The organism is Sporosarcina sp. FSL W7-1283 (assembly GCF_038003105.1).
GTDB classification, from domain to species: Bacteria; Bacillota; Bacilli; order Bacillales_A; family Planococcaceae; genus Sporosarcina; species Sporosarcina newyorkensis.
Map to the genome: position 1 here is coordinate 1 of NZ_JBBOOL010000001.1, position 57,671 is coordinate 57,671.

Below are 57,671 nucleotides of genomic sequence, written 5' to 3' on the forward strand. Positions count from 1 at the left end.
TTGGAAAATTTATCGAATTTGTGGGATCAGGTATTGAAGAATATTGAAACCCGTGTTTCAAAGCCTAGTTTTGAAACGTGGTTAAAATCAACAAAACTGCTGACTTTCGAAGCTGAAAATGTAACGATTGCGGTCCCCAATTCATTCGCGAAAGATTGGTTAGAAACACATTATGTCCATTTAATTACTGGAATTTTGTCTGAATTAACCGGAGAAGATCGGATTATAGAATTCATTGTTCCGCAAGATATGGTGGAAAATGATATTAAAATACCGAAAGCACCGCCAAAGGTCGCAGAAAAAGTACCAATGACCAATTCCGCTGGCATGCTCAATCCAAAGTATACATTTGATACGTTCGTTATCGGATCCGGCAATCGCTTTGCTCACGCAGCATCACTTGCCGTTGCAGAGGCACCTGCGAAAGCCTACAATCCACTCTTCATCTATGGAGGCGTTGGCCTTGGTAAAACCCACTTGATGCATGCGATCGGACATTATGTGCTAGAACAGAATCCATCCTTGAAGGTTGTCTATTTGTCATCTGAGAAATTCACCAATGAATTCATTAATTCAATTCGTGACAATAAAGCAGGTGATTTCAGGGATCGGTATCGTAACGTAGACATACTATTGATTGATGATATTCAATTCTTAGCAGGAAAAGAACAAACACAAGAAGAGTTCTTTCATACATTTAATACACTGCATGAAGAATCCAAACAAATCATCATTTCAAGTGACCGTCCACCAAAAGAGATTCCTACGCTTGAAGATCGATTGCGTTCACGCTTTGAATGGGGATTGATTACGGACATCGCTCCGCCTGACCTAGAAACCCGAATTGCGATTTTACGTAAAAAGGCGAAAGCAGATGGTCTCATTGATATCTCAAATGATGTGATGTTATACATCGCCAATCAAATTGATTCGAATATTCGAGAACTTGAAGGGGCACTGATCCGGGTTGTAGCATATTCTTCTTTAGTGAATGCAGACATTACGACCGATCTCGCAGCAGAGGCTCTAAAGGATATCATTCCGAATTCAAGGCCACGGATTATTTCCATATTGGATATTCAGAAGTCTGTTGGAGAACACTACAATATACGGCTGGAGGATTTTGTAGCTAAGAAAAGAACGAGGGCAATTGCATTTCCACGTCAAATCGCGATGTTTTTATCGAGGGAATTGACGGATTCTTCTTTGCCTAAAATTGGTTCGGAATTTGGAGGACGGGATCATTCTACGGTTATTCACGCACATGAGAAGATCTCCAAGATGCTAGAATCTGATAAATCCCTTCAGCAAGATATCCAAGATATTAAAAAGGCACTTGGACGTGCGTAATTAACTGTGGATAATTGTGGACAGACTGTGCTAGGTCGTCCACGTTTTATACACATGTGGAAAACTATAATAGGCATACGTTCGGGAGGCTTTTCCACATATCCACAGCCCCTATTACTATTACTACTATCTTTAATTACTTAATTAATATTATATAAGCGAGGTATCGAGATGCAGTTTGAAATTATGCGTGATCGATTGTTGGATGGATTAAGCGATGTCATCAAAGCAATCAGTCATAAAGTGACGACACCGATTTTAACGGGTATTAAGTTAGAGGCCACGGAAAAAGGATTGACGATGACCGGAAGTGATTCAGACATCACAATCTCTACATTTATTCCGCTAGAGGAAGATGGAACTCAAATTATCCGAATGATTCAACCGGGTACATTAGTATTACAGGCTAAAGTGTTTAACGAGATTATTCGTAAATTGCCTACTAATGAAGTTATGATTGAATTACGTGACGGAATGAAAACACATATCCGCTCTGGACAATCTGAATTTCATATTATTGCCCAAAGTGCAGATGAATATCCTATCTTGCCAGATGTAAAGGATGCAGAACGCTTTGAACTGCCTGCAGACTTGATGAAATCCATTATTCGAGAGACAGTATTTGCTGTATCTCAACAAGAAACCCGTCCTGTATTAACCGGGGTTCAATGGACAATGAAAGAAGACGAACTTTACTGTATTGCAACGGACAGTCATCGTTTGGCGAGAAGAATTATTACACCCGAAGTACAAGCAAGTGTACCTTTTAATGCAGTCATTCCAGGCAAAAGCCTTCAAGAATTAAGTAAAATCTTGCCGGATCATTCGAATCCAGTGGAAATTTTTATTGCCAATCAGCAAGTTCTATTTAAACTGCATAACGTTTTATTTTATTCCAGACTGCTAGAAGGCAATTATCCTGATACATCACGCTTGATTCCGAATGAATACAAAACGTCAATCACCGTAAATGGCCGTAATTTATTGCAAGCGATTGACCGAGCCTCACTGCTGGCTCGTGAAGACCGCAACAATATTGTTCACTTTTCAACAGATGGCAGTTCACATATTCAAATCTCTTCTAATTCGCCAGACGTCGGGAATGTAGAAGAGCTGGTAGAAGCTGTTCAGATTGAAGGCGAGCCATTGAAAATTTCATTCAGTGCGAAATATATGATGGATGCATTGAAAGCAATTGATGGTCAAGATTTGATGATTCATTTTACAGGCAGCATGCGGCCGTTCATTTTAAAATCAATTGATAGTGAAGCGATTTTACAATTAATTTTACCGGTCCGTACTTTTTAATTAAGAACATTGAAGAAATAAATATAAAGTGGATAGTCAACATGTTGGCTATCCTTTTTACTTATTGTGAAAAGTTCGGTAAACTAGAGGGACAGACTATTGATGAGGGATTGAATGCAAATGGAAAAAGTTAATTTTAACTCGCCATTTATTACGCTAGGTCAGTTGTTAAAAATGACAAATACGATTAGTTCAGGCGGAATGGCTAAATGGTTTTTAGAAGAACACATCGTTTATGTAAATGGCGAACCGGAACAGCGACGCGGTAAAAAATTATATGATGGCGATGTTGTAAATATTCCGGGTGCAGGAAAATATAAACTGTCAGCGGATGAATCTGGACAGTCGGATGTATATTGATCGACTCGCATTAACGGATTATCGAAATTATGCCTCTCTAGAATTAGAATTCTCCCCCACCATGAACGTGTTGATTGGTGAAAATGCTCAAGGAAAGACTAATGTCATGGAAGCGATCTACGTATTGGCCATGGCAAAATCTCACCGAACTGCAAATGATCGCGAACTCATACGCTGGGAACAAGAGTGTGGTAAAATAGAAGGTGATGTCGAACGTAAATTTGGACGTTTGCCATTAGAATTGACCATTTCCAAAAAAGGAAAGAAAGCAAGAGTCAATCATCTCGAACAAAATCGATTGAGCATGTATGTGGGGCAGATGAATGTGGTAATGTTCGCGCCTGAAGATTTAAATATTGTAAAAGGCAGCCCACAACTGCGCAGGCGGTTTTTAGATATGGAGATCGGGCAGATTTCAAGGGTCTATCTGCATGATCTCGTCAGTTTCCAAAAAATATTGAAACAGCGCAATGCAATGTTGAAGGAGCACCGGGGCAAACTGGATCTTCAAGATGTGATGTTCGATATTTATACGGAACAATATATTCAAGTAGCGGTCAAAATAATTCGGAAACGTTTTTATTTCATGGAGCTGCTGCAAAAATGGGCAAATCCGATTCATCAAGGGATCTCTCGGGGGCTTGAATCCCTTGAAGTTTCATATGGAACTTTAAAAGACCTGCATTCTGGGCAGACTGTTGAAGAAATGGAATCGATCTTTGCCGATCAGTTAAAGACGGTACGAAGACGCGAATTAGAACGAGGGCTTACGCTGGTAGGTCCGCATCGTGATGATTTGCAGTTTTTTGTCAATGGGTACGATATTCAAACATTTGGATCACAGGGTCAGCAACGGACAACAGCACTTTCTTTGAAACTTGCTGAAATTGAACTTGTAAAACAAGAAGTAGGAGAAACACCTATCTTGTTGCTCGATGATGTGTTATCCGAATTAGATGATTATCGTCAGTCACACTTGCTAAGTACGATGCAAGGGCAAGTTCAAACTTTTGTCACGACAACGAATATTACGGGAATAGATCATGACACTATTCAACAAGCGGCTATTTTCGAAGTCCACGATGGTTCCGTACAACGTAAAGGATAAGGATTAAAAGTTTGATATGTTTGGAAAGGAAAGGTGAACACCTTGGCAATGGAAGAGAGAGAAGTACAGACAGCTTATGATGCGAATCAGATACAAGTGTTGGAAGGCCTTGAAGCTGTCCGTAAACGTCCTGGTATGTACATTGGGACGACAAGTGCAAAAGGACTCCATCATCTCGTTTGGGAAATTGTGGATAATAGTATTGACGAAGCACTCGCCGGCTATTGTGATCACATTGAAGTAACAATTGAGAAAGACAACTGGATTCGAGTAGACGACAACGGTCGTGGTATACCTGTTGGAATTCAAGAATCCACGGGAAGACCGGCCGTGGAAGTCATTATGACTGTTCTACATGCCGGCGGTAAGTTCGGCGGTGGCGGCTATAAAGTTTCAGGCGGATTACATGGTGTTGGATCATCTGTTGTCAATGCCTTATCAGAGAAAACAGAAGTCTTTGTTCGGCTTGATCAAAAGCTATATGCGATTGAGTTTTCCAGAGGACCGGTTTCAAAAGAGCTTGAAGTAATCGGAGAGTCTGATGAAACAGGGACTACGATTCGTTTCAAAGCGGATCCGGAAATTTTCACGGAAACGACTGTATATGAGTACAGTACTCTCGCTACACGTCTACGTGAACTTGCCTATCTGAACCGAGGTTTGCGCATAACGATTACAGACGAACGCGAGGAAGAGCCAAAATCAGAAGTATTTCATTACGAAGGCGGTATTAAATCATACGTTCAGCATTTGAATGAAAATAAAGAGCCAATCTTTGAAGAACCAATTTACATTGAAGGCGAACGTGATGGAATTTCAATCGAAATTGCTATGCAATATAACAGTGGCTACGCAGAAAACCTGCTGTCATTTGCCAATAATATACACACGTATGAAGGTGGTACACATGAATCTGGGTTCAAGACAGCTCTAACTCGTGTGATCAACGACTATGCAAGGAAAAATGGCTTGTTGAAAGAGGCGGATGGCAATCTGTCTGGCGATGATGTGCGTGAAGGATTGACTGCAATCATCTCGATTAAACATCCAGATCCTCAATTCGAAGGACAAACGAAAACAAAGCTTGGAAACTCAGAAGTGAGCACCATAACAAATTCCCTGTTTTCCGAGGCGCTTCAGCGGTTTTTAATTGAAAATCCAGTGGTTGCCCGTAAAGTAGTGGATAAAAGCACGATGGCGGCAAGAGCGCGTATGGCTGCCAAGAATGCTCGTGAATTGACACGACGTAAGTCAGCACTTGAAGTATCCAGCCTGCCAGGTAAGTTATCTGACTGTTCTTCGAGAGATCCTTCGATTAGTGAGCTCTATATTGTTGAAGGTGATTCCGCCGGCGGTTCAGCGAAAAATGGACGTGATCGTCACTTCCAAGCGATTCTGCCATTGCGAGGAAAAATCTTGAACGTTGAAAAAGCACGTTTGGACCGCATACTCGGTAATGCGGAGATTCGTATGATCATTACAGCACTTGGTACAGGAATTGGCTCCGAATTTGATTTACAGAAAGCGCGTTATCATAAGCTCGTGATCATGACAGATGCTGACGTCGATGGTGCGCATATCCGTACGTTATTATTAACGTTCTTCTTCCGTTTCATGCGTCCATTAATTGAGGCCGGCTATGTGTACATTGCACAGCCACCGCTTTATCGTGTACGTGCAGGGAAAAATGAGCAATATTGTTATGACGAAGAAGCACTGCAAGAAATTTTGAGAAGTATGCCTGCTTCACCAAAACCGGACATTACGCGGTATAAAGGTCTTGGTGAAATGAATCCAGAGCAACTTTGGGAAACCACTATGGATCCCGATAAACGTACGTTTCTGCAAGTTCGTTTGGAAGATGCAATGGAAGCAGACGCCACTTTTGAAGAACTGATGGGCGATGAAGTGGAGCCGCGCCGAAAATTTATTGAAGACAACGCGGTCTACGTACAAAATATCGATACCTGATCGGTCGCCAATCGGTAATTGGTCGGTGCCAACAGAATTTTTTAGATGTAAGTGGTGAAAGGAGCTTGACAACATGGCAGATTTGCCACAAGGCGGAGTGCAAGAAATAAATATAAATACAGAAATGAAAACATCGTTTCTGAACTATGCGATGAGTGTTATTGTATCTCGTGCGCTTCCTGATGTTCGAGATGGTTTGAAACCTGTTCATCGACGGATTTTATATGCCATGCATGATTTAGGTATTACAGCAGAAAAACCGCATAAGAAGTCCGCACGTATTGTTGGGGACGTTATCGGTAAGTACCATCCACACGGTGACAGTGCCGTATATGACACGATGGTCCGGATGGCACAAGATTTCAGCTATCGCTATATGCTTGTCGATGGCCACGGAAACTTTGGTTCTGTCGACGGTGATGGCGCGGCTGCAATGCGTTATACCGAATCGCGGATGTCCCGTATTGCAATGGAGTTATTGCGTGATATCAATAAAGACACGATCGACTTTCAAGCAAACTATGATGAGCAGGAAAAAGAGCCTGCAGTCTTGCCTGGACGTTATCCCAACTTATTAGTTAACGGTACATCAGGTATTGCCGTGGGGATGGCAACAAACATTCCTCCACATCATCTCGGTGAAACGATTGACGCAGTGCTCGCGCTGGCAGGTAACAGTGCGATCACGACAGATGAATTGATGGAGATCGTTCCGGGTCCAGATTTTCCGACCGGCGGAATGATCCTCGGGCGCAGCGGAATCCGCCGTGCCTATGAAACAGGCCGCGGTTCGCTCATTATCCGTGGAAAGGCAGAGATCGAGCAGCAATCAAACGGTCGTGAAACCATTATTGTTACTGAAATTCCGTTCCAAGTGAATAAGGCAAAATTGATTGAGAAGATTGCGGAGCTCGTGCGTGATAAGAAAATTGACGGTATTACCCACTTGGCAGATGAATCCGACCGTACAGGGATGCGCATTGTGATCGAAGTCCGACGCGATGCCAATGCCAACGTACTTTTGAATAATCTTTACAAGCAAACTGCATTGCAAACCAGTTTTGGTATCAACATGCTGGCGCTTGTAGACAAACAACCAAAAGTTTTATCGTTAAAGGAAATTTTATTCCACTACTTGGAACACCAGAAAGTTGTCATTCGACGACGCACACAATTTGAGCTGAATAAAGCTGAAGACCGCGCACATATTTTGGAAGGACTGCGCATTGCACTAGATCATATAGATCGCATTATTGCGTTGATTAGAGGTTCCAAAACAACGGCTGAAGCGAAGTCCAGCCTTATGGAAACATTCGACTTATCAGAACGTCAGTCTCAAGCCATTTTGGATATGCGTTTGCAACGTCTAACTGGGTTAGAGCGTGATAAGATTGAATCCGAATATCAAGAGCTGTTGACTCTCATAGCAGAGTTGCGTGCAATTCTGGCGGACGAAGAAAAAGTAATCGAAATCATACGTGAAGAATTAACGGAGATTAAAGAACGCTTTGCAGATGAACGACGAACAGAAATTATGCTGGGCGGTTCTGAAATGCTGGAAGATGAAGACTTAATCCCAGTCGAAAATTCCATTGTTTCATTAACGCATCAAGGGTATATTAAGCGTTTACCTGCAAACACTTATCGCAGTCAAAAACGTGGCGGTCGTGGTATTCAGGGTATGGGGACAAATGAAGATGACTTTGTCGAACATTTATTGAATACATCCACACATGACACAATCCTATTATTTACTAGTAGAGGCCGTGTGTTCCGCAAGAAAGGTTATGAAATTCCAGAATATAGCCGGACTGCAAAAGGGTTACCGATCATCAACCTTATCGATTTTGAAAAAGGAGAAAAGGTGACGGCAATGATCCCGATCAGTGAGTTCAGGGAAGATCACTATTTGTTCTTTGCGACAAAGCACGGGGTGATCAAGCGAACTTCAATTATGGGTTACGCAAATATTCGAGCAAATGGATTGATCGCATTAGGCTTGCGTGAAGAAGATGAGCTGATCTCAGTGAAATCGACTGATGGTACTTCAGACATTGCAATCTGTACAAAACAAGGCATGCTCATTCGTTTTGCAGAAGAAGACATTCGTCCGCTCGGCAGGACAGCAGCAGGAGTGAGGGGCATTCGACTGCGAATAGATGATGAAGTCATCGGTATGGACATGGTGGACGAAGGTGATGACATTCTCGTGGTCACTGAAAAAGGTTATGGTAAACGTACACCAGAAAGTGAATATCGTTCGCAATCACGTGGAGGATATGGTCTGAAAACAATGCATATGACAGATCGTAACGGCGAGATTGTTGCGATGAAAGCTGTTAATGGTGAAGAAGATCTCATGCTTATAACGATCCACGGTATTCTAATTCGTATGTCCATCAGCGATATCTCTATATTTGGCCGGTCTACGCAAGGGGTCCGCTTAATTCGATTGGCAGACGACGAGCGGGTCGCTACGGTCGCGAAAGTAGAGAAGAGCGAAGAAGAACATGAGGAAGACATTGAAGAAGAATCTGTAGATGCACAAGAGGACCTTTCAGTGGAGACAGAAGATACAGAGTAAAGAAAAGTTATTGAAGAGACGTAAACCGTCACTTCAATAACTTTTTTTGTGTCTATGAATTTATACTCATGCATCTATCCCTATAAATGAGAATAATATATGATAATAGATATAGTGAAAAAGAAATTAGGTGAAAATAGTGGAAGTTTACAAAGAAGTCAGTGAGTTAAGGCCTGGTAGTTTCCTTAAAGAAGATCTGTATGTAAATACAAAAAACCCGATTGTGGCCAAAAATACGAAACTAACACTTACACATATTGAGGTGCTTCGTTTATTTGGTATAGCAAAGGTTTTAATTGAATCCAAAGCCCAGAGCCAATCCGAGCCAGAATCACCTGAAAAGAAAATCGAAGTAAAACTTACTCCCGAGGTGGAGAAATTAGTGAATCAAAGTGCCCCTCCTAAGTCTAGAACATTACAGGCTTTGTATGATGAAGCGGTGGAAGCTTACCAAAAAGAGTTTTCCGGGTACAGGTCCGGAAAGAAACTGGACGTTGCGGTAGTCCGTTCGATTGCATTACCTGTGATTCAAGCGTTTCTAGAAAATAAAGAGTATGTGAGAAGGTTGAATGATTTTTCAGCAATCCAAAACTACAAAGCACATCACTCCATTAGCGTGGGAATTTTAGCTGCATTAATTAGTGAACAAATGGGCTATTCCAAGGGACAAGTCCTGCAAGTGGGCATTGCGGGTGTGTTGGCGGATAGCGGAATGGCAAAAATTAATTCTAAAATCATTGATAAAGTGGCATTCTTAACAAGCGAAGAGATGAATGAAGTGAAAAAGCACGTAGTCCATAGTTTTCAAATGGTGCAAGAGTCTTCATTAGTAAGACAAGAAATGAAGGTAGCAATTCTCCAACATCATGAACGTTTTGATGGAAGCGGCTATCCGAGAGGTTTAAAGGGACAAAAGATTATAGAGTTCGCACAAATAATTTCAGTGGCGGACGTCTATCATGCAATGACATCTGAAAGACCATACCGTCAAAAAGAAAATTCTTTCAAAGTCATAGAGTTATTGAAGGAAGATGAGTTTGGAAAGTTTGACGTGAAGATCATTCAAGTTCTACATGATTTAATTAATAAACTGTCAATCGGAGTAAGAGTGAAATTAACAACGGACGAAATAGCTGAAGTTATTTACTTGCACCGGGATTTTCCTTTGCGGCCGATTGTTAAAGTCCTCGGCAGCGGTACACATATTGACTTATCCGCAAATAGAAAGATTACTATTGAAAAGATGTTCTAATAAATATAAAAGTTGATCCTTCTTCTATATAATAAAAAAGAGGATCAACAATTCTTTATATCTGTGTTTCTAAGATCAGAAGCCTTGATTTAGTTGAAACTATAGCCGGAATTACTATACTGGATCTAGTAAATTACTTTTTAAAGGCTTTAAATCAAGTCTTTTAAAAGAATTTGATAAAAAAGCTTGCAATACAGAATAGACGGTGGTATATTTATAAGCGTCGCATCGGGGAGTTGCAAAACACCCGAACAACACTTTAAAACTTTTTAAGAAAAAGTGTTGACAACAAAACAGCGATTTGGTATTATAAGAAAGTTGCCTCTTACGAAAGAGCAACCATATGAACCTTGAAAACTGAACAGCAAAACGTTAACGAATTATACGTTTGTGCATCGGCTCTGCCGGTGACATAAACAAAATGAGTATCTTAAATGATGCCAGCAAGAATTCGAGCTAACTCGAATTTCTCTTTTATGGAGAGTTTGATCCTGGCTCAGGACGAACGCTGGCGGCGTGCCTAATACATGCAAGTCGAGCGAATCTTTGGGAGCTTGCTCCTAAAGATTAGCGGCGGACGGGTGAGTAACACGTGGGCAACCTACCTTACAGATGGGGATAACTCCGGGAAACCGGGGCTAATACCGAATAACCCATTTCTTCGCATGAAGAGATGTTGAAAGACGGTTTCGGCTGTCACTGTGAGATGGGCCCGCGGCGCATTAGTTAGTTGGTGGGGTAACGGCCTACCAAGACCACGATGCGTAGCCGACCTGAGAGGGTGATCGGCCACACTGGGACTGAGACACGGCCCAGACTCCTACGGGAGGCAGCAGTAGGGAATCTTCCACAATGGACGAAAGTCTGATGGAGCAACGCCGCGTGAGTGAAGAAGGTTTTCGGATCGTAAAGCTCTGTTGTAAGGGAAGAACACGTACAGGAGTAACTGCCTGTACCTTGACGGTACCTTACCAGAAAGCCACGGCTAACTACGTGCCAGCAGCCGCGGTAATACGTAGGTGGCAAGCGTTGTCCGGAATTATTGGGCGTAAAGCGCGCGCAGGCGGTCCTTTAAGTCTGATGTGAAAGCCCACGGCTCAACCGTGGAGGGTCATTGGAAACTGGAGGACTTGAGTACAGAAGAGGAAAGCGGAATTCCACGTGTAGCGGTGAAATGCGTAGAGATGTGGAGGAACACCAGTGGCGAAGGCGGCTTTCTGGTCTGTAACTGACGCTGAGGCGCGAAAGCGTGGGGAGCAAACAGGATTAGATACCCTGGTAGTCCACGCCGTAAACGATGAGTGCTAAGTGTTAGGGGGTTTCCGCCCCTTAGTGCTGCAGCTAACGCATTAAGCACTCCGCCTGGGGAGTACGGCCGCAAGGCTGAAACTCAAAGGAATTGACGGGGACCCGCACAAGCGGTGGAGCATGTGGTTTAATTCGAAGCAACGCGAAGAACCTTACCAGGTCTTGACATCCCGCTGCCCGGCATGGAGACATGCTTTTCCCTTCGGGGACAGCGGTGACAGGTGGTGCATGGTTGTCGTCAGCTCGTGTCGTGAGATGTTGGGTTAAGTCCCGCAACGAGCGCAACCCTTAATCTTAGTTGCCATCATTCAGTTGGGCACTCTAAGGTGACTGCCGGTGACAAACCGGAGGAAGGTGGGGATGACGTCAAATCATCATGCCCCTTATGACCTGGGCTACACACGTGCTACAATGGACGGTACAGAGGGCTGCAAACCCGCGAGGGGGAGCCAATCCCACAAAACCGTTCCCAGTTCGGATTGCAGGCTGCAACTCGCCTGCATGAAGCCGGAATCGCTAGTAATCGTGGATCAGCATGCCACGGTGAATACGTTCCCGGGTCTTGTACACACCGCCCGTCACACCACGAGAGTTTGTAACACCCGAAGTCGGTGGGGTAACCCTTACGGGAGCCAGCCGCCGAAGGTGGGACAGATGATTGGGGTGAAGTCGTAACAAGGTAGCCGTATCGGAAGGTGCGGCTGGATCACCTCCTTTCTAAGGATAGTATGCCATCTTGGCATTCGGAAGATGGATCTTCGATCCGTCACGTTAACGTTTTGCGTTCAGTTTTGAAGGCTCATTTTTTGAGTGTTCAAAGCTTTTTTTCTTTAGACTTGTTCATTGAAAACTGGATAAAACGACATTGAAAGTAATCAAGTAATCAACCGAATCGAACATTTTGTTTGATTCATGTAAACTTTTTAACCTTCGTTCTTTCTATCGCTAGAGAGACGTTGGACCTTTTATAGGTTAAGTTAGAAAGGGCGCACGGCGGATGCCTTGGCACTAGGAGCCGATGAAGGACGGCACTAACACCGATATGCTTCGGGGAGCTGTAAGTAAGCTTTGATCCGAAGATTTCCGAATGGGGAAACCCACTGTCCGTAATGGGACAGTACGTTCACGTGAATACATAGCGTGATCGTGGCACACCCGGAGAACTGAAACATCTAAGTACCCGGAGGAAGAGAAAGAAAATCGATTCCCTTAGTAGCGGCGAGCGAAACGGGAAGAGCCCAAACCAGGAAGCTTGCTTCCTGGGGTTGTAGGACACTCTATACGGAGTTACAAAGGAATGCATTAGACGAAGCGATCTGGAAAGATCCGCCGCAGTGGGTAACAGCCCCGTAGTCGAAAGTGCATTCCCTCCAGAGTGGATCCTGAGTACGGCGGAACACGTGAAATTCCGTCGGAATCCGGGAGGACCATCTCCCAAGGCTAAATACTCCCTAGTGACCGATAGTGAACCAGTACCGTGAGGGAAAGGTGAAAAGCACCCCGGAAGGGGAGTGAAATAGAACCTGAAACCGTGTGCCTACAAATTGTCAGAGCCCGTTAATGGGTGATGGCGTGCCTTTTGTAGAATGAACCGGCGAGTTACGATTCCATGCAAGGTTAAGCTGAGAAAGCGGAGCCGCAGCGAAAGCGAGTCTGAATAGGGCGCATGAGTATGGGGTCGTAGACCCGAAACCAGGTGATCTACCCATGTCCAGGGTGAAGGTCAGGTAACACTGACTGGAGGCCCGAACCCACGTATGTTGAAAAATGCGGGGATGAGGTGTGGGTAGCGGTGAAATTCCAATCGAACCTGGAGATAGCTGGTTCTCTCCGAAATAGCTTTAGGGCTAGCCTCAAACGAAAGAATCTCGGAGGTAGAGCACTGTTTGGACGAGGGGCCCATCCCGGGTTACCGAATTCAGACAAACTCCGAATGCCGATGATTTATGTTTGGGAGTCAGACGGTGGGTGATAAGATCCATCGTCGAGAGGGAAACAGCCCAGACCACCAGTTAAGGTCCCCAAGTATCCGTTAAGTGGAAAAGGATGTGGCGCTGCCCAGACAACCAGGATGTTGGCTTAGAAGCAGCCATCATTTAAAGAGTGCGTAATAGCTCACTGGTCGAGTGGCGCTGCGCCGAAAATGTACCGGGGCTAAACGGATCACCGAAACTGTGGATTGACGCAAGTCAATGGTAGGAGAGCGTTCCAAGGGCGTTGAAGCTAGACCGGAAGGACTGGTGGAGCGCTTGGAAGTGAGAATGCCGGTATGAGTAGCGAAAGAAGGGTGAGAATCCCTTCCACCGAATGCCTAAGGTTTCCTGAGGAAGGCTCGTCCGCTCAGGGTTAGTCAGGACCTAAGTCGAGGCCGATAGGCGTAGACGATGGACAACAGGTTGATATTCCTGTACCACCTCCCCGCCGTTTGAGTAATGGGGGGACGCAGTAGGATAGGGTGAGCACGCAGTTGGTTGCGTGTCTAAGCAGTGAGGTGGAGAACGAGGCAAATCCCGTTCTCATATAACACTAGGCTGTGATGGCAAGGAGAATTGTCTCCGGAGTCCCTGATTTCACACTGCCAAGAAAAGCCTCTAGCGAGGCGGGAGGTGCCTGTACCGCAAACCGACACAGGTAGGCGAGGAGAGAATCCTAAGGTGATCGAGAGAACTCTCGTTAAGGAACTCGGCAAAATGACCCCGTAACTTCGGGAGAAGGGGTGCTCTGGTAGGGTGAATAGCCCGAGAGAGCCGCAGTGAATAGGCCCAGGCGACTGTTTAGCAAAAACACAGGTCTCTGCAAAACCGTAAGGTGACGTATAGGGGCTGACGCCTGCCCGGTGCTGGAAGGTTAAGAGGAGGGGTTAGCGCAAGCGAAGCTCTGAATTGAAGCCCCAGTAAACGGCGGCCGTAACTATAACGGTCCTAAGGTAGCGAAATTCCTTGTCGGGTAAGTTCCGACCCGCACGAAAGGCGTAACGATCTGGGCACTGTCTCAACGAGAGACTCGGTGAAATTATAATATGCGTGAAGATGCGCATTACCCGCGACAGGACGGAAAGACCCCGTGGAGCTTTACTGTAGCCTGATATTGAATTCCGGTGCAGCCTGTACAGGATAGGTAGGAGCCTTGGATTCCGGAGCGCCAGCTTCGGAGGAGGCGTTGGTGGGATACTACCCTGGCTGTATTGGACTTCTAACCCATGCCCGTGATCCGGGCAGGAGACAGTGTCAGGTGGGCAGTTTGACTGGGGCGGTCGCCTCCTAAAGAGTAACGGAGGCGCCCAAAGGTTCCCTCAGAATGGTTGGACATCATTCGTAGAGTGCAAAGGCATAAGGGAGCTTGACTGCGAGACCTACAAGTCGAGCAGGGTCGAAAGACGGGCTTAGTGATCCGGTGGTTCCGCATGGAAGGGCCATCGCTCAACGGATAAAAGCTACCCCGGGGATAACAGGCTTATCTCCCCCAAGAGTCCACATCGACGGGGAGGTTTGGCACCTCGATGTCGGCTCGTCGCATCCTGGGGCTGTAGTCGGTCCCAAGGGTTGGGCTGTTCGCCCATTAAAGCGGCACGCGAGCTGGGTTCAGAACGTCGTGAGACAGTTCGGTCCCTATCCGTCGCGGGCGCAGGAAATTTGAGAAGAGCTGTCCTTAGTACGAGAGGACCGGGATGGACATACCGCTGGTGTACCAGTTGTCTTGCCAAAGGCATCGCTGGGTAGCTATGTATGGACGGGATAAATGCTGAAAGCATCTAAGCATGAAGCCCCCTTCAAGATGAGATTTCCCATTACGCAAGTAAGTAAGATCCCTCAAAGATGATGAGGTGGATAGGTCTGGGGTGGAAGCACGGCGACGTGTGCAGCTGACAGATACTAATCGATCGAGGACTTAACCTATTTTAAGAAGCACTACTTGATGTACACAATGTCTTTTATTCAGTTTTGAGTGAACAAGTTTTACTCATCTGTCTAGTAACGATGGCGAAGAGGTCACACCCGTTCCCATACCGAACACGGAAGTTAAGCTCTTCAGCGCCGATGGTAGTCGGGGGCTTCCCCCTGTGAGAGTAGGACGTTGCTAGGCATGCGAAGCCATTCACTATGGTCCTCATAGTGAGTGGCTTTTTTGTGTTCCTGAAAATATAAAAAGAGGGAGACCGCTCGTTGTGTATGAAACGGTTTGGTGTGGTGCAGTGAGAGAAATGTTCGCACTTGAGGCGGATTGGTGCGGTGAGTGGAGAGAAAGGTTCGTGTAGTTCCTGGATTGGTGTGTTTCAATGAAGATTTGGCTCATTTTCCGAGTGGAATGGTTCATTTGGAGTGGGATTCTGTGAAAGGTTGAAAAATGGATTGTTAGGTTTTCTTTTGATATTCATGTAAAGTGGATGAAAAGAAACGAGGTGATCTTATCATGATGACAGTTTATGATTTTATTGTGAAGACTGCTAGTGGAGGGAAGAAATCTTTACAGGCGTATAAAGGCAAACCAATGATTATTGTCAATACTGCCAGTAAGTGTGGCTTTACAAAACAGTTTAAAGAACTTCAGGATTTATATGAAGAATATAAAGACAGAGGGCTTGTGATACTTGGTTTTCCATCCGATAACTTCAATAATCAAGAATTCGATGATATTGAGGAGACTGTTGAATTCTGTCAGGTGAATTATGGAGTAACGTTTCCGATGTTTGCAAAGGTAAATGTAAAAGGTCACGGAGCGGATCCTTTATTTTGTTACTTAATTGAACAAAAGAAGGGCATACTGACAGAGGGAATCAAATGGAACTTTACAAAGTTTTTGATTGATCAGAATGGACAGGTAGTAGAACGTTTTGCTCCTCAAACGAACCCTCTCAAAATGAAAAAGTCATTGGAAAAACTATTCAATGAATAATGGGAATACTTAGTTTACAAATTTGTGCCTTGACACGTTAGATTGGCGCTGATAACCTTTTAATAATCTTTACTGACAATAGTTATTTTAGGAGGCAGAAAGTTAATGTGGGAATCAAAATTTTCTCGTGAAGGTTTAACGTTTGATGATGTATTACTAGTTCCGGCTGCATCTGATGTGTTACCGAAAGACGTGTCCTTGGCCGTGAGTTTGACGGATACAATCAAGTTAAATATTCCTATTATCAGTGCTGGAATGGATACTGTTACTGAATCCAAGATGGCAATCTCTATGGCGCGCCAAGGTGGAGTTGGCATTATTCATAAAAACATGAGTATTGAAGAGCAGGCAGAACAAGTCGTTACGGTAAAACGTTCGGAAAATGGAGTTATTAAAAATCCTTTCTTCTTAACGCCAGAACATCAAGTGTTTGATGCAGAACACTTAATGGGGAAATACCGAATCTCAGGTGTTCCGATCGTCAATAATATGGAAGAGAAAAAATTGGTTGGTATTTTGACGAACCGCGACCTTAGATTTATTCAGGATTATTCAATGCTTATTGATGAAGTTATGACGAAAGAAAACTTAGTAACTGCTCCTGTAGGCACTACGTTAGAAGAAGCAGAGAAGACACTACAGCAATATAAGATTGAAAAACTTCCTATTGTAGATGAAAAAGGGATCCTAAATGGTTTGATCACCATTAAAGATATCGAAAAAGTAATTGAGTTCCCGAGTGCTGCAAAAGACCAAGCTGGCCGTCTGTTGGTCGGTGCAGCTGTAGGAGTGACTGTAGATACGTCTACACGCGTGGAGAAGTTAGTACAAGCAGAAGTCGACCTTATTGTTATTGACACGGCTCACGGTCATTCTAAGGGTGTTATTGACACTGTTAGAGAGATTCGCGCGAACTATCCGCATCTTGCGATTGTCGCAGGGAACGTGGCGACTGCGGAAGCAACAGAGGCTCTTTACGAAGCTGGTGCTGACGTGGTCAAGGTTGGAATCGGTCCTGGTTCAATTTGTACAACACGTGTAGTAGCAGGAGTCGGAGTTCCCCAAATCACAGCTATTTACGAATGTGCGTCAGTTGCTAGAAAATATGGCAAGACGATTATCGCGGATGGTGGAATTAAATACTCTGGAGATATTGTCAAAGCGCTTGCTGCCGGTGGACATGCTGTTATGCTAGGAAGCTTGTTGGCGGGTACTACAGAGAGCCCTGGTGAATCTGAAATCTTCCAAGGACGCCGTTTCAAGGTATACCGTGGCATGGGATCAGTAGCGGCAATGGAACAAGGTTCAAAAGATCGTTACTTCCAGGAAGATGAGAAGAAACTTGTACCTGAGGGTATTGAAGGTCGTATGCCCTATAAAGGACCACTAACGGATACGATCCATCAACTAGTTGGCGGTATTCGCTCTGGAATGGGCTATTGCGGGTCAAAAGATTTGGAAGCTCATCGGGAAAAGGCACAGTTTATACGTATGACAGGCGCCGGCTTACAAGAGAGTCACCCGCATCAGGTTCAGATTACGAAAGAAGCCCCTAACTACTCTGTGCGTTAACTATTATTAGAGAATCGGCAGGGAGGTAAATATACCTTCCGCCGTTCTAATGTTTTACACCTTTTTTCGTCACTTTCTATGAGCGAAAAGGTGTTTTTTTGGGATAAGGATACATGATACGGCGATAATATGGTACACTGATTTTTGATATTGTCAATACGGGGGTATAGTGAGTGAAAAAGGTAACAAGAAGATGGCTGTCAGTTTTGATGGTACCGATGATGTTGTTAATGACAATCGGAATCCATACGCCTGCGGCAAATGCAGAATCTTCATTGGGGATTCATGTAGACGGAGCAATTTTGATTGATGCGGACAGTGGAAAAGTTTTATACGAAGAAAATGCTGATAAAGCATTAGGTATTGCAAGTATGACGAAAATGATGACGGAATACCTGATGTTTGAAGCATTGGAAGAAGGAACGATTTCTTGGGATCAAGAGTATCGGGTGAACGGATATACATATGCTGTGTCGCAAGATCGCCGTTTGAGCAATGTGCCACTTCGCCGTGATGGCACGTATACCATCCGTGAACTTTATGAAGCTGTAGCAATTTATTCAGCCAATGCTGCTACAATTGCGATAGCAGAGACAATTGCAGGAACAGAGGCAGAGTTCATAAAATTAATGAATGCCAAAGCTGAAGAGCTTGGATTAACAGACTATAAATTTGTCAATTCGACAGGTTTGAATAACAATGACTTACAGGGAATGCATCCAAGTGGGACAGGCGAGAAGGACGAAAACGTGATGCCTGCACGTTCTGTTGCCAAATTGGCCTATCACCTATTGCAAGACTATCCCGAGGTACTGGAAACTACAAAAATCAGTAAGAAGGTATTTCGCGAAGGTACAGAAGATGCCATCAATATGGATAACTGGAACTTCATGCTTCCCGGTTTAGTGTATGAGTACCCGGGAGTCGATGGCTTGAAGACGGGAACTACTGAGTTTGCGGGACATTGTTTTACAGGTACTGCCACTCGTGCTGATAAACGGGTTATTGCAGTTGTAATGAATGCTGTAGATACAAAGGGTGTTGGTTCGTATCAAGCACGTTTTGATGCTACTCGTGCATTGTTTGACTATGGCTTCAGTCAATTTACTGAAACAGAGCTTTTACCTGCAGGACATCAGTTCAAGAAACAAAAAACATTAGGTGTCATCAAAGGGAAAGAGAAGAAAGTTGGAATTGCCACAAAAGAACCTGTTAGCATGTTGATTCGCAACAGTGAGAAAAAAGAGTATGAACCTGAGCTTGTGCTCGACAAAAAGCTTGTGAAAGATGGAAAAGTTCAAGCACCATTGAAAAAAGGTACAGTGATCGGCCATGTGAAGTTAGTAAAAAAAGATGGTTCGGACCTTGGCTTTATCGATGGGGAAACAGCGGGCACTGAAGTTGTGACAACGGAAGAAGTGAAGAAAGCAGGATGGTTCTCTCTAACGATGGGAGCAATCGGAGATTTCTTTGCCAGCGCTTGGAAGAGTTCAACTGGTTTTGTAAAAGGATTATTTGATTGATGTAAAGCAACGGACCTATAAACTAGGTGTCGTTGCTTTTTTTATGTTCCAGACTTGCAATAGAGTGTCAATTCCTGTCGTGATCTCCTCTTCCGACAATCCACCAAAACCGATGAGGAAGGAGGGGGTGGACAAGCTAGGGACAGTTCGGTAGGTATCTAGGCCGCGAACTTTGATTCCCACGGATAATGCTTTCTCCAGCAATTCCTCTTCAGTACTCTCTATATGTACATGCAGCAAAATATGCATGCCAGCTTCATCGCCTGAGAACGAAATAAAAGGCTCGTAAAGTTTCAATACTTCAGTCAGAACTTGCATCTTTCGACGATAAATTTTGCGCATCCGATTGAGATGGCGGGAGAATTTTCCGTCGGCCATGAAGCGCGCAAGAATATGCTGATCGATCCTTGGAACCGAAGATGAATAGGGAATGAATGCTTGCCGATACATTTCCAGTAGCAGCGGAGGAAGCACCATGTAAGCAATACGCATCGAAGGCATAAGCGATTTTGTGAAGGTGCTCAGGTAAATAACGTTTTCGCCCTTATCCATTCCCTGCAATGAAGGGATGGGACGGCCGCGATAACGGAATTCACTGTCATAATCGTCCTCAATAATAAAAAAGTCAGGATTGGAAGCTGCCCAGTTCAAGAGAGCCGTTCTGCGTGCTGCAGTGAGCACTGTACCCGTTGGAAACTGATGAGAAGGGGTAACGTAGGCAATTGTTGCATTCGATCGTTGAAGGGCTTTTACGTCCATTCCCTCTTGATCCACTGCAATCGGGATTGTTTGCCTATGGCTTTCTGAAAACACATGCCTTGTCATCAAGTAACCGGGATCTTCAATAGCATAGCGAGCCTCCTCGCCCAGTATCCGAATAATCAATGGCAGTAATTGTTCTGTTCCGGAGCCAACGATAATTTGTCCAGGCGTACAGTCTACTCCACGTGAGTGATATAAATAACGTGCGATTTCCCGGCGTAATTCTAGGTCGCCGTGCGGGTCGCCCAACAGTAATAGATGGGAATGAGATGAATCTATTATATCGCGTGCATACTTCCTCCAATCTGAGAAGGGGAAGTGATCTGTATCAATCGCCCCTGCAGAAAAATCGTAGAGAATTGGCTCTTCCTTTATTTTTTGCACGGCAGCGGGGATTTCTAATTTCATTGGCTGCACATAGGCCAGTTCTTCAATCGCTTGAACGAAGTACCCTTTTCTTGGTTCTGCAGCAATGAAACCTTCTGCAGCTAGCTGGTCATAGGCCAATTCGATAGTTGTTTGGCTGACGTTCAGAAAGTCCTCCAACTGACGTTTAGAAGGCAGCTTCATCCCTACAGGAAATTTTCCATCAATGATATCTTGTCGAATTTGATTGTATATTTGCTGATATAACGGAATGTCTGATGTTTTCTGAAGCTCAATGAAAATCATATCCATGATAAAAACTTCCTTCTGACCACTTCACTTATTGTCTATCTGGCTATTTCAATGTGGTCAAATTCGATTATACTGAAAATATCGAAAAGGGGGAAGAGATATGAATTTTAAATATGGTGGAGTTATCATGGATGTAATTAATGCAGAGCAAGCACGAGTGGCGGAAGCAGCAGGTGCAATAGCGGTCATGGCGTTGGAGCGGGTACCGTCGGATATTCGGGCAGCAGGTGGTGTCGCACGGATGGCGGATCCTCGCATTGTTGAAGAAGTGCAACAAGCTGTTTCTATTCCGGTTATGGCAAAAGCACGAATCGGTCATATTTCCGAAGCACGTGTACTCGAATCACTTGGCGTCGACTTTATTGATGAAAGTGAAGTATTGACACCTGCCGACGATGAGTTTCATCTTCTCAAGAGTGATTTTAATGTGCCATTTGTCTGCGGTGCACGTAACTTAGGGGAGGCGGCTCGTCGCTTGGGTGAAGGAGCGAAGATGCTCCGAACAAAAGGGGAGCCGGGCACAGGAAATATCGTGGAAGCGGTTCGTCACTTACGTATGATCAATGCACAAGTAAATAAAGTAGTGCATATGAGCAAGGATGAACTGATGACGGAAGCGAACGACTTAGGGGCGCCATATGAAATTTTATTAGCGATTAAAGAAGCAGGACGTTTACCAGTCATCAATTATTCAGCAGGCGGTGTGGCGACTCCTGCGGATGCAGCATTGATGATGGAGCTAGGTGCGGATGGCGTATTCGTTGGCTCCGGCATTTTTAAGTCGGATAATCCGGAAGCATTTGCGCGTGCGATTGTACAGGCAACGGCAGACTTTCAAAATTACGGGCTGATTGCAAATTTATCAAAAGGTATTGGAACCCCAATGAAAGGTTTGGAAATGTCGACGCTGGCGGATAGTGAATTAATGGCAGCGCGCAGTTTATAACGTAAGAACATGTTATGGGTGGGATGACCGTCCATGACATGTTTCCAATGGTTTGATCGACATCTATTATCATGAACCTTGTCATTGAAGATTATTTGTAGTATGGTATATCTAATTTCACATATTTCACGATGATAGGAAGCAGTAGCAACTAGGTTTTTTCAAAGAGAGCCAGCGGGTGGTGTGAGCTGGTAAAAACCGTTGTGAATCCGTCCTGGAGTAGCAGAACTGAAGTCAGTAGGTTCTTGCCGGTCAGTTGAGCCGATATCTCAAACAAGTGGACTGGGTAACCAGTCAATTTGGGTGGCAACGCGGGTAGTTCTCGTCCCTTTTATAGGGGATGGAGGGCTTTTTTTATTGTTTTTTTCTATGTGGATTATCTAAAGGGAGGCGAGTTGTATGCTAGACAGTAAAGTATTGCGTGCAAATTTTGAAGAGGTAAAGGAAAAGTTGAGTAAACGAGGAGAAGATTTAACCGATTTTGATAAGTTTGGCGGGTTAGACGAGAAGCGTCGCGAAATCTTATCGAAGGTTGAAATTTTAAAAGCAGAGCGAAATGAAGTCTCACAACAAGTTGCGCAAATGAAACGTAATAAAGAAAATGCCGATGAAGTCATCGTAAGAATGCGGGAAGTTGGCGAAGAAATAAAAGCTTACGATCAAGAGCTTGCAAAAGTAGAAGAAGAATTAAACTATGTGCTAATGCGTATCCCGAATATCCCGCATGAAAGCGTACCGGTCGGGGACAGTGAGGATGATAATGTTGAAGTCCGTACATGGGGAGATCAACCGAACTTTAGCTTTGAACCCAAACCGCATTGGGAGCTTGGAACAGACCTGCAGTTACTAGATTTTGAACGAGCAGCAAAAGTAACGGGCAGCCGTTTTGTATTTTACCGTGGACTCGGTGCACGTCTGGAGCGTGCGTTGATCAATTTCATGATGGATCTTCATCAGGAAGAGCATGGATATGAAGAAATGTTGCCGCCGTATTTGGTAAACCGTGCAAGCTTAACGGGAACAGGTCAACTACCTAAATTTGAAGAGGATGCGTTTTTGGTTGAAGAAGAAGATTATTTCTTGATTCCGACATCTGAAGTGCCGGTAACGAATTTTTACCGAGAAGAAATTTTAGACGGGGCTAAATTACCACAAGCGTTTGCTGCATATAGCACGAATTTCCGTTCAGAAGCGGGCTCTGCTGGTCGTGATACACGCGGATTAATCCGTCAACATCAATTCAATAAAGTGGAACTTGTTCGTTTCGTAAAGCCAGAAGACTCTTACGATGAGTTGGAAAAATTGACAGGGCACGCAGAGCGTGTATTGCAATTATTAAACTTGCCTTATCGCGTATTGAAGATGTGTACAGCGGATTTAGGATTCACGGCAGCGAAAAAGTATGACTTAGAGGTATGGATTCCGACGCAAAATGTGTACCGTGAAATCTCATCTTGTTCAAACTTTGAAGATTTCCAGGCACGCAGAGCTTCTATTCGTTTCCGTCGGGAAGCAGGCGCGAAGCCAGAATACGTTCATACATTAAATGGCAGTGGATTGGCAGTTGGTAGGACAGTAGCTGCAATTTTGGAGAACTATCAGCAAGAAGACGGTTCAGTCGTCATTCCTGAAGTACTTCGTCCGTATATGGGTGGAAGAGAAAAAATCGAGGCACCAAAATAATAAGAAAAGAAGCTCACTCCAGGACTCCGTCTTGGTAACGGGCTTCTTTTTTTTCTTCTTTTCTTTTCCGGCGAATGGCACGAAAAAAATTGGTCAATAGCTGACCGCATTCTTCTGCCAATACACCTTCCTTCACTTCACATTCATGATTGAAGCGAGGGTCATTAAGCAATTGATAGAATGTATGAACGCAACCACCTTTTGGATCACGCGCACCATACACTACACGAGGAATACGTGATTGCAGAATGGCGCCTGCACACATCGGACAAGGCTCTAAGGTGACATATAAAACAGCATCTTCCAGTCTCCAGCTCCCTAATGTTTCACAAGCAAGTTGAATTGCTGAAAGCTCAGCATGGGTCACAGCATTCTGAGTTGTTTCACGTAAATTATGGGCAGATGCAATGACTTTGCCGTCATGGACGATAACTGCTCCAATCGGGACCTCTCCCAAAGTCTCAGCTTTCTTTGCCTCATCTATAGCTAACATCATATAGTACTGATCATCTTTGTGCATTTCGTCCACTCCTTACAAATAGTCTATCATGTGAAAGGTCAAAATCAATATTTCAAATGTTCCACGTGAAACATTTAGGGGACGATGGATGAATTTGATTGCCTCAATAGGGAATCCGTCCATAAAGAATTATAAAAGTTTGAGTTGTTACTCAACAGAAAACTACTTTTAGTTAATTACTACTTTAAGAAATGGGGATTTTCCACTGAATTCAGATAAGTACCATACCTGGCCTTCTGATGTGTTAAAATAAAACATGTATCTAAATTGGAAGGGTGAAGGTCACGTGTTTGTTCCATTCATTGCTGTCGAAGGTCCGATCGGTGTAGGGAAGACTACATTGACTGCAGCGATTGCGAAGACTTTTAGCTATCAACAGCTTCAAGAAATCAGCAGTGAAAATCCATTTTTGGATCAATTTTATCAGGATAAAGAAAAGTGGAGTTTCCAAACAGAGATGTTCTTTTTGTGCAATCGTTATGAGCAATTGAAACAAATCAATAAAGACTATATATCCGCGGGTATTCCTGTTGTAGCGGATTATCATATTTTTAAGAATATGCTGTTTGCGCAGCGTACACTGGAAGCCAGTGACCTAGCTAAATATAAAGAAATTTACCGTATTTTGACACAGGATTTACCAATGCCAAATATCATCATTTCATTGTCGGCTAGCTTGTCGACATTACAACAGAGAATTCATGAGCGCGGACGTTATTATGAGTCAGATATGGATTCTGACTATTTACAACTGCTTTCGGACGATTACAGTTCCTACATACCTGAGTTTGAAAAAGCACATCCTGACATCTCTGTTCTCCATATAGACGGTGATCAGATGGATTTTGTGCGTAACACGCAAGACTTGAAGAATATTTTGGCTAGAGTGGATGCAGCTGTACAGAAAGGTTTGAATTTGAATGAAACTACATGAAATTCCAAAGAATAGCGTTTTTGCAGTGGCAGGAATGGTAGGTGTAGGTAAGTCTACGATGACTAAAGCTCTTGCATCGCGTCTTGGCTTTCAAGCATCCTTTGAAAATGTAGCAGAAAACCCTTATTTAGACCGTTTCTATAGTGATTTTGAACGGTGGAGTTTTCACTTGCAGATCTTCTTTTTGGCAGAACGTTTTAAAGAGCAGAAGCGGATTTTTGAAAATGGCGGTGGCTTTGTACAAGATCGCTCTATTTACGAGGATGTTGGAATTTTTGCGAAAATGCATGCTGATGAAGGTACGATGGATAGTGTGGATTATACCACTTACATGAATTTGTTCGAAGCGATGGTCATGACTCCTTACTTTCCGCATCCAGACGCCTTAATTTACTTGGAAGGTTCATTGGAATCGATACTTGAACGAATCGAACGGCGGGGAAGAGAGATGGAGTTGCAGACGTCTCGCGGTTATTGGGAAGAAACACATCGTCGATATGAGAAATGGATTGATTCGTTCACGGCATGCCCTGTCGTACGATTGAATATTGAGGACTATGATGTATTGAGGAATGAACAAGATGTGGATCAAATTATTGATAAAATAGCGAATGTGATAAAAAAAGAGCCGACTCCCGATAAGTAATGGGGGATGTCGCCTCTCTGGCCTTTTAATGTGCTGGGACTTCTGTGAAGAATTCTTGATATAATTCACGTAGGACGAGATTTTCATCCTTTTCTTGAATACCGAAAACCAAACTGACTTCAGAGGATCCTTGGTTGATCATTTCGATATTGGCGCCTGTCCGTGCAATAGCGGATGCCGCACGTGCTGCCAGACCTCGAGTATGACGCATGCCTTCTCCTACAAGTACGACCATGGAATAGTCATGTTGGAAATGCACATCGTCGGGGTGCAACTCTGTTTCGATGCGATTTATAATACGCGCTTCTTTTTCATCCGTTAAGTGTTCGCTGCGAATAATAACGGAGAGGTTGTCGATTCCTGACGGTGTATGCTCATAAGGAATTTCTTCTTCCTCGAGAATTTGCAGCAAGTGGCGTCCGAAACCGATTTCTAAGTTCATCAAGTATTTATCTACGAATAGCGTTGAGAAGCCATTATCAGCCGCAATGCCGACGACGGATTGGAGTGCATGGTCTCGGTTTCGTACGATCATGGTACCCGGCGCGCTAGGATTGTTCGTATTTTTGATGCATACAGGAATCTTGTGGCGAAATGCTGGAACCAGTGCTTCCTCATGGAAAACTGTAAAGCCTGCGTAGGCAAGTTCACGCATCTCTCGATAGGTCATCGTATCAATTGCCTGTGGGTTCTCGATGACTGTTGGATTCGCTGAAAAAACGCAATCCACGTCGGTGAAATTTTCATAAAGTTCTGCGTTTGTAGCGGCTGCTAAGAGTGCACCCGTAATGTCGGAGCCTCCCCGATTGAATGTACGCAATGTTCCATCTTCTGTATAGCCAAAAAAGCCTGGGAATACGACAATGCCCTTTTTATCGCGTAAAGTGCATAGTTTTTCATTACCTTCAGGTAAAGCGCGAACGCGTTCTGGGCGGTGGTTAACGAGCAGACCACCTTCACGCGGATTAACATACTCTGCGTCAATACCAATATGTTGGAAATACGCAGCAATTAATTTCGCATTGTTGTCTTCACCGGCAGCTTTTAGACTATCTATATACAAGATTTCATCTGATTGATCTTTCTTTAACCGTCGAATTAAATCTTGTTCGATGATTTGAGCAATCCCGCTATCGAGATCAAGACCTTCAGCGATTTGTTGATAGCGTTCCACGACATTATGTAATGCATCAGTCGTATCTTTTCCGGCTAGTGAAGTGTCTGCCAGGTCAATCAGCAGGTCTGTCACTTTAATATCTTCAGAAAAGCGTTTACCCGGAGCAGAAACTACGACGATTTTTCTAGAGGGATCAGACACGACAATGTCGACCACTTTACGGATTTGTTCCGCAGATGCGACGGAAGTTCCGCCAAATTTACAAACTTTCATTATATACCAGATCCTATCTATTTGAGATTATCTATCTATTATTTTAGAAAATTCATGATAACGGGTTGTTATTGAAGGCGGAATTCTCTATAATTGTCCTTATGCGAAGAACGATTGTTTTTTCATAGTGTACATTGTAGATGGGAGAATCGTCAAATGAAAAATGAAATTAATATTGGTTTGCTTGGCTACGGAGTTGTAGGAAGCGGCGTGGCAACCATCTTACATAACCATCAGGAAGATTTACGCCACAAGTTAGGTGTCCCTGTATCGATTAAGAAAGTAGTCGTTAAGGATTTAGAGAAAAAGCGTAACGGTGTTATATCGAAAGAAATGTTTACAACTTCTTTGGATGAAGTTCTCAATGATCCGGAAATTGATTTAGTGGTAGAAGTAATGGGAGGAACGTCAGCCGCTCAAGAGGCAATACGACGTTCATTGGAAGCAGGCAAAGGTGTTGTGACTGCAAACAAAGATGTCATGGCAGAGTCAGGTCCTGAATTATTGAAACTGGCAGATGAAAATAAATGTGATCTATTATATGAAGCGAGTGTAGGTGGAGGAATTCCATTGATCCGCACGCTGGAAGATGGATTAGCGTCCGACCGGATTACCGCATTGACAGGTATCGTCAATGGAACAACGAACTTTATTCTTACAAAAATGAAGCATGAAAATAAAACTTATGAGGATGCACTTGCAGAAGCAACGGAATTAGGATTTGCAGAAGCAGATCCATCTGCAGATGTTGATGGTATCGATGCTGCTCGAAAAATGGTAATCTTGGCTTCATTATCATTCTCTACGGAAGTCCGTCTTGATGATGTGTTCGTCCGTGGTATGAAAGAAATCAAAGATGGTGATTTGCAGCTGGCAGAACAGTTTGGTTATACAATCAAAATGGCTGGCTCTGCACGTAAAGACGAGGATGGCATCGAGGTAGCGGTGGAACCGGTTTTCTTCCCGAACTCTCACCCGTTGGCAACGGTCAATAATGAATTCAATGCGGTATATGTCTACGGTGATGCAGTCGGTGAAACAATGTTCTATGGACCTGGAGCGGGCTCCATGCCAACAGCGACTTCAGTAACAGGTGATGTGGTAGCCGCTTGCCGTAATTTATTGCTAGGCGTGAATGGTAAGAGATTACATGCTCCGCAATATGAGCGAAAAGTGAAGAGTGACGATCAGAAGTATGCTCGCTATTTCCATCGAATTACGGTACGCGATGAAGTAGGCGTTTTGACGGAACTGACTTCTATATACAGCCATCATAAAGCAAGTTTAGCTACGGTCGTTCAAGACTCAGAGCTGCATGAAGAAGGTGCGGACTTAATTTTCATTACCCATAAAATATCTCGTCAACAACATTTGGATATTTTACAGGACTTAAAAGATACACCAACGGTCATTGACATTTCGAGTCATTACCGGGTGGAAGGAGAATAATTTATTATGAGACGATGGAATGGATTGATCGAAGAATATAAGGAATGGCTGCCTGTTACGGAGAACACACCTGCATTGACTTTGCAGGAGGGGAATACACCGCTGATTCACTTGGAGAACTTGTCGAAGCAGTGGGGAATCAATCTCTATGTAAAAACGGAAGGTACAAATCCTACAGGTTCATTTAAAGACCGCGGTATGGTCATGGCGGTTGCCAAAGCGAAAGAGGAAGGGAAAACTGCATTGATCTGCGCATCAACGGGTAACACATCCGCTGCTGCAGCGGCGTACGGTGCACGTGCCGGAATGCGGACAATTGTCGTAATCCCGGAAGGTCGCATCGCGCTTGGTAAATTGGCACAGGCAAAAATGTATGGAGCAGAAATTGTAGCAATCGAAGGTAACTTCGACGAAGCACTTCGTATGGTCCGTGAAGTCGGTGAAGGAAAGATTGCATTGGTGAATTCCGTTAACCCTTATCGTTTGGAAGGTCAAAAGACCGTAGCATTCGAAGCGATCGAGCAGCTCGGCAAAGTGCCGGATATCTTCGCATTGCCTGTTGGAAATGCCGGAAATATCTCTGCTGCGTGGAAAGGCTTCAAAGAGTACGCGGAGAAAAAAGGTACAGGTACACCGAAGTTACTAGGCGTACAAGCGGATGGGGCAGCGCCAATTGTTTATGATCGTGTATTCGAAGAGCCAGAAACTGTTGCAACGGCCATTCGCATTGGGAATCCTGCAAGTTGGCACCTAGCGACTCAAGCATTAGAAGAATCCGGCGGCGATATTCTCTCCGCAACAGACGAAGAAATTCTAGAAGCCTATCAATTACTTGCTGCGTCAGATGGAATCTTCGCGGAGCCTGCGTCTTGTGCAACGATTGCAGGGATCAAAAAACGTTTAGATGCCGGATTAATTAATAAAGGTACAACCATTGTCGGAATCCTGACAGGAAATGGCTTGAAGGACCCTGAGACAGCGATTAACGTTAACTCCGATAAGCCATTAATGACGAATGAACAATTTGATAACTTTCTTAAAGAATTGAAAGAGGGGAACGACTAATGACAGAAGCCGGTTTTTCAGTGACCGTGCCAGCCACGACGGCGAATCTCGGACCCGGCTTCGATCATTTAGGTCTTGCCCTTTCACTTAAAATGACAATAGAAGTATCTTCTGCCGCACAGTGGCATATTCAGTATCAAGATAAGGAATATGCCTCGCTGCCAACAGACGAAACAAATTTAATTGTACAGACCATTCAACAGGTAGCTTCACGATATGGTCAAGTTGTAGCGCCCCACAAGTTGGTTGTTTACTCTGATATTCCTTTAGGAAAAGGTTTAGGGAGCAGTGCAACAGCAATTGCTGCAGGAATTGAAATTGCGAGCGAACTGGCAGAGCTGCATTTATCACCTCAAGATAAACTCCGAATCGGCAGTGAGTTGGAGGGGCATGCAGATAACATAACGGCTGCATTGCTCGGTGGGATTACTGTATCCTATTTTACAGAAGAACAGATGGAAGTCCTGACATTCCCTGCTCCCCCGATTGGCGTCGTGATAATGGTTCCGCCGGTCGCATTGAAAACAGAAGCTTCTCGCGGACTATTGCCTGAGCAAGTGACGCATAAGACAGCGATTCAAGGAAGTGCAGCGGGCAGTTTGATGACAGCAGCAATTGCGCAAGCTGACTGGGTAACAGCGGGCCGTATGATGGAACGAGATATTTTTCACGAACCATACCGTAAGATCGGATTTCCTGAATTTGATGAAATTCGATTAGCGTGTAAAGAAATCGGTGCGTACGGCATGACGATCAGTGGGGCAGGTCCCTCACTTTTCATTGCTGTCCCGCCTGAGACCGAGCAACAAGTAGCAGCTTTGCTTGAGCAACGTTTTCCGCATTATCAGGCGATTGCGTTGCAACCAGCAGAGCAAGGTGCGTATATTTCAAAATAAAGAAGCATCCGGGCTATATGCTCGGATGCTTCTTTATTTTTATGCAATAAAAAAACGTTACATCATGTAACGTGTAATGTCAAAAATATGGCGGAGGAAGAGGGATTCGAACCCCCGCGGGCTTTAACACCCCTGTCGGTTTTCAAGACCGATCCCTTCAGCCGGGCTTGGGTATTCCTCCGTGTTGGACAAGTAATACTTTATCATGTTCTAAAAGTAATGTCAACGGTTATTCTTTAACTTTTCTTTTCTTCGATAAAATATGCGCCATATATAGAAACTTAGTAGGCCAGCCGCTTGAACAGCAACCGCATAAGTAAAGTTCAAATTTGAATAGATCATGATAAGTAAACCGATTAGGACAGCCGGCAGTACAACCACTGTGTACATACGCACTTCAGGGTTTCGAAAACTTAGTTCAAACTCTTTCATTTGAAACACCGCCTTTCTATATATTCTATCGTATTCAACACGTTGGTACAATAAATGTTTGATTTTTAGTGTGGAAGCTGTATAATTAGAAATGCCGTGCTAGGTGGGGAATTAGCGGTGCCCTGTAACTTGCAATCCGCTCTAGCAAGACTGAACTCCTTCTCGAGGCTGTCCGCATGTAGGGTCTGCCTCTTGCACGTAGTGTTGACGTCTGGGTCCTGCGCAATGGGAACCCATGAACCATGTCAGGTCCGGAAGGAAGCAGCATTAAGTGGACTCTCTCATGTGCCGCGGGGTAGCCTAGGCCGAGCCAACGACAAGAGTAACGCTTATGTGCGGCAGTCGAAGGAAGGTGCACGGCTTTAATTGAACAATTCACTCGTCCGTTCTTAGAATGGGCGAGTTTTTTATGTCCTGAAAATGGTGTATACTTTGAAGGAGAATGAATTCATCTAACGAAAGGGAGCGATTTGCGATGGCGGAGAAACAAATGAACGTAGAAAGTTTTAATTTGGATCACACGAAAGTAAAAGCACCTTATATTCGATTAGCAGGAACTTCTGAAGGACAGAACGGGGACAAAATTTATAAGTACGATTTGCGTTTTTGTCAACCAAATAAAGAGCATATGGATATGCCTTCCATTCATTCATTGGAACATATGATGGCAGAGTTTAGCAGGAATCATTCAGACCAAATTGTGGATATCAGTCCGATGGGGTGCCAAACCGGTTATTATTTAGCAGTCATCAACCATGAAGACTATGAAGAGATCCTTTCTATAGTAGAAAAAACATTGAATGACGTGTTAGTGGCTACCGAAGTGCCTGCTTGTAATGAAGTACAGTGCGGTTGGGCAGCAAGCCACAGTTTAGAAGGAGCCAAGGAGCTTGCACGTAATATGCTGTCGAAGAAAGATGAGTGGACTGAGATTTTTGCGTAAGACTTTCAAGAGATCGTAAAGCCATAAAAGCAGTATTCATGCTATAATAGAAGTATTATGCAAAATGGAGAAAAGGGGGAAATGCAGTTGATTTATCAAGCATTATATCGAGCCTATAGACCGCAGACATTCGGCGAAATGTCCGGTCAGCAGGCTATCAAGCAGACACTGCAAAATACCCTTCTCCATCAGAAAACGACGCACGCGTATTTGTTTTCAGGTCCGCGCGGAACAGGGAAGACAAGTGCGGCAAAAATTTTCGCGAAAGCCTTGAACTGTGAGAACGGACCGGCAACGGAGCCGTGCAATGAATGTGAAACGTGTAAAAGTATCACAGAAGGATCGAATACCGATGTCACCGAATTTGACGCAGCCTCCAATTCACGTGTCGAAGAGATCCGCGATATTATTGAACGTGTTCATGTTGCTCCGTCGAATGCACGTTTTAAAGTGTATATCATTGATGAAGTGCATATGCTCTCGAACTCGGCATTTAACGCATTGTTGAAAACATTGGAAGAGCCTCCTGCCCACGTGGTATTTATTCTAGCAACAACCGAGCCTCATAAATTGCCGCTTACGATCATTTCTAGATGCCAACGATTTGACTTTAAACCGATTACAGCTGGGGAAATCATGCAGCGCATGAGGAAAGTGCTGGACGATATTGGTGTGAAAGCGGAGGACGGGGCAATGCGGGCAATTGCACAAGCAGCCACTGGCGGTATGCGAGATGCTCTCAGTATGCTAGACCAGGCAGTGTCGTTCAGCGGAGATGAGCTGACCACAGAAGATGCGTTGTTAGTGACAGGAGCGATTGGAGAAGAGATTTTTTATCAGCTTGCTCAAGCAATCCAAGCAAAAGATGCGGGTTCTGCACTTACTTTGTTGCACCAATTAATAGCAGAAGGTAAGGATGTTGGCAGATTGGCGGAGGATATGATCACATTTTTCCGCGACATACTATTGCTTGGCACAGCACCTGAGCTGACAGATTTGCTGGAACTGATTTCGGATGGTGAAAAGTTCAAAGAGTTGGCGCAAGGGTTTCATTCCGATGACCTGTACCGGTACATTGATATATTGTCGAAAACTCAACAGGAGATGCGGTTCTCCAATCATGGGAAGGTTTATATCGAGTCGGCGCTCTTGAAAATGATCCATTCAGGTGATCAACGTGTGGCTTCATCTTCTGCAGCAGATCCTGAAACGGCTCAAAAACTGGCTGTGTTGGAACAGACTGTTCGTCAGCTTCAACAACAATTGGCAGCGAGTCCTGTGCAACAAGCTACCGCAGAATCTCAAGCTCCAACTCGTCGGGCTGCTTCAACTGCGTCAAGATCTGCCAAAGTACCAACAGGTAAGATCGTTGAAGTGTTGAAATCCGCAACAAAGTCGGATATACGGACAATACGAGAGCAGTGGGCCGGGATGATGCAAAGTTTACAGAGATCTCATGCGGCTTTATTGGAAGAGACTGAACCGGTAGCGGCATCTGAGTCGGCTTTTGTGTTAAAATTCAAGTATGAAATTCATTGCTTGATGGCGTCAGAGAATGGAACACTGCAAGCAGGACTGTCTGAAGCATTGTTGCGTCTAACAGGAAAAGCGTATGAAGTGATTTATGTCGCGGAAGATAGCTGGCTGAAAGTACGACAAGACTTCATTCAAAAGAATGGCCTGACCGTTCAGAAAAATCGGGAGTTCTCTCAACAATCGGAAGTGGAGCAATCCGCTTCAGCATTTATGGAGGAAGCGACTCTTGAACAAGCGGATCCCCTCGTAACAGAGGCGGAGAAACTTTTTGGAAAAGATTTTATTACTATAGAAGAAGATTAAATTCTTGAGGAGGAATTGACAATGCGTGGAATGGGAAATATGCAAGGTATGATGAAGCAAATGCAGAAAATGCAAAAGAAGATGGCAGAGGCTCAGGAAAACTTAGGTGAAGAGCGAATGGAAGGTACAGCTGGCGGTGGAATGGTGAAGGTTATCGTATCCGGACATAAAGAAGTCTTGGAAGTCATCATCGATCCAGAAGCAGTAGATCCAGAAGATGTGGAAATCCTACAAGATTTAATTGTTATTGCAACAAATGAAGCGATAACAAAAGCGGAAGAATTAACGAACTCCACAATGGGGCAATTTACTAAAGGAATGAACTTGCCCGGGATGTTCTAGGAGGCTGTGTAGTTATGCATTATCCGGAACCTATATCTAAACTAATGGATAGTTTTATGAAATTGCCAGGCATCGGCCCCAAAACTGCGGGTCGTCTGGCGTTTTTTGTATTAAGTATGAAAGAAGATACGGTACTCGACTTTGCAAAAGCGCTCGTCGATGCAAAGCGTAACTTGCAATTCTGTTCGGTATGCGGTCATATAACAGATATTGATCCATGTCATATCTGTCAGGACCAATCGCGCGATCGTTCGACGATCTGTGTGGTGCAAGATCCGAAAGATGTGATTGCTATGGAAAAGATGCGCGACTACCGCGGGTTATATCATGTCTTACAGGGTGCAATCTCTCCTATGGATGGTATTGGACCGGAAGATATCAATGTTCCCTCCTTATTGACTAGATTGCAAGATGAGGAAGTACAAGAATTGATTCTTGCAACGAACCCTACTATAGAAGGAGAAGCAACAGCGATGTATATATCCCGTCTTGTTAAACCATCCGGCATTACAACTACTCGTATCGCTCATGGTCTACCAGTCGGCGGCGACTTGGAGTACGCGGACGAAGTCACACTTTCGAGAGCATTGGAAGGCCGCCGAGAATTGTGAGGAGTGTGAGATGTTGTTTGGAAAAAAGAATAAATTAAAAAAAGAATATGATGACCGGCTTCGTGATTTAATGTTGGAAGCAAAAGAAGATTGGGAACGAGCACGAGAAGTTGAGAGTTATATTAACGATTATGACGAGGATGTCCTGACACAACGTAAAATGGCGGAGTGTAGATACTTCTATCTGTTTCGTGAAGCAAAGATACGGAATTTAGGGAACGGTTGAACTAAAAGCTAGCAGAAACGCATATAGATAAGTATCTATGAAAGAAAGGGCGTTTTCTGTGAGAGTTTTAGTAATAGTTGCCTTAGGTATTGTTTCACTAATTTTATTAAGTATGAGTAAAACAACCTTAGAAAAAAACATGGAGCGCTTGTCTGTCTTCTGGTTTCGCTTGGCTTTTGCGTTCTTTGTACTCTTCTTAATGAACATTGCAGGTGGGTTTATTGGGATCTACGTGCCGGTAAACATTGCTTCAGGCATCATCTTGGCAGTCTTAGGAGTACCAGGATTCGCGGCGTTATGCGGTTTCGCTATTCTTTTTTAAAAAGAATAGCGAAAAAGCTTGCAATATAAAATGTACGGTGGTATATTTATAAGCGTCGCATCGGGGAGTTGCAAAACACCCGAACAACACTTTAAAACTTTTTAAGAAAAAGTGTTGACAACAAAACAGCGATTTGGTATTATAAGAAAGTTGCCTCTTACGAAAGAGCGACCATATGAACCTTGAAAACTGAACAGCAAAACGTTAACGAATTATACGTTTGTGCATCGGCTCTGCCGGTGACATAAACAAAATGAGTATCTTAAATGATGCCAGCAAGAATTCGAGCTAACTCGAATTTCTCTTTTATGGAGAGTTTGATCCTGGCTCAGGACGAACGCTGGCGGCGTGCCTAATACATGCAAGTCGAGCGAATCTTTGGGAGCTTGCTCCTAAAGATTAGCGGCGGACGGGTGAGTAACACGTGGGCAACCTACCTTACAGATGGGGATAACTCCGGGAAACCGGGGCTAATACCGAATAACCCATTTCTTCGCATGAAGAGATGTTGAAAGACGGTTTCGGCTGTCACTGTGAGATGGGCCCGCGGCGCATTAGTTAGTTGGTGGGGTAACGGCCTACCAAGACCACGATGCGTAGCCGACCTGAGAGGGTGATCGGCCACACTGGGACTGAGACACGGCCCAGACTCCTACGGGAGGCAGCAGTAGGGAATCTTCCACAATGGACGAAAGTCTGATGGAGCAACGCCGCGTGAGTGAAGAAGGTTTTCGGATCGTAAAGCTCTGTTGTAAGGGAAGAACACGTACAGGAGTAACTGCCTGTACCTTGACGGTACCTTACCAGAAAGCCACGGCTAACTACGTGCCAGCAGCCGCGGTAATACGTAGGTGGCAAGCGTTGTCCGGAATTATTGGGCGTAAAGCGCGCGCAGGCGGTCCTTTAAGTCTGATGTGAAAGCCCACGGCTCAACCGTGGAGGGTCATTGGAAACTGGAGGACTTGAGTACAGAAGAGGAAAGCGGAATTCCACGTGTAGCGGTGAAATGCGTAGAGATGTGGAGGAACACCAGTGGCGAAGGCGGCTTTCTGGTCTGTAACTGACGCTGAGGCGCGAAAGCGTGGGGAGCAAACAGGATTAGATACCCTGGTAGTCCACGCCGTAAACGATGAGTGCTAAGTGTTAGGGGGTTTCCGCCCCTTAGTGCTGCAGCTAACGCATTAAGCACTCCGCCTGGGGAGTACGGCCGCAAGGCTGAAACTCAAAGGAATTGACGGGGACCCGCACAAGCGGTGGAGCATGTGGTTTAATTCGAAGCAACGCGAAGAACCTTACCAGGTCTTGACATCCCGCTGCCCGGCATGGAGACATGCTTTTCCCTTCGGGGACAGCGGTGACAGGTGGTGCATGGTTGTCGTCAGCTCGTGTCGTGAGATGTTGGGTTAAGTCCCGCAACGAGCGCAACCCTTAATCTTAGTTGCCATCATTCAGTTGGGCACTCTAAGGTGACTGCCGGTGACAAACCGGAGGAAGGTGGGGATGACGTCAAATCATCATGCCCCTTATGACCTGGGCTACACACGTGCTACAATGGACGGTACAGAGGGCTGCAAACCCGCGAGGGGGAGCCAATCCCACAAAACCGTTCCCAGTTCGGATTGCAGGCTGCAACTCGCCTGCATGAAGCCGGAATCGCTAGTAATCGTGGATCAGCATGCCACGGTGAATACGTTCCCGGGTCTTGTACACACCGCCCGTCACACCACGAGAGTTTGTAACACCCGAAGTCGGTGGGGTAACCCTTACGGGAGCCAGCCGCCGAAGGTGGGACAGATGATTGGGGTGAAGTCGTAACAAGGTAGCCGTATCGGAAGGTGCGGCTGGATCACCTCCTTTCTAAGGATAGTATGCCATCTTGGCATTCGGAAGATGGATCTTCGATCCGTCACGTTAACGTTTTGCGTTCAGTTTTGAAGGCTCATTTTTTGAGTGTTCAAAGCTTTTTTTCTTTAGACTTGTTCATTGAAAACTGGATAAAACGACATTGAAAGTAATCAAGTAATCAACCGAATCGAACATTTTGTTTGATTCATGTAAACTTTTTAACCTTCGTTCTTTCTATCGCTAGAGAGACGTTGGACCTTTTATAGGTTAAGTTAGAAAGGGCGCACGGCGGATGCCTTGGCACTAGGAGCCGATGAAGGACGGCACTAACACCGATATGCTTCGGGGAGCTGTAAGTAAGCTTTGATCCGAAGATTTCCGAATGGGGAAACCCACTGTCCGTAATGGGACAGTACGTTCACGTGAATACATAGCGTGATCGTGGCACACCCGGAGAACTGAAACATCTAAGTACCCGGAGGAAGAGAAAGAAAATCGATTCCCTTAGTAGCGGCGAGCGAAACGGGAAGAGCCCAAACCAGGAAGCTTGCTTCCTGGGGTTGTAGGACACTCTATACGGAGTTACAAAGGAATGCATTAGACGAAGCGATCTGGAAAGATCCGCCGCAGTGGGTAACAGCCCCGTAGTCGAAAGTGCATTCCCTCCAGAGTGGATCCTGAGTACGGCGGAACACGTGAAATTCCGTCGGAATCCGGGAGGACCATCTCCCAAGGCTAAATACTCCCTAGTGACCGATAGTGAACCAGTACCGTGAGGGAAAGGTGAAAAGCACCCCGGAAGGGGAGTGAAATAGAACCTGAAACCGTGTGCCTACAAATTGTCAGAGCCCGTTAATGGGTGATGGCGTGCCTTTTGTAGAATGAACCGGCGAGTTACGATTCCATGCAAGGTTAAGCTGAGAAAGCGGAGCCGCAGCGAAAGCGAGTCTGAATAGGGCGCATGAGTATGGGGTCGTAGACCCGAAACCAGGTGATCTACCCATGTCCAGGGTGAAGGTCAGGTAACACTGACTGGAGGCCCGAACCCACGTATGTTGAAAAATGCGGGGATGAGGTGTGGGTAGCGGTGAAATTCCAATCGAACCTGGAGATAGCTGGTTCTCTCCGAAATAGCTTTAGGGCTAGCCTCAAACGAAAGAATCTCGGAGGTAGAGCACTGTTTGGACGAGGGGCCCATCCCGGGTTACCGAATTCAGACAAACTCCGAATGCCGATGATTTATGTTTGGGAGTCAGACGGTGGGTGATAAGATCCATCGTCGAGAGGGAAACAGCCCAGACCACCAGTTAAGGTCCCCAAGTATCCGTTAAGTGGAAAAGGATGTGGCGCTGCCCAGACAACCAGGATGTTGGCTTAGAAGCAGCCATCATTTAAAGAGTGCGTAATAGCTCACTGGTCGAGTGGCGCTGCGCCGAAAATGTACCGGGGCTAAACGGATCACCGAAACTGTGGATTGACGCAAGTCAATGGTAGGAGAGCGTTCCAAGGGCGTTGAAGCTAGACCGGAAGGACTGGTGGAGCGCTTGGAAGTGAGAATGCCGGTATGAGTAGCGAAAGAAGGGTGAGAATCCCTTCCACCGAATGCCTAAGGTTTCCTGAGGAAGGCTCGTCCGCTCAGGGTTAGTCAGGACCTAAGTCGAGGCCGATAGGCGTAGACGATGGACAACAGGTTGATATTCCTGTACCACCTCCCCGCCGTTTGAGTAATGGGGGGACGCAGTAGGATAGGGTGAGCACGCAGTTGGTTGCGTGTCTAAGCAGTGAGGTGGAGAACGAGGCAAATCCCGTTCTCATATAACACTAGGCTGTGATGGCAAGGAGAATTGTCTCCGGAGTCCCTGATTTCACACTGCCAAGAAAAGCCTCTAGCGAGGCGGGAGGTGCCTGTACCGCAAACCGACACAGGTAGGCGAGGAGAGAATCCTAAGGTGATCGAGAGAACTCTCGTTAAGGAACTCGGCAAAATGACCCCGTAACTTCGGGAGAAGGGGTGCTCTGGTAGGGTGAATAGCCCGAGAGAGCCGCAGTGAATAGGCCCAGGCGACTGTTTAGCAAAAACACAGGTCTCTGCAAAACCGTAAGGTGACGTATAGGGGCTGACGCCTGCCCGGTGCTGGAAGGTTAAGAGGAGGGGTTAGCGCAAGCGAAGCTCTGAATTGAAGCCCCAGTAAACGGCGGCCGTAACTATAACGGTCCTAAGGTAGCGAAATTCCTTGTCGGGTAAGTTCCGACCCGCACGAAAGGCGTAACGATCTGGGCACTGTCTCAACGAGAGACTCGGTGAAATTATAATATGCGTGAAGATGCGCATTACCCGCGACAGGACGGAAAGACCCCGTGGAGCTTTACTGTAGCCTGATATTGAATTCCGGTGCAGCCTGTACAGGATAGGTAGGAGCCTTGGATTCCGGAGCGCCAGCTTCGGAGGAGGCGTTGGTGGGATACTACCCTGGCTGTATTGGACTTCTAACCCATGCCCGTGATCCGGGCAGGAGACAGTGTCAGGTGGGCAGTTTGACTGGGGCGGTCGCCTCCTAAAGAGTAACGGAGGCGCCCAAAGGTTCCCTCAGAATGGTTGGACATCATTCGTAGAGTGCAAAGGCATAAGGGAGCTTGACTGCGAGACCTACAAGTCGAGCAGGGTCGAAAGACGGGCTTAGTGATCCGGTGGTTCCGCATGGAAGGGCCATCGCTCAACGGATAAAAGCTACCCCGGGGATAACAGGCTTATCTCCCCCAAGAGTCCACATCGACGGGGAGGTTTGGCACCTCGATGTCGGCTCGTCGCATCCTGGGGCTGTAGTCGGTCCCAAGGGTTGGGCTGTTCGCCCATTAAAGCGGCACGCGAGCTGGGTTCAGAACGTCGTGAGACAGTTCGGTCCCTATCCGTCGCGGGCGCAGGAAATTTGAGAAGAGCTGTCCTTAGTACGAGAGGACCGGGATGGACATACCGCTGGTGTACCAGTTGTCTTGCCAAAGGCATCGCTGGGTAGCTATGTATGGACGGGATAAATGCTGAAAGCATCTAAGCATGAAGCCCCCTTCAAGATGAGATTTCCCATTACGCAAGTAAGTAAGATCCCTCAAAGATGATGAGGTGGATAGGTCTGGGGTGGAAGCACGGCGACGTGTGCAGCTGACAGATACTAATCGATCGAGGACTTAACCTATTTTAAGAAGTACTACTTGAGGTACACAATGTCTTTTATTCAGTTTTGAGTGAACAAGCTTTACTCATCTGTCTAGTAACGATGGCGAAGAGGTCACACCCGTTCCCATACCGAACACGGAAGTTAAGCTCTTCAGCGCCGATGGTAGTCGGGGGCTTCCCCCTGTGAGAGTAGGACGTTGCTAGGCATGCGAAGCCATTCACTATGGTCATCATAGTGAGTGGCTTTTTTGTGTTCTCGAAAGATGAAGAGGAAAGTAGAAAGTTTTGATATACTAAGTAGAAGAAAAGGAGTGCGTGATAGATGAATTATGAAGATCGACCGCTTATTCAGGCGCTAGAAAACTTTCGTAAACAGCAGCCTATTTCATTCCACGTGCCTGGACATAAACATGGAGCATTGTCTGGTTTACCGCAGAATTTGCGACAGGCATTAGCCTATGACGTTACCGAACTTGCTGGTTTGGATGATCTGCATAGCCCAACAGGCGTAATTCAGCGAGCGGAAGAGAAACTGACACGTTTACATGGAAGTACTCGTAGCTTTCTCTTAGTCAACGGCTCTACTGTTGGTAATTTGGCTATGCTGTATGCAACAGTGGGGAAAGGCGATGCAGTATTGGTTCAACGAAATGCGCATAAGTCCGTGTTTCATGCGCTCGAGTTAACAGGGGCGCGGGCAGTTTTTTTATCCCCCCAGTGGGATGAAGATACGCGGACTGCAGGAGGTGTGTCGGTTGCAAATGTTAAGGAAGCGTTTAAGCAATTTTCCAACGTAAAAGCTGCCGTTTTTACAAATCCTACTTACTATGGAGTAGCAAACAGAGAGCTAGGTAAAATAATTAAAGAGTGTCATGCGTATAGAGTGCCTGTTTTAGTAGATGAAGCGCATGGTGCTCACTTCAAAGCTCATCAATCATTTCCGGAAAGTGCGCTTAGCCTAGGTGCGGATGTAGTGGTTCAATCTGCACATAAGACATTGCCGGCAATGACAATGGCTTCATTTTTACATGTACGTTCAAATTTCGTTAAAACAGAACGAGTAGCGCATTTTTTACATATGTTGCAGTCGAGTAGTCCATCCTACTTGTTGATGGCTTCATTGGATGATGCTAGGCATTATGTAGAGTCTTATAATGAAACGGATTATGCAAGCTTACAATCATACAGGCGAGAGTTACTACGAGAGCTTCAATGCATTTCCGATGTGAAAGTGGTTGAAGTAGATGATCCATTAAAGCTGCTAGTACGCGTAGAGGGTAATACAGGCTTCGCTTTGCAAGACGCACTAGAAAAACAAGGCGTTTATTCGGAACTCGCAGATCTTTATCAAGTCCTTTTAGTGTTGCCTTTAGTGAAAGCCGATCATGCAGGTATTGTGAACGATGTGGTAAAGAAATTTAGAGATGCAGTAGAGTTGCTACGTGCAACGGAAAGTGATAAGCCATCGGTTAAGCTTAAAATGCCGCACTTGCCAATAACGACAGCGGTCTATACAACAGATCGGCTACGAGAAATGAAAGCCGAGTGGATGCATATTGAGGAGGCAAAGGGTAAAGTTGCTTTTGAATCAATTGTCCCTTATCCGCCTGGTATCCCATTGTTATGCGCTGGCGAGAGAGTTGCAGAAGCGCATATACGGCAACTGCTTGTGTTAGCGGAAGCAGGCTCTCGTTTTCAAGGAGCTTTTGATGTAGAGTCGAATCAAATTAAAGTGGTCAGTGAATAGATAGGAGACGTTTTTTTTGAGAGGTTTATTTATTAGTTTTGAAGGACCGGAAGGCGCAGGAAAGACGACAGTATTGCGTAAGATTGCTGCAAGATTGAAGGAACAAGGGCGCGCGGTTACAATGACACGTGAACCAGGCGGAATTCCTATTGCCGAGAAAATACGTGAAGTGATTTTAGACGCAAATCATCAAGAGATGGATGGAAAGACAGAGGCCTTATTGTATGCAGCTGCACGCCGGCAGCACTTAGTTGAAAAAGTTTTGCCGGCTCTTGAAGAAGGCAGCATCGTACTCTGTGACCGCTTTATTGATAGTTCACTGGCATATCAAGGCTTTGCACGAGGTCTAGGGATGGACGATGTGTTAGCAATCAATTTATTTGCGATAGAAGACCATATGCCTGACTGTACGATCTTTTTCGATGTACCGCCGGAAGTGGGATTGGAGCGAATCTGGAAAGATACAGAACGGGAGCAAAACCGTTTAGACTTGGAAGAACTGAAATTTCATAAGCGGGTCTATAAAGGGTATCAAGAAGTGATAACGCGAGCCGAAGGACGGATACAAGTAGTGGATGCACAGAAGTCAGAGTTGCAAGTAGTCGAAAATGTATGGGAAATTGTAAATTCAGAAGTCAACTTAAAATGGAATTCGTGATATAATAGAAAGGAACCTTCTTTAGAAGTAGACACGGACCGGATGAGAGAGCCGTGTAGATATAAGAAATCGGAAAAGGGGAGAGTACATTGAAACTGATTGTAGCAGTGGTACAGGACCAAGATAGTAACCGATTATCTTCCGCGTTAACTAAAAGTGATTTTCGGAATACGAAGTTAGCTAGTACAGGCGGATTTCTTCGTGCAGGAAACACTACATTCTTAATGGGTGTGGAGGACGAGTTAGTTTCAAAAGCTTTGGATTTAATTCGTGATAATTGTCGTTCCCGGGATCAGATGGTTGCACCTGTTTCACCTATGGGAGGCAATGCGGATTCCTATATTCCGTACCCAATCGAGGTAGAAGTAGGCGGAGCCACCGTATTTGTCTTGCCAATTGAACAGTTCCACCATTTTTAATATTGAGGTGAACTCTGATGAAAGTCAATGGTGACTATCGTACAGGGATGGATAAATTACCGAAAGACCCGCTTCGTCAGTTGCAAGGAAATGCTCGTTTTGGACAAATGGTGGAGAAGCAGGAAGCACGCCTGCAAAGTGAACAGATCACCCGCCTATTTGGAGATATTTCAAGTGCAGGTGATCGGCTCGCGCGGTCACGGAATTTGCGTGATATGGCAAAGTATAAAATGCTGATTAAACGCTTTCTGAAGGAGTCAGTAGAGTCCGGTATTGAATTAAAACAATCCCATACTTGGAATCAATTTGGTGAAGGACGCCGTTTAAAAATTGTCCGAACGATTGATGAGAAACTAATTGCACTGACAGAAGCCCTATTGGATGAAGAAGAATCGTCCATTGATTTGCTAGCGAAAATCGGCGAAATCAAAGGACTTTTGATTAACTTATATACGTAATCCCGTGCTGCATTTTACTGGTAGCACGGGGTTTTTTGCAACAACTATGAAGAACTACCAAGGAGGAGATTGCATGTTGGAAAACGACAATAATCATGCATTGCAGTCTCAACAACAGGTAATCAAGCGCTTACAAACAATTCACCAACGTCAGCGTGTTGGACATGCCTATATATTCGACGGTTCTAATGGGTCAGGCAAGGAACTTATTGCAAGTTATTTTACAAAGTTACTGCTATGTATGGATCCAAAAGAAAATGTTCCATGTGAAACATGTCATTCCTGCAAAAGGATACAATCAGGCAATCATCCAAATGTTGTGACCATCAGACCGGACGGACAGGATATTAAAAAAGATCAAATGGCAGAATTAATTATGAAAATGACGAAGAAGGGTTATGAGGAAGGGCGTAAGGTATATATCATTGCCAACGCTGAGCGAATGAATAGTTCAGCCTCCAATACCCTATTAAAGTTTCTTGAAGAACCTGAAGGCAATGTGACAGCAATCTTGCTGACTGACTCTTACACATCTGTTTTACCGACCATTCAATCACGTTGTCAGCGAATACCTTTACAGCCCATGAATCGAGAGGCCATCATAGAGGCCCTTATACAGCAAGGAGTAACGACATCGTTGGCCGCAACCGTTACCATGATGACCGCCAATGCCAATGAAGCGTATGAAATGACGCAGGAAGATTCCTTTGTACAGAAACGGAAATTAGTGTTAAAATTAGTAGAGGCAATTGAACAGCGATCGCCGGGTGAGGCTTTGTTGTTCATTCAGACAGATTGGATGCCTTTAATGAAGGAAAAAAGTGATTGTGAACAAGGGATAGACTTGCTTCTCTTTGCATACCGTGATATTGTAGCGGTGAAAGCGGGACTGCAATCGACTATTGCGTATCCCGATCAACTGGAAACCTTCACTAAACATTCTGTTAAAAATGCGTATAGCAGTTTAACTGTAAAAATAGATGCCATCTTGCAGGCAAAAAAACGATTGCATCAAAATATGAATCGTACGCTTTTACTAGAACAATTGGTGCTTACTATGCAGGAGGGGTTATTGTTTGTATAAAGTCGTAGGCGTCCGTTTTAAAAAAGCGGGTAAATTATATTATTTCGATCCATTGGATATGCCGGTTGAAGTCGGTAACTATGTCATTGTAGAAACCGCAAGAGGCATAGAATACGGCAAAGTTGCTAGTCGAAGTAATGAAATAGATGATGAAGACGTGGTCTTGCCATTGAAGAAGATCATTCGCCTTGCCGATGAGAATGATCGAGAGCTTGTTAGAGAAAATCAGCAGGAAGCAGAGCAGGCATTTGATGTTTGTGCTGAAAAGATTATAGAGCATCGGTTGGATATGCGTTTAGTCGATGTTGAGTATACATTTGACCGCAATAAAATTGTCTTCTATTTTACTGCTGAAGGTCGAGTTGACTTTCGCAGCTTGGTAAAGGATCTTGCATCGATTTTTCGAACAAGAATTGAGTTGCGCCAAATTGGCGTACGCGATGAAGCCAAGATGCTAGGTGGAATCGGACCGTGTGGAAGGATGCTGTGCTGTTCCACATTTTTAGGAGATTTTGAGCCTGTATCCATTAAGATGGCTAAGGATCAAAACCTTTCGTTGAATCCATCGAAGATTTCAGGGCTTTGTGGGCGCCTTATGTGTTGTCTAAAGTATGAAAATGATGAATACGAGGAAGCAAAAGCACAAATGCCTGATATTGGCACTCAAGTGGCAACGCCAGACGGGATTGGAAAAGTGGTTGGCTTAAATTTATTGGAACGCGTGCTGCAAGTGAATATGCCAGCTTTTGAAAGGGTACTCGAATATGCGTGGAGTGAGATTGAGGATTTACAGAAGGAAATGGCTCAATTGACGAAATGACGAGGTGGAACAGTTGAAAGAAGTGAACTTTCTTGACAGGGTGATGGAGTTTGAACAACAGTTGGACTCTATGCAAAAACAATTCAGGGAACTTATTGGGTTTGTCGCAGAGATGACTGAAGAAAACCACTCGCTTCGTCTGGAAAACCATCATCTGCGAACGCGACTGGATGAAATCGATAAGATTACACAAAATATAGAAGAGACCGCGCGAGATGAACGTCCGAAGAAGCTAGATGTTGGCGAGGGTGTAGACAATTTAGCTCGGCTGTACAATGAAGGGTTTCATGTGTGCAATGTACATTATGGCAGCAGCCGTAAAGGCGAAGATTGTTTGTTTTGTCTGTCATTTTTAAATAAACAGAACGGTTGAAAGGGTCAATTCCTATTTTTAGGTATTGGCTTTTTCTTTTGATTAAGGAGTGTACGGCATGAATTTACAAGACGATGAAAGACTTGATTACTTATTAGCAGAGGATTTACGCATTATTCAAAGTCCTTCTGTTTTTTCATTTTCATTGGATGCGGTATTGTTGGCAAGGTTCGCTTATGTACCGATTCGAAGTGGGAAGGTAGTGGACTTGTGTACTGGAAATGGGGCCATTCCTTTATTTTTGAGTGCACGAACGAAAGCGAGAATTGTTGGGGTTGAGTTGCAAGAGCGGCTGGCAGATATGGCGAAAAGAAGTGTGGCTCATAACGGACTTGATGAACAGTTGTCGATTTTACAGGATAATGTGATTGGGATTGCCAAGAAGATTGGATACGATACCTATGATACTGTTACGTGCAATCCCCCTTATTTTCCCGCAAATGAGGCTAGTGCAAGAAACAAAAGCGAGCATTATACGATCGCAAGACATGAAGTTGAATTGAAGCTGGATCAAGCAGTACAATCTGCCAGTGAATTATTAAAACAAGGTGGCAAGGCAGCATTTGTTCATCGACCGGGTCGCCTGTTGGATATGATCACTTCTATGAGACAGCATCGACTAGAGCCAAAGCGCATTCGCTTTGTCTATCCAAAAGAAGGAAAAGAAGCGAATACGTTATTGATCGAAGCCATAAAGGATGGGAAACCAGATTTAAAAATCCTGCCTCCTTTATATGTATATCAGGCCAATGGAAATTATACAGAGGAAGTGAGGCACCTACTGTATGGCGACGAGTGAGCATTTTTTTTATGTGTTGGAATGTATAGATGGCTCGTATTACGCAGGATATACGAATGATTTAGAACGGCGCTTGCGTGTACATAATGAAGGAAAAGGGGCTAAGTATACGAGAGGTCGCTTGCCAGTCAGGTATGTTTACCGTGAAATGTATGAGACGAAACGAGAGGCGATGCAAGCAGAGTATCAATTTAAGACATTGAATCGTTCGCAAAAAGAGCAGTATATTCGAAAGGAGCGGACAGAATGATTGTTTCTCAAAAAAGTGCCGAAACGACAGAGGCAGGGAAGTTGTTTATTGTCGGAACCCCAATTGGAAATTTAGAAGATATGACATACCGTGCTATACGTATTTTGCAGGAAGTCGATTTTATAGCAGCAGAAGATACGCGAAACACGATCAAACTGTGTAATCATTTCGATATTCACACGCCGTTAATCAGTTATCATGAACATAATACGCGAGTTGCCGGAGAAAAAATTATAGAATACCTCAAAACTGGGAAGGATATAGCTATTGTAAGTGATGCGGGTATGCCGTGTATTTCAGATCCAGGAACGGATCTCGTCAAACTTGCGATTGAACAAGAAATTGCAGTCGTTCCAGTTCCCGGACCTAACGCGGCCGTGACAGCCCTCGTAGCTTCAGGGATTACGCCGCAACCATTTCTATTTTGGGGATTCTTGGCCAGGCAGAAAAAAGAACAAAAGGAACAGCTGAAAAAATTGCAACGTTATGAGGAGACGTTGTTATTCTACGAAGCACCTCATCGTTTAAAGCAGACCTTGCGAAATCTGACGGAGCAATTTGGTGAGGAACGCAAAATTGTCATGGCACGAGAGCTGACGAAACGCTTTGAAGAATTATTGAGGGGTACTCTAGCAGAAGCTGTGGAATGGGCGGACACTCATGAAATCAGAGGAGAGTTTTGCTTAGTGGTAGAGGGCAATTGCAATGTGCAAGAAGAGGTAATTGAAGAATGGTGGACGGAATTGTCTATAAAAGATCATGTTGAACAGGTGATAGAGCAAAAAGAAATACGTTCAAAAGATGCAATTCGGGAAGTGGCGGAAGCAAGAGGTCTTGGGAAGCGGGATGTATACCAGGCGTATCATGTGGATTAATTAAGGTAAGGAAAATCTTTCTGAAATAAAAAAGAATCCAGAACGAGTGAATGTCCGGGATTCTTTTTCATTAATTAATTTTACCTTCGATTTCTTGAATTAGTTGTTTAGCGCCTTCAGGACTTAAAATCAACTTACCATCAATTAGACGAAGATTGTCGTCTGAGACTTCTCCGGTGATAGAGCATGTCATATTTGGCATGTACTTCTTCAAGATAATCTTGTCATCGTCCACGTATATTTCTAACGCATCTTTTTGCTCAATACCGAGCGTGCGACGTAATTCGATTGGGATAACAACACGGCCTAACTCATCAACTTTTCTCACGATTCCAGTAGATTTCATGACAAGGATTCCTCCTACACTCTAAATTTCTATTCGTCAAAATTCGACATGATTCTCTTGTCTATTAAACATCATACCAACTCTTCCAATAATCGTCAATCATCAGAACTTAAAAAAACAATAATATTATTTATCAATTTTTTGATAGGAAAAAAATGAGAATTTATATGTAAATCTAGTTATTTGTCATTCATGCCCTTAGAAATTGATAGATAAATACACTTAATTAGATGAGAACATGGCACTTTTGTACAACATCCGATAAAATGAAACTATACATTAATTTATTTGGAGGAATTCGTGTGGAGAATCAATCTAAAACGTTTTATATTACTACACCTATTTATTACCCGAGCGGAAAATTTCATATAGGAACGGCTTATACTACCATTGCTTCTGATGCTATGGCGCGCTATAAACGGTTGCGTGGATATGATGTCAGATTTTTAACGGGAATGGACGAGCATGGACAAAAAATACAGGAGAAAGCAGAGGAAGAAGGCCTTTCACCTCTTAAATATGTCGATGGAATTGCGGATATTGCAAAGAATCTCTGGAAACTGATGGACATCTCGTACGATGACCTGATCCGAACTACAGAAGATCGTCATAAGAAAGTCGTAGAAAAGATCTTCCAGAAGTTCCTTGATAATGGTGACATCTATAAAGGAAAGTACGAAGGATGGAAATGTGTACCGTGTGAGTCATACTTTACGGAATCGCAGCTTGAAGACGGAAATTGTCCGGACTGTGGAAGACCTGTCCAGCGTGTTGAGGAAGAATCCTATTTTTTCAATATGAAAAAGTATTCCGATCGATTGTTAGCGTACTATGAAGAAAATCCGACATTTATTGAGCCGGAATCACGTAAAAATGAAATGATCAATAACTTTATCAAGCCTGGATTAGAAGATTTGTCCGTTTCCCGTATGTCATTTGACTGGGGAATTAAAGTGCCGGGAGATCCAAAACACGTCATTTACGTTTGGGTAGACGCCCTGACGAACTATATTACCTCACTTGGCTATTTATCCGACGATGATTCGTTGTTTAAAAAATACTGGCCTGCTGATGTCCATGTCGTAGGAAAAGACATTGTTCGATTCCATACGATTTATTGGCCGATCTTTTTGATGGCACTCGATCTGCCATTGCCGAAGAAAGTATTTGCACACGGTTTCATTATGATGAAAGACGGAAAAATGTCGAAATCTAAAGGAAATGTTGTCTATCCCGAGATGTTAGTGGAACGTTACGGCTTGGATGCAACTCGTTATTTCCTACTACGAGAGCTTCCGTTCGGGCAGGACGGGGTATTTTCTCCGGAAGCATTTGTCGAGCGTATTAACTATGACTTAGCAAACGACCTAGGGAATTTACTGAACCGTACGATTTCCATGATCAATAAGTATTTCGATGGAGAAATCCTGACGGAAGGCTTGGTTTCTACGGAATACGATGAGTCGTTACGTGATATGATCCAACAAACAGTGAATAAATATGAACATTCCATGGAAAAAATGCAGTTCAGCGTTGTATTGTCGGATGTTTGGGCATTAATCTCACGAACGAACAAATATATAGACGAGACATCCCCATGGGTATTGGCGAAATCAGAAGAAGACCGCATGAAATTGGCATCTGTCATGTATCATCTTGCACTTTCTCTTCATCACACAGCGGTATTGCTGCAGCCGTTCATGACGAATGCGCCGAAACAAATGGTCGAGCAGTTAGGTCTTGCGGAAGATTCACTGGCTTGGGATTCGTTACAAAACAATTACCAAATTCCGCATGGTACTACAGTCATCGGAAAAGGTGTACCGATCTTCCCACGTTTAGATACGGAAGTAGAAGTCGAGTATATTCGACAGCAAATGGCTATCACGGCTCCCGCTGAAGTGCAAGAAGAGGTGGAAGAAGTGACAGAAGAAACGAATGAAATTACCATTGATGATTTTATGAATGTAGAGTTGCGTGTGGCGACAGTGACGGCGTGTGAGAAAATGCCGAAAGCCGATAAGTTATTGAAATTGCAACTAGACTTAGGTTACGAGCAACGTCAAGTCGTGTCAGGCATCGCAGAACATTACGATGCTGAAGAAGTAGTCGGCATGAAAGTGATTGTCGTGGCGAACCTGAAACCAGTGAAACTGCGCGGTGAATTATCACAAGGGATGATTCTGGCAGGGAAGAAAGACGGCGTTTTGAAGCTTGCTACCGTCGATTCCTCATTGGAAAATGGAGCACAAGTGAAGTAATTTAACGAAAAAAGGATGTCCGGTTCTAATACCGGGCATCTTTTTTCGTGGAGCAAATAAATTCACTTGAAGGATAAATTATGATTTACTAGTTCAATCCGGTGGGAAAGGTATGTATATACAACCGCCTGTTTGTAACATGTTTGTAATGTGAATGAGATGTAAGACACAATTTTTGATCATAGAATAGAGAATACTGTGAGGAGAGATACGATGTTTATCGATACACATGTCCACTTGAACGCAGATCAATACGAAGATGATGTGGAAGAGGTTATTCAGCGTGCACTCGATGCGAATGTAGAAAAAATGGTTGTGGTCGGATTTGATACAAAAACGATCGAAAAGGCGATGGAATTAATTGAACGCTATCCATTTATTTACGGTGTAATTGGCTGGCATCCTGTTGACGCGATTGATTGCACAGATCGTGATTTACAATGGATCAAGGAATTGGCTGCTCATCCTAAAATCGTTGGCATTGGAGAGATGGGCCTTGACTATCACTGGGACAAGTCACCGAAGGACATACAGCAGGAACTGTTTCGTAAACAAATTCAATTAGCAAAAGAAGTGAACTTGCCAATTATTATTCATAATCGGGATGCTACGGGCGATGTAGTCCGTATATTGCAGGAAGAATCGGCGAGCGAAGTTGGTGGGATTATGCATTGTTACGGTGGAAGCGTTGAAACGGCCAAACAATGTATTGATATGAATTTCCTAATTTCTCTCGGAGGACCGGTGACATTCAAGAATGCGAGAATGCCAAAAGAGGTAGCAAAAGAGATTCCGCTAAAAAATTTATTGATCGAAACGGATGCGCCATATTTAGCACCGCATCCATACAGAGGGAAACGCAATGAACCCGCATACGTACCGCTGGTTGCTGAGGAAGTTGCACGTCTCAAAGAAATATCGGTTGAACAAGTCGCAAGGCAAACTACTGAAAATGCCATACATCTTTTCGGTATACAGTGAATATAGTGGTCACTGGGTTTGCGTTTCTTGACAGACAATATAGTGATGCGGTCATCTAGTTATTTTTAATTTAAAAGATTGACAGGCAAAAACAAACACTATATACTCAGCCGAGTAATGAAGGAGGAGTTTTTTCATGTCTCAGAAACCCATGAAAAACCTGTTTACGTTTTCAACGAAGGGTAAGCGTATTGCAATTCTAGCGATTGCAATGGCTTTATTCATAACAACAACGTCACTCGTATTGATTGACGGCAAAAAGAAGACAGTCTCTTTGGCGCTTAACGGTAAGCAAACTGAATTGCGTACTGCTGCTGCCACTGTAGAAGAACTTCTAGCCGCTAACGACATACAAGTGAAGACACATGACCATCTTGAACCTTCGATGGATACACCAATTGAGCATGGCTTGGCCATCCAATGGAAACAGGCGAAAAAAGTTACTATAGATGTCGATGGCAAGACGCAAGAACTGTGGACGACGGAACAGACAGTACAGGATGTACTAAAGAAGGCAAATGTTGATGTTACCACACATGATGAAGTAGAACCTGCTCTGGCAGCGAATATTTCAGATAATCAGCCGATCACCGTCGAAAAGGCATTCCAAGTCATTGTAAAAGACGGTGGAAAAGAGAGTACACACTGGTCAACTTCGACTACGGTCGCTGACTTTTTAAGGGATCAAAATATCCGGCTCACTGAATTGGATAAAGTAGAAGGAGATTCGAAAGCAAAGTTAACAGCGTCTAATGCTAAAGTAAACATTGCACGAGTAGAAAAGGTCACCGATGTAGTGGAAGAATCAGAGAACTTCAAAGTGCAAACGAAAACTGACCCTAAATTGCTGAAAGGCCGCGAAAAAGTGGTTCAAGAAGGCAAAAAAGGGAAAGTTCAGCGGAGGTTTGAAGTCACAAAGAAAAATGGAAAAGTAGTATCTCGTGAATTAGTTAGCGAGAAAGTGATTGAGAAGCCTACACATAAAGTGGTACGTGTCGGTTCAAAAGTTATGGTCGCTAGTGCTAATTCTCAGAGCGATGGCAATGTAGGTGTTTCACGTAGTGGCGCACCGAGCGGAGGACGTGAGTTCTATGCTAATGCGAGTGCATATACTGCTTATTGCAACGGGTGTTCAGGAACCACGGCGACAGGTATCGACTTGCGCGCAAACCCAAATTTAAAAGTGATTGCGGTCGATCCGAGTGTCATTCCGTTAGGATCTAAAGTGTGGGTTGAAGGCTATGGTTACGCAGTTGCAGGAGATACAGGAGGCGCTATTAAAGGCAATCGTATCGATTTGCACATGCCGACCAAAGCTCAAGCTTATCAATTTGGACGCCGCCAAGTTAAGATCAAAGTAATTAACTGACTATACAACGCCGGTAAAGGAGAGTAACTCTTTCCTTTGCCGGTTTTTTCGTCTTTAGACAACGTGGCCAGTATGGTTGTGCAGCATGCGAAAAAACAGTAAAATAGAAAGAATGATATGGTAAGAAAAGAGGAATCCTGTGAATATAGAAGAAGTTGTTGTGGTGGAAGGAAAGTCAGACACCATCGCAGTCAAAAGAGCAACAGGCGCAGATACGATTGAAACGAATGGTTCTGCTGTCAATGAACAGACGATTGAGCGAATTCGTCATGCACAAAAGACACGGGGCGTCATCGTCTTTACAGATCCAGACTTTCCTGGCAGACGCATACGGGCAATTGTTGAAGAACAAGTACCCGGCGTCAAGCACGCGTTTCTTTCAAAAAAAGATACGATTGCTAAGAATGGCCGTGGATTAGGTATAGAACATGCAAGTGATGAGTCGATTCGTCATGCCTTGGCTTCTGTTTACACGGTAAGTGTGCATACAATTGAGGAGATCCCTATGGCGCGGCTGCTGGATGCCAAGCTGATCGGTCACGATGAATCTAGAAAACGTCGTGACCGGCTGAGTGAGTTACTGCAGATTGGACAGGTCAACGGGAAAGGTTTGAAAAAGCGTTTGGAGATGTTCCGAATATCTCAGGATCAGCTAGAAGAGGCAATAAAAGTTCTCGACGAGGAGGAAATGAATACTGATGTATAAAGACATCGCAACACCGATGAGGACGAAGGAAATATTACAAAAGCACGGGTTTTCATTCAAAAAGAGTTTAGGACAGAACTTCTTGGTAGACCCGAATGTATTGCATAATATCGTATCCCACGCAGCTGTAACAAAAAATACAGGCGTTATTGAAGTAGGGCCAGGAATCGGTGCGCTGACAGAGCATTTGGCACGGCAAGCGGGAAAAGTAGTGGCGTTTGAAATAGATGGTCGTCTGCTTCCGGTGTTGGAAGACACCATGTCTCCGTACCCGAATGTCACGGTACTGCATCAAGATGTCCTGAAGGCCGATCTTCATCAAGTAATAGAGGAACAATTTGCCGACTACGAAGACATCGTAGTTGTTGCCAATTTGCCATATTATATAACGACTCCAATAATCATGAAATTCCTAATGGAAAAGGCACGGGTTAAACAGTTGGTCATCATGATGCAAAAGGAAGTGGCCGATCGCATCACAGCGGTCCCGAGTACGAAAGCATACGGCTCATTATCCATAGCCGTGCAATATTATATGGATGCAGAAGTGTCGATGATCGTGCCTAAAACTGTTTTTATTCCGCAACCGAATGTAGAGTCAGCAGTTTTATGTTTAACACGTAAGGAAAATGCGTACCCTGATGTAGTGGATGAAGAGTTTTTGTTTATCGTAACTCAGGGATCATTCCTTCATCGCCGTAAGACAATATGGAATAACTTACAGTCTTCGCTGCCGGAGGGCAAAGAGAAGAAGGAGCTAATTCAGAAGGCTTTCGAAGTTGCTGAAGTGGATCCCGGAAGAAGAGGAGAAACACTGTCAATTCCAGAGTTCATCAAGCTTTCGAATGCATTATACCCGTATTTCCATACACCGAAATCATGACAAAAGTCAATCAAATTTTATTGTGAAAAATGGTGGAATTTTTCATAAAACATTTGACAAAGACATAGGATCACTGTTAAAATAAAAAATTTGGTTGACAGATCTTCCGAAAAATGTTATGCTAGTATTTAGTGAGGTGTAAGCAACATGCCAAAAACATTAGCAGACATTAAAAAGTCACTGGATGCTCATTTAGGGAAACGTCTCCACCTAAAGGCTAATGGCGGTCGAAAAAAGACGATCGAACATGCCGGAGTTTTGCGCGACACGTATCGTGCAGTTTTCGTAGTAGAGTTAGACCAGGATGACAATGCGTTTGAAAGAGTTTCTTACAGCTATGCAGATATTTTGACCGAAGCGGTTGAAATAACAATTCTTGATGGTGCGGATCAAACTGCCTTTATCATCAAATAATTACAAGATGCAATTTTTTTAATTTAATTCCTAGCAAACCTGTACAAGTAGTTCTTGTACAGGTTTTTTTATTATATTAAACAGTTTTCTAAAAGTAAGAGGTCAATGATGCACATTCATTACGTGGGTTGTTGCGCCTTAATCTCCTGGGATAAAGAGTATTTATAAAATAAACACGTGTATTTTTTTTATTTCGGCACATTCTATAGTAGTCAGCCGAAAAGGAGGAAAACCGAATGGCGAGAAAAGGCGTCATGTCAGATCAGTTGAAAGAAGAAATCGCAAAAGACCTTGGCTTTTATGATGTTGTACAGCGAGAAGGTTGGGGCGGAATTCGATCACGTGATGCGGGCAATATGGTGAAACGTGCGATTGAAATGGCAAGCAGGCAAGCGGAGGAGAAAAAATAATCCATCCTATGTCCCGGAGAATCCAAAACAGGCTGACAAAAGGAACTGCAAAAGCGAAAACGCTTGCAGTTCTTTTTTCGTTTATTCTTCCTATGTTCTATCTATTGTGTGGTAATATAATGAGCAAGAACATGCTGTGGGGAGGGAGCTTTTATCATGATTTACGAAAAGGCACCTGCGAAAATCAACTTAACTTTAGATGTGCTGCATAAACGGCCAGACGGATTCCATGAGGTAGAAATGATCATGACAACCGTTGACTTGGCTGATCGTATATGGCTTCGACTTACATCAGAGCGCTCCATTACGATTAAAGCGTCTCACCGCTTTGTCCCAAATGATCGCAAAAACTTAGCTTATCAAGCTGCTGACTTATTGCGAAAACGATATCGGGTAAATGAAGGCGTTGAAATAACGTTAGATAAGAATATTCCAATTGCTGCAGGGCTTGCAGGCGGAAGTTCGGATGCTGCAGCTACTTTGCGAGGGTTGAATCGTTTGTGGAAATTGGGCCTCTCGTTGGATGAGTTGGCAGTGCTTGGAGCAGAGATTGGTTCGGATGTTTCATTTTGTGTCTATGGAGGGACAGCGATTGCAAATGGGCGAGGAGAGAAAATTACTCATTTATCGCCTCCGCCGAATTGCTGGGTAATCTTAGCGAAGCCGTCTATCGGCGTGTCGACTGGAAACATTTATGGTCAGCTAGATTTATCGACTGTATCACACCCGAAAACTGCGCAAATGATAGAAGCCTTAAAAGAAGGTGACTATAATAAAATGTGTGCTTCATTAGGAAACGTGTTAGAACCTGTCACGATGGGATTACATGATGAAGTGGTGGTGCTTAAGGAGCAAATGGAACGCTTCGGAGCAGATGCCGTATTGATGAGTGGCAGTGGTCCGACTGTTTTTGGCTTAGTAAGACAGGAATCACGCGTGCCTAAGATTGTGAATGCATTGAAAGGTTTTTGTCAAGATGTACATGCAGTACGGATGCTAGGAGAACGTGTCTTAGTTGATTAATACCGTACAATTATGATAATGTACTTATAATTCATTCGGATTTAGGAGTCGGTAGTATGAAGTGGAAAAGAAGTGAAAGGCTGGTCGATATGACGCGCCATCTGCTGGAAAATCCGCACACACTCATTTCTTTGACGTTTTTCTCTAACAGATATGCTGCAGCGAAATCTTCGATCAGTGAAGATCTAGGTATTCTGAAAGAAACTTTCGAAGAGAGTGGGACCGGGCGACTAGTGACCATTTCCGGTGCAGCAGGCGGTATTAAATATATTCCCTTAGCTAGTGAAGAAGAAGGGAAAGACGTGATACATTCCTTAATGGATGAGCTGAGAAAATCAGATCGTCTTCTTCCTGGCGGTTATTTGTATATGACAGACCTATTGGGTAACCCTAAATTTCTTGATCGTATTGGCAAAGTGATCGCCACTGCATTTTTCGATGCGGAAATTGATGCGATCATGACAGTTGCCACGAAGGGAATTCCAATTGCACACGCCATTGCGCGCCATCTGAATGTCCCTGTAATCGTTGTTCGTCGTGATAGCAAAGTAACAGAAGGATCCACGGTGAGCATTAATTATGTTTCGGGTTCTGCTCGAAGGATCCAAACGATGGTTCTGTCGAAAAGGAGTATGCAAAGCGGTCAAAAAGTTTTGCTGACGGATGATTTCATGAAAGTCGGCGGTACGATACAAGGTATGAAAAGCCTTTTGGAAGAGTTTAATTGTGAACTGGGTGGCGTAGCGGTATTAGTCGAAGCTGAACATCTGGAAGAAGTTTTGGTGGATGACTATCTATCGCTGATCAAACTTCATGCAGTAGATGAGAAACACAGAAAGATTGAATTAGAAGAAGGAAATTACTTTACGAGAGGTGGAAACCAAACATGGAATATGTAAAAACCGAACAAGCACCGCAGGCGATCGGCCCTTACTCACAAGCAGTAAAGGTGAATGGTGTCGTCTATACGTCTGGAGCAATCCCTTTGACAGCGGCAGGCGAACTTGTAGAAGGCGGAATTGTTGAGCAAACGAATCAAGTACTGGTCAATCTTCGTAAAATATTAGAAGAAGCAGGTACAAGTATGGAACAAGTTATCAAGACGACGGTGTTCATTCAAGACATGAACGAATTCGCCGCGTTGAACGAAGTTTACGCAGAACACTTTGGTGACCATAAACCCGCGCGTTCTACAGTAGAAGTAGCGCGTCTGCCAAAAGACGTACGAGTCGAAATTGAAGCAGTAGCAATTTGCAAATCATAATTTATGTAGGCAGGCGGTTCCATGTAATGTCTCTTAAAGGACAATGGACCGCTTATTTTAATCTTAGCGGGCTAGAATATCAGCATGGACCCTGAACGTGAACAGCTAATTTACCTTATTGTATAGATATTAAAAAAATTCATAAAAATTCTATTTTAATCTGTAGAGAAAACGAGTATTATAGAATCAACACAAATATTCTGGGTAAAAAGAGGAATTTTACCAGATGACCTAGAATAAGTACATTGTGAAGAATAGACAACAAGGGAGTGGGGAAAATGGAGATCACAGATGTAAGATTACGCAAGGTAGACACCGAAGGCAGAATGAGAGCAATTGCTTCCATAACGCTGAACGATCAGTTTGTCATCCATGATATCCGGGTCATAGAGGGGAATGACGGATTATTCGTAGCAATGCCAAGTAAACGTACGCCGGATGGAGAATTTCGTGATGTCGCGCACCCGATTAACTCGGACGCAAGAACAAAAGTACAAGAAGCGATTCTAGCGGCATATCATCAAGTAGGAGAACAACAGGGGGTACTTGAAGAAGCTGCACTATAAATTTGCCAGTTATAAGAAAGCGTTTTCATATCTAT

Annotated in this window: 49 protein-coding genes, 1 tRNA gene, 6 rRNA genes, 1 other RNA gene and 1 other annotated feature; of the genes, 51 read left to right on the top strand and 6 right to left on the bottom strand. The window is 44.2% G+C overall.

The window, feature by feature from the left end; all coding sequences use genetic code 11:
• From dnaA to MKY93_RS00065, 13 genes are all read left to right on the top strand, one after another.
• A partial coding sequence (dnaA, locus tag MKY93_RS00005) for a chromosomal replication initiator protein DnaA (RefSeq protein ID WP_445683470.1) occupies nt 1–1,350 on the top strand: 1,350 nt, incomplete at its 5' end.
• A 171-nt stretch (nt 1,351–1,521) separates the two neighbouring features.
• Nucleotides 1,522–2,658 carry a DNA polymerase III subunit beta gene (gene dnaN / locus MKY93_RS00010; RefSeq protein WP_221837395.1) on the top strand — a complete coding sequence of 379 codons (1,137 nt, stop codon included), beginning with the start codon at nt 1,522–1,524 and terminating at the stop codon, nt 2,656–2,658.
• Nucleotides 2,659–2,778: 120 nt separating this feature from the next.
• Complete coding sequence (yaaA, locus tag MKY93_RS00015) at nt 2,779–3,018, top strand: S4 domain-containing protein YaaA (RefSeq protein WP_078818773.1); 240 nt, start codon at nt 2,779–2,781, stop codon at nt 3,016–3,018.
• Nucleotides 3,008–4,126 (top strand): DNA replication/repair protein RecF, encoded by a 1,119-nt coding sequence (recF, locus tag MKY93_RS00020; protein WP_078818764.1) that lies wholly within the window; start codon nt 3,008–3,010, stop codon nt 4,124–4,126. Before yaaA ends, recF begins: the two co-directional genes overlap by 11 nt.
• Nucleotides 4,127–4,174: 48 nt before the next feature.
• Entirely contained in the window at nt 4,175–6,097 is a 1,923-nt protein-coding gene (gene gyrB, locus MKY93_RS00025; protein ID WP_176132623.1) for a DNA topoisomerase (ATP-hydrolyzing) subunit B, read from the top strand.
• A gap of 73 nt (nt 6,098–6,170) precedes the next feature.
• Entirely contained in the window at nt 6,171–8,681 is a 2,511-nt protein-coding gene (gene gyrA, locus MKY93_RS00030) for a DNA gyrase subunit A (protein ID WP_221837387.1), read from the top strand.
• Nucleotides 8,682–8,820: 139 nt separating this feature from the next.
• Entirely contained in the window at nt 8,821–9,933 is a 1,113-nt protein-coding gene (locus tag MKY93_RS00035) for an HD-GYP domain-containing protein (protein ID WP_340757702.1), read from the top strand.
• A 473-nt stretch (nt 9,934–10,406) separates the two neighbouring features.
• Nucleotides 10,407–11,958: ribosomal RNA gene (locus MKY93_RS00040) — 16S ribosomal RNA — on the top strand.
• A 253-nt stretch (nt 11,959–12,211) separates the two neighbouring features.
• Nucleotides 12,212–15,137, top strand: a 23S ribosomal RNA gene (locus MKY93_RS00045).
• A gap of 71 nt (nt 15,138–15,208) precedes the next feature.
• Nucleotides 15,209–15,324, top strand: a 5S ribosomal RNA gene (rrf, locus tag MKY93_RS00050).
• The 16S, 23S and 5S rRNA genes sit together here, the layout of an rRNA operon.
• A 327-nt stretch (nt 15,325–15,651) precedes the next feature.
• A complete protein-coding gene (locus MKY93_RS00055) occupies nt 15,652–16,134 on the top strand; it encodes a glutathione peroxidase (RefSeq protein ID WP_281422235.1) in 483 nt (160 codons plus the stop codon).
• A 105-nt stretch (nt 16,135–16,239) separates the two neighbouring features.
• A complete protein-coding gene (guaB, locus tag MKY93_RS00060) occupies nt 16,240–17,706 on the top strand; it encodes an IMP dehydrogenase (RefSeq protein ID WP_078818851.1) in 1,467 nt (488 codons plus the stop codon).
• A 173-nt stretch (nt 17,707–17,879) separates the two neighbouring features.
• On the top strand, nt 17,880–19,229 hold the full coding sequence (locus MKY93_RS00065; protein ID WP_078818852.1) for a serine hydrolase: 1,350 nt from the start codon (nt 17,880–17,882) through the stop codon (nt 19,227–19,229).
• A 15-nt stretch (nt 19,230–19,244) separates the two neighbouring features.
• Here MKY93_RS00065 and pdxR read toward each other — a convergent pair whose 3' ends face one another.
• On the bottom strand, nt 19,245–20,669 hold the full coding sequence (gene pdxR / locus MKY93_RS00070) for a MocR-like pyridoxine biosynthesis transcription factor PdxR (RefSeq protein WP_221834942.1): 1,425 nt from the start codon (nt 20,667–20,669) through the stop codon (nt 19,245–19,247).
• Between the two features lie 100 nt (nt 20,670–20,769).
• Here pdxR and pdxS point away from each other — a divergent pair, with 100 nt between their 5' ends.
• On the top strand, nt 20,770–21,615 hold the full coding sequence (pdxS, locus tag MKY93_RS00075) for a pyridoxal 5'-phosphate synthase lyase subunit PdxS (protein WP_340757711.1): 846 nt from the start codon (nt 20,770–20,772) through the stop codon (nt 21,613–21,615).
• A gap of 122 nt (nt 21,616–21,737) precedes the next feature.
• Nucleotides 21,738–21,948, top strand: a binding site (T-box leader).
• Nucleotides 21,949–22,014: 66 nt separating this feature from the next.
• Entirely contained in the window at nt 22,015–23,298 is a 1,284-nt protein-coding gene (gene serS, locus MKY93_RS00080; RefSeq protein ID WP_221834944.1) for a serine--tRNA ligase, read from the top strand.
• A 13-nt stretch (nt 23,299–23,311) separates the two neighbouring features.
• On the opposite strand, the gene tadA is transcribed toward serS, so the two are convergent.
• Complete coding sequence (tadA, locus tag MKY93_RS00085; RefSeq protein ID WP_009499383.1) at nt 23,312–23,818, bottom strand: tRNA adenosine(34) deaminase TadA; 507 nt, start codon at nt 23,816–23,818, stop codon at nt 23,312–23,314.
• Between the two features lie 256 nt (nt 23,819–24,074).
• Here tadA and MKY93_RS00090 point away from each other — a divergent pair, with 256 nt between their 5' ends.
• Nucleotides 24,075–24,752 (top strand): deoxynucleoside kinase, encoded by a 678-nt coding sequence (locus MKY93_RS00090; RefSeq protein ID WP_078818856.1) that lies wholly within the window; start codon nt 24,075–24,077, stop codon nt 24,750–24,752.
• Entirely contained in the window at nt 24,739–25,398 is a 660-nt protein-coding gene (locus MKY93_RS00095) for a deoxynucleoside kinase (protein ID WP_078818857.1), read from the top strand. The genes MKY93_RS00090 and MKY93_RS00095 overlap by 14 nt, the downstream gene beginning before the upstream one ends.
• A gap of 25 nt (nt 25,399–25,423) precedes the next feature.
• On the opposite strand, the gene MKY93_RS00100 is transcribed toward MKY93_RS00095, so the two are convergent.
• A complete protein-coding gene (locus MKY93_RS00100; RefSeq protein WP_009499386.1) occupies nt 25,424–26,788 on the bottom strand; it encodes an aspartate kinase in 1,365 nt (454 codons plus the stop codon).
• A 156-nt stretch (nt 26,789–26,944) separates the two neighbouring features.
• Between MKY93_RS00100 and MKY93_RS00105 the strand changes: the two genes are divergently transcribed.
• From MKY93_RS00105 to thrB, 3 genes are read left to right on the top strand one after another with little or no spacing between them, the layout of a single operon-like run.
• Nucleotides 26,945–28,237, top strand: coding sequence for a homoserine dehydrogenase (locus tag MKY93_RS00105; protein ID WP_340757717.1), 1,293 nt, complete (start codon nt 26,945–26,947; stop codon nt 28,235–28,237).
• Between the two features lie 6 nt (nt 28,238–28,243).
• The gene (thrC, locus tag MKY93_RS00110; protein ID WP_340757719.1) at nt 28,244–29,302 is read left to right on the top strand and encodes a threonine synthase; all 1,059 of its coding nucleotides are present in this window, start codon (nt 28,244–28,246) and stop codon (nt 29,300–29,302) included.
• A complete protein-coding gene (gene thrB / locus MKY93_RS00115) occupies nt 29,302–30,198 on the top strand; it encodes a homoserine kinase (protein WP_340757721.1) in 897 nt (298 codons plus the stop codon). Before thrC ends, thrB begins: the two co-directional genes overlap by 1 nt.
• Nucleotides 30,199–30,286: 88 nt before the next feature.
• On the opposite strand, the gene MKY93_RS00120 is transcribed toward thrB, so the two are convergent.
• Both MKY93_RS00120 and MKY93_RS00125 read right to left on the bottom strand, forming a co-directional pair.
• Nucleotides 30,287–30,379, bottom strand: a tRNA-Ser gene (locus MKY93_RS00120).
• A gap of 41 nt (nt 30,380–30,420) precedes the next feature.
• Nucleotides 30,421–30,630: a hypothetical protein gene (locus tag MKY93_RS00125; protein ID WP_340757723.1), complete on the bottom strand. Its 210-nt coding sequence runs from the start codon at nt 30,628–30,630 to the stop codon at nt 30,421–30,423.
• 94 nt (nt 30,631–30,724) lie between these two features.
• Between MKY93_RS00125 and ffs the strand changes: the two genes are divergently transcribed.
• The 20 genes from ffs to rsmI all read left to right on the top strand — a co-directional run bounded on the left by ffs (nt 30,725) and on the right by rsmI (nt 47,413).
• An RNA gene (gene ffs, locus MKY93_RS00130) (signal recognition particle sRNA large type) lies at nt 30,725–30,990 on the top strand.
• Nucleotides 30,991–31,072: 82 nt separating this feature from the next.
• Nucleotides 31,073–31,573, top strand: a complete 501-nt coding sequence (locus MKY93_RS00135) for an S-ribosylhomocysteine lyase (RefSeq protein ID WP_009499391.1) — start codon at nt 31,073–31,075, stop codon at nt 31,571–31,573.
• Nucleotides 31,574–31,654: 81 nt separating this feature from the next.
• Complete coding sequence (gene dnaX, locus MKY93_RS00140) at nt 31,655–33,412, top strand: DNA polymerase III subunit gamma/tau (RefSeq protein WP_340760880.1); 1,758 nt, start codon at nt 31,655–31,657, stop codon at nt 33,410–33,412.
• 21 nt (nt 33,413–33,433) lie between these two features.
• Nucleotides 33,434–33,754: a YbaB/EbfC family nucleoid-associated protein gene (locus MKY93_RS00145; protein WP_009499393.1), complete on the top strand. Its 321-nt coding sequence runs from the start codon at nt 33,434–33,436 to the stop codon at nt 33,752–33,754.
• 14 nt (nt 33,755–33,768) lie between these two features.
• Entirely contained in the window at nt 33,769–34,365 is a 597-nt protein-coding gene (gene recR, locus MKY93_RS00150; RefSeq protein ID WP_078818863.1) for a recombination mediator RecR, read from the top strand.
• Between the two features lie 10 nt (nt 34,366–34,375).
• Entirely contained in the window at nt 34,376–34,591 is a 216-nt protein-coding gene (locus MKY93_RS00155; RefSeq protein ID WP_078818864.1) for a YaaL family protein, read from the top strand.
• 58 nt (nt 34,592–34,649) lie between these two features.
• On the top strand, nt 34,650–34,913 hold the full coding sequence (locus MKY93_RS00160; RefSeq protein ID WP_171805955.1) for a pro-sigmaK processing inhibitor BofA family protein: 264 nt from the start codon (nt 34,650–34,652) through the stop codon (nt 34,911–34,913).
• 305 nt (nt 34,914–35,218) lie between these two features.
• Nucleotides 35,219–36,770: ribosomal RNA gene (locus MKY93_RS00165) — 16S ribosomal RNA — on the top strand.
• A 253-nt stretch (nt 36,771–37,023) separates the two neighbouring features.
• Nucleotides 37,024–39,949 (top strand): 23S ribosomal RNA (locus MKY93_RS00170).
• 71 nt (nt 39,950–40,020) lie between these two features.
• A 5S ribosomal RNA gene (rrf, locus tag MKY93_RS00175) occupies nt 40,021–40,136 on the top strand.
• Nucleotides 40,137–40,252: 116 nt separating this feature from the next.
• Nucleotides 40,253–41,677, top strand: coding sequence for an aminotransferase class I/II-fold pyridoxal phosphate-dependent enzyme (locus tag MKY93_RS00180; protein ID WP_340757733.1), 1,425 nt, complete (start codon nt 40,253–40,255; stop codon nt 41,675–41,677).
• Nucleotides 41,678–41,693: 16 nt separating this feature from the next.
• The gene (gene tmk, locus MKY93_RS00185; RefSeq protein ID WP_340757735.1) at nt 41,694–42,335 is read left to right on the top strand and encodes a dTMP kinase; all 642 of its coding nucleotides are present in this window, start codon (nt 41,694–41,696) and stop codon (nt 42,333–42,335) included.
• 89 nt (nt 42,336–42,424) lie between these two features.
• On the top strand, nt 42,425–42,754 hold the full coding sequence (locus MKY93_RS00190) for a cyclic-di-AMP receptor (protein ID WP_009499399.1): 330 nt from the start codon (nt 42,425–42,427) through the stop codon (nt 42,752–42,754).
• 17 nt (nt 42,755–42,771) lie between these two features.
• Nucleotides 42,772–43,212, top strand: a complete 441-nt coding sequence (locus tag MKY93_RS00195; RefSeq protein ID WP_009499400.1) for a YaaR family protein — start codon at nt 42,772–42,774, stop codon at nt 43,210–43,212.
• A gap of 73 nt (nt 43,213–43,285) precedes the next feature.
• Entirely contained in the window at nt 43,286–44,296 is a 1,011-nt protein-coding gene (holB, locus tag MKY93_RS00200) for a DNA polymerase III subunit delta' (RefSeq protein WP_139366049.1), read from the top strand.
• A complete protein-coding gene (locus MKY93_RS00205; RefSeq protein ID WP_078818844.1) occupies nt 44,289–45,116 on the top strand; it encodes a PSP1 domain-containing protein in 828 nt (275 codons plus the stop codon). Before holB ends, MKY93_RS00205 begins: the two co-directional genes overlap by 8 nt.
• 13 nt (nt 45,117–45,129) lie before the next feature.
• Nucleotides 45,130–45,489, top strand: a complete 360-nt coding sequence (gene yabA, locus MKY93_RS00210; protein WP_040760048.1) for a DNA replication initiation control protein YabA — start codon at nt 45,130–45,132, stop codon at nt 45,487–45,489.
• A gap of 58 nt (nt 45,490–45,547) precedes the next feature.
• Entirely contained in the window at nt 45,548–46,288 is a 741-nt protein-coding gene (locus tag MKY93_RS00215; protein ID WP_009499404.1) for a tRNA1(Val) (adenine(37)-N6)-methyltransferase, read from the top strand.
• Complete coding sequence (locus MKY93_RS00220; RefSeq protein ID WP_009499405.1) at nt 46,275–46,538, top strand: GIY-YIG nuclease family protein; 264 nt, start codon at nt 46,275–46,277, stop codon at nt 46,536–46,538. The genes MKY93_RS00215 and MKY93_RS00220 overlap by 14 nt, the downstream gene beginning before the upstream one ends.
• Complete coding sequence (gene rsmI, locus MKY93_RS00225; RefSeq protein WP_009499406.1) at nt 46,535–47,413, top strand: 16S rRNA (cytidine(1402)-2'-O)-methyltransferase; 879 nt, start codon at nt 46,535–46,537, stop codon at nt 47,411–47,413. Before MKY93_RS00220 ends, rsmI begins: the two co-directional genes overlap by 4 nt.
• 70 nt (nt 47,414–47,483) lie before the next feature.
• Here the strand turns inward: rsmI and MKY93_RS00230 are convergent, their stop codons facing one another.
• The gene (locus MKY93_RS00230) at nt 47,484–47,759 is read right to left on the bottom strand and encodes an AbrB/MazE/SpoVT family DNA-binding domain-containing protein (protein ID WP_009499407.1); all 276 of its coding nucleotides are present in this window, start codon (nt 47,757–47,759) and stop codon (nt 47,484–47,486) included.
• A 266-nt stretch (nt 47,760–48,025) separates the two neighbouring features.
• Between MKY93_RS00230 and metG the strand changes: the two genes are divergently transcribed.
• From metG to spoVG, 11 genes are all read left to right on the top strand, one after another.
• Complete coding sequence (gene metG, locus MKY93_RS00235; protein WP_078818842.1) at nt 48,026–50,020, top strand: methionine--tRNA ligase; 1,995 nt, start codon at nt 48,026–48,028, stop codon at nt 50,018–50,020.
• A 213-nt stretch (nt 50,021–50,233) separates the two neighbouring features.
• On the top strand, nt 50,234–51,001 hold the full coding sequence (locus tag MKY93_RS00240; protein WP_340757756.1) for a TatD family hydrolase: 768 nt from the start codon (nt 50,234–50,236) through the stop codon (nt 50,999–51,001).
• A gap of 136 nt (nt 51,002–51,137) precedes the next feature.
• Nucleotides 51,138–52,370, top strand: coding sequence for a ubiquitin-like domain-containing protein (locus MKY93_RS00245; protein ID WP_340757758.1), 1,233 nt, complete (start codon nt 51,138–51,140; stop codon nt 52,368–52,370).
• A gap of 139 nt (nt 52,371–52,509) precedes the next feature.
• Complete coding sequence (gene rnmV / locus MKY93_RS00250) at nt 52,510–53,076, top strand: ribonuclease M5 (RefSeq protein ID WP_009499411.1); 567 nt, start codon at nt 52,510–52,512, stop codon at nt 53,074–53,076.
• On the top strand, nt 53,069–53,959 hold the full coding sequence (gene rsmA / locus MKY93_RS00255) for a 16S rRNA (adenine(1518)-N(6)/adenine(1519)-N(6))-dimethyltransferase RsmA (RefSeq protein ID WP_340757760.1): 891 nt from the start codon (nt 53,069–53,071) through the stop codon (nt 53,957–53,959). The genes rnmV and rsmA overlap by 8 nt, the downstream gene beginning before the upstream one ends.
• Before the next feature lie 147 nt (nt 53,960–54,106).
• The gene (veg, locus tag MKY93_RS00260; RefSeq protein WP_009499413.1) at nt 54,107–54,373 is read left to right on the top strand and encodes a biofilm formation stimulator Veg; all 267 of its coding nucleotides are present in this window, start codon (nt 54,107–54,109) and stop codon (nt 54,371–54,373) included.
• A gap of 236 nt (nt 54,374–54,609) precedes the next feature.
• Nucleotides 54,610–54,783, top strand: a complete 174-nt coding sequence (locus MKY93_RS00265) for a small, acid-soluble spore protein, alpha/beta type (RefSeq protein ID WP_009499414.1) — start codon at nt 54,610–54,612, stop codon at nt 54,781–54,783.
• Between the two features lie 156 nt (nt 54,784–54,939).
• The gene (gene ispE, locus MKY93_RS00270) at nt 54,940–55,806 is read left to right on the top strand and encodes a 4-(cytidine 5'-diphospho)-2-C-methyl-D-erythritol kinase (protein ID WP_009499415.1); all 867 of its coding nucleotides are present in this window, start codon (nt 54,940–54,942) and stop codon (nt 55,804–55,806) included.
• A gap of 56 nt (nt 55,807–55,862) precedes the next feature.
• Nucleotides 55,863–56,705: a pur operon repressor gene (gene purR, locus MKY93_RS00275; RefSeq protein ID WP_009499416.1), complete on the top strand. Its 843-nt coding sequence runs from the start codon at nt 55,863–55,865 to the stop codon at nt 56,703–56,705.
• Nucleotides 56,693–57,070 carry a RidA family protein gene (locus MKY93_RS00280; RefSeq protein WP_009499417.1) on the top strand — a complete coding sequence of 126 codons (378 nt, stop codon included), beginning with the start codon at nt 56,693–56,695 and terminating at the stop codon, nt 57,068–57,070. Before purR ends, MKY93_RS00280 begins: the two co-directional genes overlap by 13 nt.
• A 278-nt stretch (nt 57,071–57,348) precedes the next feature.
• Entirely contained in the window at nt 57,349–57,636 is a 288-nt protein-coding gene (gene spoVG / locus MKY93_RS00285; RefSeq protein WP_078818837.1) for a septation regulator SpoVG, read from the top strand.
• Nucleotides 57,637–57,671: the final 35 nt, after the last annotated feature.

Excerpts from the sequence above, each read along its gene's own strand:
- guaB (WP_078818851.1), top strand. The coding sequence starts at position 16,240 with ATGTGGGAATCAAAATTTTCTCGTGAAGGTTTAACGTTTGATGATGTA.
- thrC (WP_340757719.1), top strand. The coding sequence starts at position 28,244 with ATGAGACGATGGAATGGATTGATCGAAGAATATAAGGAATGGCTGCCT.
- metG (WP_078818842.1), top strand. The coding sequence starts at position 48,026 with ATGAAACTATACATTAATTTATTTGGAGGAATTCGTGTGGAGAATCAA.
- spoVG (WP_078818837.1), top strand. The coding sequence starts at position 57,349 with ATGGAGATCACAGATGTAAGATTACGCAAGGTAGACACCGAAGGCAGA.
- MKY93_RS00180 (WP_340757733.1), top strand. The coding sequence starts at position 40,253 with ATGAATTATGAAGATCGACCGCTTATTCAGGCGCTAGAAAACTTTCGT.
- MKY93_RS00055 (WP_281422235.1), top strand. The coding sequence starts at position 15,652 with ATGATGACAGTTTATGATTTTATTGTGAAGACTGCTAGTGGAGGGAAG.
- recR (WP_078818863.1), top strand. The coding sequence starts at position 33,769 with ATGCATTATCCGGAACCTATATCTAAACTAATGGATAGTTTTATGAAA.
- MKY93_RS00215 (WP_009499404.1), top strand. The coding sequence starts at position 45,548 with ATGAATTTACAAGACGATGAAAGACTTGATTACTTATTAGCAGAGGAT.
- MKY93_RS00125 (WP_340757723.1), bottom strand. The coding sequence starts at position 30,630 with ATGAAAGAGTTTGAACTAAGTTTTCGAAACCCTGAAGTGCGTATGTAC.
- recF (WP_078818764.1), top strand. The coding sequence starts at position 3,008 with ATGTATATTGATCGACTCGCATTAACGGATTATCGAAATTATGCCTCT.
- holB (WP_139366049.1), top strand. The coding sequence starts at position 43,286 with ATGTTGGAAAACGACAATAATCATGCATTGCAGTCTCAACAACAGGTA.
- pdxS (WP_340757711.1), top strand. The coding sequence starts at position 20,770 with ATGAATTTTAAATATGGTGGAGTTATCATGGATGTAATTAATGCAGAG.
- MKY93_RS00240 (WP_340757756.1), top strand. The coding sequence starts at position 50,234 with ATGTTTATCGATACACATGTCCACTTGAACGCAGATCAATACGAAGAT.
- ispE (WP_009499415.1), top strand. The coding sequence starts at position 54,940 with ATGATTTACGAAAAGGCACCTGCGAAAATCAACTTAACTTTAGATGTG.
- MKY93_RS00155 (WP_078818864.1), top strand. The coding sequence starts at position 34,376 with ATGTTGTTTGGAAAAAAGAATAAATTAAAAAAAGAATATGATGACCGG.
- MKY93_RS00135 (WP_009499391.1), top strand. The coding sequence starts at position 31,073 with ATGAATTCATCTAACGAAAGGGAGCGATTTGCGATGGCGGAGAAACAA.
- MKY93_RS00095 (WP_078818857.1), top strand. The coding sequence starts at position 24,739 with ATGAAACTACATGAAATTCCAAAGAATAGCGTTTTTGCAGTGGCAGGA.
- MKY93_RS00105 (WP_340757717.1), top strand. The coding sequence starts at position 26,945 with ATGAAAAATGAAATTAATATTGGTTTGCTTGGCTACGGAGTTGTAGGA.
- rsmI (WP_009499406.1), top strand. The coding sequence starts at position 46,535 with ATGATTGTTTCTCAAAAAAGTGCCGAAACGACAGAGGCAGGGAAGTTG.
- MKY93_RS00245 (WP_340757758.1), top strand. The coding sequence starts at position 51,138 with ATGTCTCAGAAACCCATGAAAAACCTGTTTACGTTTTCAACGAAGGGT.
- tadA (WP_009499383.1), bottom strand. The coding sequence starts at position 23,818 with ATGCACAAAGATGATCAGTACTATATGATGTTAGCTATAGATGAGGCA.
- pdxR (WP_221834942.1), bottom strand. The coding sequence starts at position 20,669 with ATGGATATGATTTTCATTGAGCTTCAGAAAACATCAGACATTCCGTTA.
- MKY93_RS00100 (WP_009499386.1), bottom strand. The coding sequence starts at position 26,788 with ATGAAAGTTTGTAAATTTGGCGGAACTTCCGTCGCATCTGCGGAACAA.
- gyrB (WP_176132623.1), top strand. The coding sequence starts at position 4,175 with ATGGAAGAGAGAGAAGTACAGACAGCTTATGATGCGAATCAGATACAA.
- dnaN (WP_221837395.1), top strand. The coding sequence starts at position 1,522 with ATGCAGTTTGAAATTATGCGTGATCGATTGTTGGATGGATTAAGCGAT.
- MKY93_RS00145 (WP_009499393.1), top strand. The coding sequence starts at position 33,434 with ATGCGTGGAATGGGAAATATGCAAGGTATGATGAAGCAAATGCAGAAA.
- MKY93_RS00280 (WP_009499417.1), top strand. The coding sequence starts at position 56,693 with ATGGAATATGTAAAAACCGAACAAGCACCGCAGGCGATCGGCCCTTAC.
- MKY93_RS00220 (WP_009499405.1), top strand. The coding sequence starts at position 46,275 with ATGGCGACGAGTGAGCATTTTTTTTATGTGTTGGAATGTATAGATGGC.
- thrB (WP_340757721.1), top strand. The coding sequence starts at position 29,302 with ATGACAGAAGCCGGTTTTTCAGTGACCGTGCCAGCCACGACGGCGAAT.
- gyrA (WP_221837387.1), top strand. The coding sequence starts at position 6,171 with ATGGCAGATTTGCCACAAGGCGGAGTGCAAGAAATAAATATAAATACA.
- dnaX (WP_340760880.1), top strand. The coding sequence starts at position 31,655 with ATGCAGTTGATTTATCAAGCATTATATCGAGCCTATAGACCGCAGACA.
- MKY93_RS00265 (WP_009499414.1), top strand. The coding sequence starts at position 54,610 with ATGGCGAGAAAAGGCGTCATGTCAGATCAGTTGAAAGAAGAAATCGCA.
- yaaA (WP_078818773.1), top strand. The coding sequence starts at position 2,779 with ATGGAAAAAGTTAATTTTAACTCGCCATTTATTACGCTAGGTCAGTTG.
- MKY93_RS00090 (WP_078818856.1), top strand. The coding sequence starts at position 24,075 with ATGTATCTAAATTGGAAGGGTGAAGGTCACGTGTTTGTTCCATTCATT.
- purR (WP_009499416.1), top strand. The coding sequence starts at position 55,863 with ATGAAGTGGAAAAGAAGTGAAAGGCTGGTCGATATGACGCGCCATCTG.
- veg (WP_009499413.1), top strand. The coding sequence starts at position 54,107 with ATGCCAAAAACATTAGCAGACATTAAAAAGTCACTGGATGCTCATTTA.
- rsmA (WP_340757760.1), top strand. The coding sequence starts at position 53,069 with ATGTATAAAGACATCGCAACACCGATGAGGACGAAGGAAATATTACAA.
- MKY93_RS00230 (WP_009499407.1), bottom strand. The coding sequence starts at position 47,759 with ATGAAATCTACTGGAATCGTGAGAAAAGTTGATGAGTTAGGCCGTGTT.
- MKY93_RS00195 (WP_009499400.1), top strand. The coding sequence starts at position 42,772 with ATGAAAGTCAATGGTGACTATCGTACAGGGATGGATAAATTACCGAAA.
- serS (WP_221834944.1), top strand. The coding sequence starts at position 22,015 with ATGCTAGACAGTAAAGTATTGCGTGCAAATTTTGAAGAGGTAAAGGAA.